The following is a 55,609-nucleotide window of genomic DNA, read 5'->3' as shown; positions in this document are numbered from 1 at the left end:
CTTGAATGGTTTTTTGCAATGCAAGCTCTATGTCTGGTGGTAGATGTAAGGATTTAATATTATCAACTTTTGCTCGGCTTAATTCTTTGCCAGGAAAAACTGTCAATACTTTAATTCCTTTTTTGTCTCGCTTGCCCAGATAAAGGTATATTTTTCCCATTATTTTCTTTCTTATTACTCAAATAGATTAAATTAAACAATACTTCCAATGCCAGCATTGTATGAGTATCTAGTTTGCCAAATTGTGCTGTAAAAGCGTTTATAGTATCTTTAATTTCTAAACAATCATTATTTGTCATGGCACTTGCATTTCCTTCTTATAGCAAAATCAAAAACAGGTATTGTGTAGCATATTATGGACCCTGTAGGGAATATGTTTTGCAACTCTTATATTTACGCTCAGCAATCGAAAAGGAATTGCCCGGCTTAGAACTTTATATTTCTTGCAGTGATGATTGCCGATGTTTTATTCCTGATAATACCAAGATAATTTTTGCATCGGAAATAGGGGACAGAAAAAAAGAAGTGGCTTATTTAAGGGAACTGCGATGTGATTTGGAAACACATCCAGTATGGCAATGGATACAAGAATCAAAACTAACGCTAAAGTTTTTGGAGCCACCACAAACAAAAAACATTACAAAAAAAATATGTGCAATCTGCACTAAAGCCAATTTGCCCACAAAATCCATGCCTGATGTAGACAAATTAATAAAATGGGTAATCAGCAAAGGATTCTCTGTGTCCGAGAATGTATCTGAAGCGGATTGGGTTGTAGGAACGGAAAATGAACAATTGTTTGTGGCAGCTATACAAGGCGTCAAAACCACCCTTGTGCCAACTGGGTTGGGGACGGAACTCTACAAGAGGTTATTTCCAAGTGGTGAAATATTTTAATGATGTCAAGCATATATAACTTTGAAACTGCATTACAATATTTTTTTTAGGAGATAATTCTCATGAGTCTTTTTACAGTAAATTTGAACAATTCAGCACAAGGTCTTTTGGACAAGCAATTTGATGCTACCCATGCTGGAACACAAGTCGCTACCAGCAAGCAGCGTACTGTGTATATTATGGGTCCGGGCAAAATTAATCGCAAATTGAAGGATGGTGACACATTCCAAGATTGCAACTACTACAAGAGATTTTGCTATCCTCAAGTATCCCTTGAAGACGCTATTTTAACATGCACAACTGACGATGGTAGCGTATTTTCTGACGTTGCTGATGAAAACACATTCCCATATGTTGGATCGATTGTATGTGCTGGTGGTTCTACATATGCCGCTAACTCATTAAACCTTCTAACAGCAACCGGGGCTGGTGGATATGCCACCTTTGTGCAAATTAGCAATCCAGGTGCCACCGCTGTTAGTGTGAAGCTCAATGGCGTAGCCACTGCAATCTTCACATTGGAGCCAGCCACAAGCCAAATTTTCAATGCTGGTGATTTGAAAGTTTGGAAAGTTGAGTGTGACAACACTGCATCGGGTGCTGCATCGATTACGGTTGAGGTTTTGTGCTCAATTCAATCGCCTTGCAACAGCTAATTAGTTGTTCTATAAATAAATAAAAAAGGTCGTTTGAGAAATCAAACGACCTTTTTCTATTAAGTTATGGTAAAAAAAGTATTATTTAAAAGCAACAAGAAATTTGTCTCCAATGCCTCCCTTTCTTTGCGGGATTTCTATGACCGCAAAGACAAAATACTAATTTTGCGAGCAGCGGGGGGATTAGGGGACATTCTTATGCATCGGATGATGTTTGAAGACTTCAAAAAAATAGACCCAAACATAAAAATTACACTTGCCGTGCCGCCTCGTTATTTTGATGCATTGAAAGATCATCCATATATTGATGAATTAGTTGATAATAATAAGGTAGATATATCTCAGTTTAATGTTTCATACAATACAACTTCTGCTTGTGTTCGTTATGAAATGAGCATGGCCCCCCTATCGGGGCTGCACAGGAGTGATATTTGGGCTAATCACTGCGGTGTAGAACTCACAGAACATAACATGCATATCAATATTGATCCAGTAGGCTTGAAATATGGACAGGATTTAGTTCGAGATTTTAGAAAAACCGGACCTGTTGTTTTATTGTGTCCTGTTTCTGCCATGCAAATGAAAAATTTAACAGATCAACAAATGGAAGGGGTGGTTACCGCCCTAAGGTCTAGAAATTGTTGTGTTATAGCAAGCCACATAACTACCATTCCTCAGCTTCAAAAAATGGATGTTCCCACCATTACTGAAACCAATGGCAATGTCCATAAATTATTTGGGCTGGTCAATGCTGTGGATTACGTCATTTCGGTAGATACAAGTCACTTTCATTTGTCGGGAGGCTTGCAAAAACCAATGCTTGGAATATTCACCTTTGCTGATGGTAAGGTGTATGGCAAATATTACAAACATGAATTAGTTCAAAAACACAGAGATAACGGCAATTGGGATTGTGGGCCATGTTATAATTATCCTATTTGCCCCAAATCAAACATTATGTTTAAGCCCTGTTTAACGGAAATTACAGTCAATATGATTGTAGATGGTATAGATCGTATGTTTAAAAGATGGCCGCCTAATCATGTCATTTTTTAGCAATAACACACTATATTACAAAGAGGTCCAATGGTACAGAAACTTGTAAAACAAGAGGCTAAAGTCATAACCAAGGATGGAGAATGCAAAATTCAAATTAATATCCAATTGGACATTAATGTGAATGAACATGGTGTTACTGTCAAAGCCTCTGATGACAAGATTGATGAATCTATAGATTGGGCTATTCCTGATTTCACAACAGGGCAAAAACTTAAATTTGGAAAGGAAGAGAAATAAATGGCAATTGGAGCAGATATCGGCACATATAACTTGGTTATTTGCCAAAGAGATAAAGAAGGCAATTTTGTTTACAAGAAAGAAGTCAATGCTTTCTTAGAAATGCCCGTAAATGAAAATCGATTTGTGTTTAATATGATGAAGGATGCGGGCGTGCCTCTTGTCGAAAGAAAAGATGCTGGCATTGCTTATGCTTTAGGTGAATCTGCAATTCAAATGGCTTATACAATGAATCAGATTGAGCTTAAACGACCAATGAAAGATGGTTGTCTAAATCCCAAAGAAAAACATGCTCAACAAATTATGAATATTATGGTGCATAGTTTGCTGGGTAATGTATCTCGACAAAATGAAACTTTATATTATTCTGTTCCGGCAAATGCTTTAAATGAAGACACAGATGCTGATTATCACTCCAAAGTTGTTGAAGCCATTTTTAAAGCGTTCCAAGATGAATCTGGTTACAAAGTGAAATCATTCCCAATAAATGAAGGCTTGGCACTAATTTATGCTGAATTAGCACAAAAGCAGTGGACTGGCATGGGAATTTCATTCGGTGCAGGAATGTGTAATATTTGCTATGCTATGTTTGGGAATCCAATTTTTTCTTTTAGCGTTGTTAATGCCGGTGATTGGATTGATAAACAAGCAGCTAAGGCTACAGGCGAATCTCCTACGTATATTAATAAGGAGAAGTTGAAGTTGGATTTAAGCCAACCTTCGGATTCTCTGGTACAACGGGCTATCAAGTCCCAGTATGAGATTATGGTACAAAAAACAATTAATGGCATCAAAAAAGGTTTAGAAGATGTTGGCAACAAAGCCAGAAGTGATACTCCTATAGACATAGTGATTTCTGGCGGAACTGCAATGCCCACAGGTTTTGAGAATTTGTTTAAAGAAATCTTAGAAAAATCTCATTTACCAATGGATGTTGGAAACGTCATTAAGCCAAAAGACCCGTTGTACAGTGTGGCCAGAGGATGCTTGCTGGCAGCCGAAGCGGCAGATAAATCTTAATGAAAGGTATACAATGGATGATCCGAGACAAGATAAGACAGAATCAGAAAAACCCCTGAAACATGAGGTTTTTGATCCGCCTTTTGCAATCACGGAACAAGAAGCGTTAGAAACAGCAATGTTCACGGTTGGTAAAGAATATCCCATTTATGAAGAAAAACTTATTTCTAGTTTATATTACATGGGCACAACAAAAAATCGTGCTTTTAAAGGTATTCAATACCGCACCATTAATGATGATGGCGAGATGGTTTGCATTGACTCAATATATTTCTATTTAAAAGGAAATATATGGAATCGATACGAACACATGATGGAAAAAGATTTGCCAGTTGCGACATTTAATTTGCGTGAAGAATACAAAAAACTCACAAATCATATGCCATTTGAAGAGTATATGGCAATGTTGCCAGTTTGGAGAGTTTTGTCTGGTTTACCTGAAACGCTAAATTTAACCAAGCAATTAAAGGAACTAGATAAAGAATTAGGTGAGCTAAAAGGACTTTCGTCCATATTGCAACGCCGAGTACGAGAATTACTAAGAAGGGATCACACAAATGGATAATCCAAGACAAGAACAAAATCCCATTTTTGCGTGGGATAAAACCCTAGAACGACGAGAGTGCTTTGATGAATGGCTTAAGCAAACAACACGAGTCTTCGTCCCAGTGCTTATGGCAACAGAACAAAAACCTATTAAATATGAAACTTTTGATCCCCCATTCATGACAACTGATAAACAAACGGAAGGATTTACAGTTGGTAAGGAATATCCAGTTTATAGTGAAGTCATGAGTGAAACCACTGTTACTGAGCCGAAGGTTGAGGTCGAATATGCTACTCTTGCGAGCGGCAGAAGTGTCGCCATAAAAGAAACAGAAGATAATGATCGTATAGTAATGCCAACATTCGTTGCTAATCATACGATACTGTATCTTGTTAAAAACGATCATGATGAAATGGTGTTGAAAAGCTCTGCATATTTCAAACTATATGCACATGCTGATCTTTATGAAAAAGAGAAGCAGGAAGAATCGAAAGCGAAAGAGCCAATAACATATTATTTGGCTCAGCACACAAAACTAATTAATGAGATATTCGGATGGGCAGACAGACACCAAAGCCCAATAAAAGAATATTTGGAACAACATCAAAAATTAGTAGATGAAACACTTAATAAAAAGGAAGAATAATGGAACGAAAAGAAGTATCGATTGAAGAAACTGTACGAAAAGAAATCGAAGACCTGGGAGCAGGGGCCTATCTTTTGATGCTTGGTTACAAAGTAATCGGCAAAAGGGATAAATCTACATTTGTGTTTCAGGTGCCTCTTGAGGATGAGAGAAACTTTGAAGACGATCAAATGGCGTATTTAAACAGTGATTTTCATCGTTTTGATGCCTGTTTGATGTCTTTGAAGAAAATACACAATTTTTTGCCGAGAGAAGAGTAGAATCTCCAACATATATAAAATAAAACGGAGATATTATGCCACAGCCTACAAAAGCCGAGTTGCAGAAGAGTTTTGACACCCTGCAACAAGACTATAAAACAAAATTAGATGATATTTTTGACAGGTTGTATAAACGCTTAGGGGAATTGGAGCCAGAGACACCACCAGTATCTGCTGCTCCAATTCCTGCTGCTTCAACACCTACTGCTGCACCAGTGTCTACAACGCCGCCTGCTGCTTCGGCAACACCAGAGCCTCATACAACAACTCCTTCTACAGAATCTCCCACAGAGTCTCCCACAGCCGCTACAGCCGCTATGGGCAGGAAGGTGCCACGTTGGCGTGATACGTGGACATATCAGGGGTTAAAAGGACTGGCTTCTAGAGTGTGGAGGGGAACCAATCCTGAAGACCCGGCTTGGAAATATGCAAATGAGGGGCCACTACCTCGTTTGACACTAAAAGAATATCTTGATTTGAAAGAATCAGCAAACAATCTTGCTGATTATTATTTTGTAATAGAAGAGGCCACCCAAGAAGTGGTTAGTGCATTTACTAAGGCTAAAGAAGAAGTGGCTAAATTAGTTTTAAGCTTCTTGAAACAAGCCCATGATTTAGGCTTTACAGCAGGTGATTTAGAAGCTTCCACAAAATGGGCAACTCACAAACAAGTGCCTCTGTTCAATCGTTTTGGTAGTGATTTAATGCCAACAGACAAGCATAAAGAAGTCGCACCTACAGATAGGGAAGTCGCACCTACAGATAAAGAAGTCGCACCTACAGATAAAGAAGTCGCACCTACAGATAAAGACGAACCAGTAATTCCGCCTGAGGATTGGCCTTCAGTAAAAAATAAGCCCGAAGTTACAAAAAAGAAAAAAGCAGTATTGCCCATTATTGAAAACCCCACTGAAAAACATAAGGATATTTTAGAAGATATGATGGATCACCTGCGGTGGGAAGACCTGCAACCATTTGATCCTTGGACATGGTTTTCATGGGCTAAAAAGCCATCTGGTATTTATAAGAAGTTTCCAAATGCTCAGGAAGCTTTATTAAAGCAGTGGCAAGACCAAGCTGGAAATAAATTCACAGATGAAGTAGAAGGTCTTACCAATTTGTTTTTAACCTTTAACAAAGGGTGGTTTGGACACACAGATTACACTAACAACAAAGAAGTTGTTACCAAAATTAGCAATTTAATTGGTAAAGAAGTCAAAGGCCGACCCTGGACTGATTTTGTTAGACATTTTGATAATGAAAATGCTGCTGCACTATATCTGAGCGAGCAGGGTAACAACAAACCATCCAGGGGCTTTTCGCCACCAAAGCCAGAGGATGCTGATCTGTGGGAGCCAGAGGCGGCAACTTCCTCTCTTTCATATGAAGACGACGATGGCAGTTATTCCGACTAAGCAACTCGTTGTTTAGCAATACTTACAGCCCTCTGTATGTTTGCTGCGTATTTTGCAAATAAATCAGCAGGAATAGGCTGGTCATAATGATTTTTAGTTTCCAATACCTTTTCGGCAGTGCCTAACCAGCCTTTATCCACAGATAAAACCCTATCATCAGCAAGAGATTTTAAATCTGTTTCTATGGTGTCTTTTCTGGAATCGGCAATAGTCGTGGTATGTTGTCTAAGAACACTATAGAAAAGGGCAGTAAATCTACGCAAGCCCAATCTAAATGGCACTTTTTGATCTTCTGAGACATTCTTTGCCTTTTGAGCTTTTTCAATTTCTTCTGTGATTTCATCGATGGCATCAGTTATTTCGGTATACTTTGGATTATAGGATGGAGTATTACCTGTTAGTGCATAATTTGAAACTTCAGATAAGGTTTTCAAATATGCTTTAAAACCCTTTTCTGCCATTGGTTTGAGATTTCCTTGTCCATCAAAGAAATTTTTCTCAATTGTATATTGCATATTTGCCAAAATTTGTCTTGAGGCTCTGTTTAATACCCTCCATCTATCTCCCATTTTTTGTGCTACTATATCGATAGTTGGGCAAAGAGTATGTATTTGATCTAATTGATCCATAAACATTTTGGCTTTGAGTCGTCCATATGCCTTAACTTCCTCCTCAACCTGATCGGGGGACATACTTTTGAATTTTGGCGAGTTTTGTAACGCATGATATTTTTCACGTTCGGCAACCTCAACAACGTAGCTGAGTGATTTTTGCCTTGAAGTATGCATAGCTTGAACAAGTCTCATAACCTCATCTATAAATCCAGGCGTTTTGCGATCAACTCTCACCCCTGTTGCTTTTTCTATTTGCAACAATCCATTTTGTACTTTTCTAATATGTTCATCAGATTCTGCCTTTTGTCGTCGCAGACTTGTACTAAATATTTGACCTTCGATTTCTTTCCCTCTTTCCGGCAAAGATCGGTCTTTTTTCGGCTCCATTAAAAACGCTACTGCCGCCCCATATCTAGATTCCAATTGTTCTTGCTCACTAGATTTGCCACTTACTTTTTTGCCCCCACCTATATCAAACATTTCGCCACCTTGCTGTGTTTTTGGGCCTCTTCCCACTGTTCTTCTGGAGCCGTATCCTAAATCCAATTGCCACAATCGTTTTACATAATTTTGAACATTATCGTGTAATACTGTTAAAAATTCTGTTTGGGCTTTTTCAAAATGTTGAACAAGCGGATTTTTTCTTCTAACATTCTCTAAATCGCCGGTTGCTTGATCGATTTTTCCTCCCTCTTTTATGAGCTTCCTTCTCAGTCTCAGGTAATTAAACACTGGCTTTATTCCTATTTTTGTATGTTTGAATTCAGACAATGCTTCGCTTGCCACCTCATCATCTAATGCTATAAGAATGTTTCTGTTGTCAGGATGTAGCATAGATGTTAGTTTGCTTTGTGAATTTTGTCCTTCCTCTTGTAGCTTTTGGTCTCGTAAACTTCCTATTAAAAAGCCTTTAACGGCTGCCATAGCTTTGAGAATAACCCAAGTTTCATCGCAAACTTTGAGAAGATCGGCATAGTCCTCATCATCACCATAAATAGTGAGAGGATCGCCACGTTGCGTATCCCATCCAGAGGACACATACTCCTCTCCTTTGTCATGTATAAAGTTTAAAGAATAATCAAATTCATTGGCGGTTTTAGTGTTCTGTATAATATGATTTGATTTTTTGTTGTTAAAATCAATAAACTCTTGTAATAATTCAGTAACTTGACTTAAGCTATTTGGGAGTTCTGCCATTGGGGCAGGTACGGACATGTTAAACTCTCCTTGTTTTCGTCCCCTTAAATACTGCAACCAATACTTAAATGATTTGGCCAACAAAGCTGTTTCCATACCATCAATAAGCGGAGTCCAATCTTTATTTTTTCTCTTTTCTGATGGGTCTTTCTTTAACTTGTTTTGAATTCGTTTAGGTTGTTGTATATCTTGTGGTTCTTGTTCTTGTGGTTCTTCTTGTGCTTCTGTTTTAAGTTCCTTATTTTTAGCTTTATATGCATACAAATTGTAGCCAGCATTTGTAAGCTCTTGTGTGACATATTCTTTTGGCCACATAATTCTAGGCTCAGCATTTCTTAGTTGTTGGGCATAGTTTCTGATGGCTGCTGGAAAATCTTGACTGTACTCTCCGTTTTCTGATGCTTCTGGCTTAATATCTGCGTTTCTGAAAAGCATTAAAAACTTCTGTCGGTTAACTCTTGTTTCCGAAGCTTCATTTTCATTGCCGTCTATAGCTTTTTTATAAGAATCTATCATCTCTTCTGCTACTGTAGCTAACAATTGGTGTGTGTGCTGCTGCATGTAGGATTCTTTTGGAATAAACTTTTCGGGAGCCACCTTAATTTTGGTTTGAACATATGGATGCTGCCCTTCTGTGGAATTGCTGTGTAATTTGCCTGCTGAATCCCAATATGGATATACGCAAGCATCGAACTTTTTGGTATCGGCTGCAATCGCATCAATAATTTGTTTTGGAGTATAGGTGAAATTGCCAACTTTCTTTCCTTCGATTCCAACTTTTTCTGCAATATATTCTGAAGTTGAATAACTACCTGCGTTCGTAGCAAGCGTTGTAAGTTCTGGGTTTTGCAAAAGTTGTTTAATTTGAGCGGCTTTTTGCAACGGAATTTCAAAGGTGTTAAACACATGATTATGGCCCGCAGCTATACCTATTTCTATGTTGGTACGTCCCTCTGGGGAGGTTACTATTTGCCATTTTTCACGCATCTTTTGACTCATCGAATTATTGACAACGGCATTCCTATAAGCATTCAGTTTTCCCACATCTTTTTGCAACATACCTCCAGAAAGAATGGGCAATGCTGATTCTCTTCTGGGCGTGGCCCCCGATTGTTTTATTCTCGGATGAAGTAATAACGGGTCTTTTTTGATGGCTTCGTATTGATCTCTTCTCTTTTGTACTTTGTTTGGATCGTCTATATCTTGATTAGATGCCATATGATACCAATGCAAATTATCATAATATCGAGACAACCACTTGGAAGCCGACCCTTGATTTAAACCTCTATAACCTGTCCATACGTGGTGTATGTATGTGCCATCTTTATTTTCGGGGGGATCGAAGGAATTTAAAAACCCACTATGCAGCCCATGTCCTGCCTTCTCATATTCCATTCTGTCTGTTTTGCTGAGACTTTCTTGGTGTTGTAACACCTCATCGTTGGCACTATTGTCTATTTTCATATACATATAGGCAATAGGATGATAATTATTTGGACTAACAACAAGAAATGTGTGTCCTGATAATGTAATGAAATCATATGGTTTTTTCCTCAGCAAATAAGTGCGTACTTCATCATATTTTGCTTTTTCTTCTGGTGTTCCACCTGTGATACCAAGATAGGACGTTTCTCCACGCATAAGAGGCTGAATACCAGCATTTTTCATTTCTTGCTGAACCTTGTATATTCCCCAATCATGTAAATAAGTCAACGCCTCAGACCATAGCGACTGCGGTAGTTGTGATAAACAGAAAATCACAAATCCATCAAGAAGATATGGAACTTTCCTAAATTCTGGGCGTTCTATCCCCTGGGTAATCCTGAGGCGTGCCATCTCTGTTAAAGTGTCTTCGTCTAATTCCTTAAATTGACAGAATTTGTGGAATTTCAGGTTTTTGTGGGGAGAAAGGTTCGCCCATTGTGAAAATTTCATTTTATTGTCCATATGTCTATTTATGTTAAAATATTCAATTCCTCCCAATTAGGAACAGTAAATTTTTCCATAATCCTATTTCTTATCAAATCTTCGTAATTGGTGTTGATTTCATACCCAACACCATTGCGATTCATTGTCCTACACACCTTTAATACCGTACCTGAGCCCACAAATGGGTCCAAAACCACATCGTTTTCCTTTGTATAAAGCTGTATGTAGAAAGCAGCTAAGTCTTCTGGGAAAGCAGCGACATGATAATTCATTTGCTTGATGGGAGGTGGACGATAAGCAGGTATGCGGATAACATTTCCAACACATCTCCCATTCTTGTTTTTTTTGTTTTCCCTACGATCATATTCTATGTATTCTTTTCCAAATCGTTTGCGAATGCGATATTCCTTTTGTGCAATTCTTGGTTTGGAAAAATGATAATCTTGATTATTATCTTTGGTGAAAACAAGAATGTGTTCAAACTTATTGTCTAGTAGCCTTTCCATATAAGTCTTGCATTGTGTGCGAGCATTTGGAACGAACCATATATTCACATCCCATAATGTCCACCCTTTCATTCTTGCAACTATGTCAAATGGAATAGGATATAATTTACGTTCATGACGACGAATGTTTGCATTGATTACTAATACTGCCGTGGGCTTGGATACACGATAACACTCATTCCACACCACATTCATATCATCAAGATACTGCTCATATTCTGACTCACCAATAGAATTGGGACCACCATACTTTTTTAAATTCCAATAAGGTGGACTTGTAAAGATGAAATCTATTGATTTGGGCACTAGATCGGATAAGTTGCGGCAATCCTGCAAATATATTTTTTGTTTTTCAAGCTCAAACATTTTGACCAAAGTTCTTTTTAAGGTTATCGGCAATAGCAGCCATCGAATCAATATTCAACAAACTGGGCACTTTTATCTCCGTGATTTCTTTTTTGGGCACGGGTATTTCCGTTGGCACCAAAGACTGCGGCAATTTTTTGCCTGACAAGGGCTTCATTTCTCTGATAATTTTTGCGTCTTCTGGATTGTCAGGATCAAGCACCTCTTCTTCAGCAATGGCAACCAAGTGGCTTTTGAACACATATGCTTTGCGTCCATTGCGTTGTGACAATAATATTCCCTGATCGTCTACTGAATCGATTGTTCCTAAAAAATAGTGCAATAATTGCTCAAGGCTGTTTGGTCCTTCTAATTTGAAATCTCTGTTGAGGGGTGTTGTAAAAACAGAACAGATTTTACCCACAAAATACTCTATGTTTTTCATGCAATTATTAGAGTTGTATTCATATATAAAATCATAATGCTTACATTCTTTGAGTTTTTAGAAAAACTAATAAACGAACAGACGGAAACCTCTTTTTTAAGCGGAAAAACATTTTATATAATACGAAGAGATTCAAAAGGAAAATTGGAGTATGCCGTTGCAGCAAATGCAAAAACAGACAGTGCGTGGAAAAGTGTAGACGAAGCACTTGAGCGAGCTACCCCAGAATTTAAAGATGTTCTCTGGGCAGCAATTCACAAACTTGAGCGAGAAGAACGTAGCACCAGAATACCAACGTTCCTTGGTCAAAAAAATGGCCAATCGGCATTTTCTATGTCTTTGCGTTAGGCCAATAATCGCATCAAAGCGGCATCATCTAAAGGCTTTTCTTTTGATCGAATGTAAAACACCAAAGCCTCTGATCCTATTTTTTGCAACATAGCGTTCCAGTCTTTATAGATTGCTGGCGGTCGAACAAATGTGGGTGTCAACCCCTTGGATCGTAAAATCATTGCCATTTTGGTTAAACCACTTTTGCCAGCCTTGTCTGTATCTAGGCATAAAACAGGCAAATAATGACGTATCATTTCTACCTGTTTCTCGGAAAGATTTTTGCCACCAAAAGCCCCAGCATATAATTCTCCCTTGCCACTCTGCCAAATAGAGAGTGCGTCAAACTCCCCTTCGGTTAAATAAACCTTAGAACCAAATGAAGGCCATTTAGGCATGTAAATTACATCTTCTTTTCCGACTCCTGTTTTTTTGTCTGGTCCTAAATATTTGTTGACGTTTGGTAATTTACCAATGTATCGTGCGTTGAAATAAATTAAAATGCCATTGCGGTCATAATAAGGAATTACCACACGTTGCCTGTATTGCCCACCCCCTGTGGTCACATATAATCCTTCTATTGGCAATCTACGATCAAACAAATAAACCTCTGCTTGTACTCGATGGAAGTTGTAAACCGGCAATTCTGTAATTAAACTACTGAAAGGCGGCAGAGCCAGAGTGTTGGAAACTTCTTCCTCTTGTTCTTCCTCCGGTTTTTTGTTTTTATTATCAAAAAATTCTTTTAGTTTTCTCTCAAGGTTGAGAAGAACAATGTTTTCGCCACCCAGAGCTTCAAGAGCAGTTTCATAGTCACAATTGTCCACTAAGCAAACCAGACTTATTAACGACCCTTTGTTGCCGGTTTTCCAGCATTGGAAGCAGGGCGGTTGCCCTTTTTTGCCACCGTTGGTGTTGCACCAAAGCTTGTGGTGGGTGTCATCCGTGAAAATAGAATTTAACTTGACTTCATTTCCATGCACCAGCACAGAATCAAAGCGACTTTCGGCCCAATCAATAAACTTATCGGCAGAGATTTTCATACGCACATTATATCATTCTTCTTCAACTAAATCAACAATAACAGCGTAGGTTGTGAGATATTCCCAGACGGATTCGTTGGGGTGTGGATCACCACGCCAATAATGGGCGGCTGCTCTTTTTAAAGAATCCTTATCAGTTTCTTCTCCATTTGCCAACATATCTGTTAGCATGCTGATTTCGCTCGACCAATTGAGATCATGTTTTTGAACAGGTCCAAGGGGCTGAACAGCATAAATAAAACGTTCTGCACCGCCTGCCAACCCTACATCATCTGAATTGTCGCACATAAACACAGCGTTTTTGTGAGAAATCATATTGGGTGGGCGGTGTTTTTCTAAAATTTGATAAAATGAATTTTTGCCCCAGTGCTGAACGTAATTGGGGTTGGGCCTTAAAATAGTGCCATTTGGCAGTTTGTCAAAACTACCATGATAATAAGTTTTTCGAGCTAGCCATTCCTTAAATTGCATAAATTATATATTGTATTCACAAAAAATTAAATGCCCAAAATATCTGGTTTATTAGCGTGCTTTAACGCTGCGAATACCTCTATTATTTCTCCATCTAATAACTCACCAGTTTGAGCGTCATAACACGGCTTTGCATGAGAAAAGAAATTATTTAAACATCCATAATATCCAATCAAAGGATTAAAATTGGTCTGGTGAGAAGTTTTTTCCAACCAATCCGACTGCAAAGGCGAATAAACAAATTTATAACATCCATCAATTTCCCTTCGGTTAAGGACGCAATTTTCAGAATATCCTGTCTGATGGTGCGTTGGATGTTTGCCCCACCTCCAGAGCAGCCCTTTGTTCCAAGAAATTGGGAACCAAATCTCGGCATCTCTCATTTTTAGTCCCACATTATCAATTCCTTTTTTTGATCGAGAAAACAAAATAACTGGATTGTCGCTTGTAATAAAAAAATGATGGCTGTGCATAATAGTCAAACTCATAGCACACATAAAATCCATCCATAATTCTTGGTATTGGAATGATTCAAAACCAAGTTGTTTGTGATTTTCGTTGCCAACATCAATAACAAGTTCCCCTGCCAACAATTCTTTACGGTCTTTGTCTCTCTGTGCTTCCGCCGCATCTCCAAACCGCTCTTTATAAAATTCCAACGTTTCTGGTGCGTTTATTCTGTTAAATATCTCTACTTGCATCGCCCATAGCCCAGTCATTGCCGAATTATGAACTTGAACTGGTGATCCGCAGTGCAAAAAGGCAGCAGCACCAGCAAAATGCTCTTTCGCTTCATCGTCAGGAACAAAAGATTTCTCAGTATCTTTCACACACTTGGTTAGTGGACTTGGATGACTTTTATCCTTGCAAAACAAAAGACGTTCACTTATCTCTCTCATTTCATCTAACTGATTATTTAACTCACCATTAATCCGTTGGACATAAAAATCAATAGCACTTCCTAGCTGTTTTGTTCCTCTTGGTTTACATGCCCCGCCGTTCTTACGATAAGGATAGAGGGCATGTTGCCCAATTGAAGGATGGCAAAAGTTGTTTAAATATGATTTTGTTATATAGTGTTGATTAGTAGACCGCATTTTCAATTCCCTTTGTGGCTAGCCAAAATCGAAAATCTTCCTTGTTATACTTAGAAGATTTAGATATGTTTTCCTTGCACAACATAGGTCGCAGATTTTCGAGACAATTAATTATTTTTAGATCAGTTATTCCGTGTTCTAAAAATGCCTTGATTGGGAAAATGTGATCTATTGACCACTTATGATGCCTAATATTATCCCAATTAGGGTGTCGCATCAGGTGTTCCTGTAATTCCAGTCTAGTATAACCCAACAATTCCGCACTTTTGCAATTCTTTCTCTTGTCGGTAGCGTCCAATATATTTGCTACCATACTTCTGAATTTTATGTGCATTAATTTATTCAATTGTACATATTCACGGTTTGGATTCCACCTTGGATTTGAAGTACCCTTGCGTTGCTTCATTTTCTCTCTGATTTTTTCATATTTACATGTTCGGCATCTTTGTCCTTGTTTAAATTTAGAAAATCGTATTTTGTCCTTATTCCCACAACTGCAAATATATTGCATTGGTTTGTTTGCGTCAATATATTCTTCTAGTAATACACATCCACGATCTTTAAAATATTGCAAAATATATTCTTGAGAGAGACGATATTTCTCTGCTGATCTTTTATGACCGCATGATTTACATCTGTAGCCGCTGTTGAAGTTTGCCCATGTTATAGATGATTGGCAACCACAACTGCAAATATATTGCATGTGGGCATGGGCTTCGAAATATTCTTGTTCTAATAATACGCATCCTTGTTCTTCAAAATATTTTTTAACATATTCGTAATTTAATTTTCTCATACTATTATATAGTATTGGAAATTTCAATTTTTGAGGAAATTTAAGATATGAGTGAATTTATTTCTCCCAAAGAAGCGGCTGATATGCTTGGAGTATCCACCAATACACTTCGTAATTGGGAGCTTTCTGGCAAACTAATGAGCATGAAAACTATGGGCGGGCACAGAAGATATTATTTAAAAGATATTGAAAATTACTTGAAATCAATAAACAAATTTGTTATAAAGGAAATTAAATGAATATAGAACATATTAGCGTCAGTAGATCGGATTGTTTCCACCAATGTCCTTTTTCTTATAAGTGTCGTTATCACCTAAAACTACCTTCTCCTGTGTCAGAACCTTTTTACTTTGTGTACGGAAAGGTAGTTCACCGTATTGCAGAAATATATGTGCAACGCAAGGGCGAAACACCATTAAATGAAGTAACAAAGGAAATATTATCTGGACAGACTCCTATTGAAGAAAGATTTGGTAAGAAATCTTATTGTCCACCAATTCCACCAGAATATAAGGATCGTATGCCTGGGCATTTGCGGTCTATTGAAAAAATAACTAAAATTCTGGGCACTACAGGGGAAACGGAATTTGCGTTTACTTATGACCTTGATCCTCCCAATAACAAGCTAATCACGGGAGTAATTGACAGATTAATTGAAAAAGACAATAAGTTTTGGATTGTTGACTATAAAACCACCAAAAAAGGCATGTGGAGAAAAACTCCACAGACAATAACAAAAGATATTCAGTTGCGTTGTTATGCAAGAGTTGTACAAAAGAAGTTTAATGTTCCCGCTGAGAATATCCAAGCAGCCCTTTATTATCTTGAGGGAGGTGATCTCATAGGAGCCAGATTTGGCCAACAGTCGCTGCTGGACGTGGAACAGCATTTGTTGAAGACTCATCAACAAATAGAGGCAATGCCCCCCGATGAAGCCCGAGGCAAAGTCGGGGAACATTGCCGACGTTGTGATTGGAAAAATATGTGTCCTTTCTATGCGAATGGAAAACAATGGCGATAATTCTAACCATATCACATAATGTTTTTCTCACCCGAGAGGAACGATATGCACTGTATAATGGCAATTCTATCACCGTTGTTGGTGTGAGTATCCCTGTGTGGGTAAAAAAAGGACGTTTGCCACACGATGCAGAAGAAATCTTTTGTAAATATCTTCTACGCAATAATGGTAAACCAAAAAAAATAGAACCAGCCCCAACTGGTCACGTTATTACTATTCCACCGACAAGTAATCAATATTGGAAAGAATTGATGCCTAATGATGTGTGGCGATCAATGGATGAAGATGCCAAAGCAAAATGGTATGAAAAGAACACTCGACCTAATCCAAATCAATTATTGGATTTAATTGATGGCGGGGCTGATGGTTATCTGTCATTTTCTCATCAAACCGAAGTGAAAAAAATCAGTGTATTACATTTTGTGGAAATAAAACCAATAGAATTGCTGCAAAAGTCTTTAGTTTAGGGACAGTCTTTTAATCCCAATCCAATTCTTGCACTCACTTGTTCCCCAGCATTCAATGTTATGCTGGATAACAAGGGTACGGAAGCAATTAAATATCCGGTGTTATTAGCTGTGGTGGATAAAAACATATTTTTAACCGGACCCCAAGGCCCACCTATAGCAGAAAATGTTACAATGGGGCTGGTTGCTATATTATGTCCAGTCATAGCAACAGATACGATAAACTGACCACTAGAGCCCACTACCGCTCTGTTATAACCATATGTTGCAGGTTCTGTAGCTGCTGCTGTCAATAGAGTATCAGCAGTATCTAAAGATGTTCTATTGTCCAGCCCAAAATAATAAGATGCTGGGATGTAGGTGTTAGTTATGCCTCCTACAAATGTGGCCAACAAAATAAACTGTTCTCCACTAATGTGTAATGTATTTGGCAAATTATATGCTTCCCATAGCACTGTGCCGTTTTTGGACAAATGCTTAATTTCTAATATTTCAATGATGTGTTTCATAATACTATATAGGTTATGCGATTCAAAACGTGGTTAGCGGAAGTAGGGCAAACAGGAGGTGTTGGTGGCGGCTTAACACCCCCTAAAGAAAACCCTATGGTGGCAGGCCCTGGTGCCCTACCTCAATACAATAATGGTGAAGACCCACCCACAGGCTGGTCAAAATTAAAAAGAAGACTAAAAAAGATGAAGAAAAACTAATCTTCAAACCAATTGATGAAATCTTCGTCTAATTCATCCTCTTCTTCATCACATTCTACTTCTTCCCAACGCCAATTAGCCAACTGAGAAGGTTTAATAAAACAATAAGGTTCTTCTCGTTCTTCAAACCAATAATCCATATTGTGCTCCTATTGGTACGGTGCTATATTGTATTCTAATAAATTATTTAATTTATTGCAAGTCTATTCGTAATATGTTCTTACTAAATTTCCGTTTTCTACTTTCCACATTGTGTCTTCATGAGGACCAATACTGGTGATAGATGTTACGGCTTTTTGTGTAATTTGAACTAATTCTTCTTGTTCGGGAGCAAACATGCTAATTAATTTGCCGCCCTCATCGAATTCATAGAATTTATCCGCAGCAAATTCTACTTTTACATTGCCTAAATTATAGCCACCTATTGCTAGTGCAGACAGGCGTTCATTAGAAACGTGATGGGCAAGATGCATGGTTTTTTTCTCGGGGGACACAACTGCAAATTTGGTATTGCCCTCTATGATACGAGCTTTATCTTTGTCCGCAAATTGATCCCATGTAACACCCGACATTGCAAATAAACTATGTTCTCCAAGCAAGCCTCTTTTAGCAAAAGTCTTTCTAACAATTTCTTGGTAATCTTTAGATGCCAAAGAAACCATTATTTTCGCTATGGCTTCGTGTAATCTTGGTGTATTAGGGGTTTGAACAACGGCATTTAAAAGCAATAAATATGCCACATCTCTAGCTTGTGTGAGTGCTGTTTTTGCATCCATGCCTACGGTTTTGTGATAATCATAAATATTGACCATTAATTCATACCATGCTCCTAAAAACACTCTGCCAAAGTTATGACATTCTCCAGATAATTGATTGTCTGGGGCACTCTCTGGCAAGTTTTCTGGTGGAGTGTAGCAAAAAGTATTGAATGCATTTCTTAAGCCCTGTTGCATTCCTAATATAAGTCCCACATCTTCGCCAATCATAGAAACAACATTAGATTGATGCAAATTGCCATTTGTGTCTTTAATTGCCTTGTTCAATACTTGGTCCCACTGCATCGTGGCAACCATTGCTGTGATGTCCGCAAATGCTTCATGAAAAGCAAATGTTTCCAAGGAAGCTGTGCTCCAAAAATCTGGTCGAAGGGCATCTAAAATAGCATGTCCGCATTCGTGGGCAACTACTTCACTAGACTCGCACAAATAGATCATTTTCCCATGACGATCTTGGTCAAAAAAATATCTCAGGGATTGGCGATCATAGTAAGCATTTAATTGTTTGCCCGCTCTTGGCACAACCTGAAGTATAGGAGCGGCTGCCCAGTGTGTTGGTTTACTAAACATCTTTTTTAAGTATTCCAATAATGTTGCGAGCGTAACAAATACTGTGGCGGCGTCTCCTTCTGCCGTCCCCCATTCCGCTGGGGAATTTAAACCAACCACAGTAATCTGCAATGGTAATGGATCGGAAGGACAAGGAACCACAAATCTTAAATCCGGTGTTGTTGGATCATTTGCTTGAAAAGTTATTTGTGTTGGCATAACTTGTTGCTTCGGTACAACCACAAATAAATCTTGTATTTTTTGCCATATTTTTATTAACCATTGCCACATATAGAGGTCTCCTTTTTTATTTATGTATTCATATTAAAATTAAATCTTGGTGCATATATAATATAGAGATATAGAAATATAGAAGGAGTAAGCATGAAACAAGTCAATGTATTGATGGAAGAATCCCTGCTGGAGCATTTAGAAAAATTGTCGCAAATAATTTCAATGCTGTGCGGAAAAAAAATCACCGTATCAGATGTAGTAAGAAAATCGGTTGTAGAATATTCCAAATTCGGAAAAGTTGTAATTAAGAGCAAGGTAACAGAAGGCCAAAAACTAGAAATCAATCTTCTGCCTGCAACCGAAGATGGCTGGAACAGCCTTCCAAATGATGAGCTAATGAGAAAAATATGCATGGAGGAGTGGTAATATGACCGACAAAGAAAAAAGAAAATTATACAATGCTAAATATAGAGCATCGCATAAAGAAGAATCAAAAGCATATGGTGCTAAATATAGATCGTTGCATAAAGAAGAAGTGTATGGCAAACAAAAAGAGTGGAAAGACGCACATAAGAAAGAACTTGCCGAAAAACAACGCAAAAGACGACAATCTAATCCAGATAAATATCAAAAATATAACACCGAGGAGTATAAAAAAATACTAACTGGTCTTCGCTATAAATTAAATGCAGATCAAATTGAATGTGTTTATTCTTTGACTAATTGCCCAATTTGTGAAAGAGAGTTTATACAAGGTGCAACTTCTAAAAAGCGAATAGATGGAAAAAAGTGCAAAAGAGTTATAGACCACGATCACACAACTGGTAATGTAAGAGGAGTGATATGTCATCATTGTAATGTGATGCTCGGCCATGCTCAAGACAATGTTGATACTTTGATTAATGCAATCAAATATCTTAATGGCGAATTGAAAAATATTGAGGTTTAAAATTGAACGAACACGAACAAAAGATTCGGGATTTGCGAATTTTAGAAGCCAAACGCAAAGATTACATGGGCTTAAAAGGCAAGTTTGGCGTTATCCTCAAAACAATGGGCGAACCTCTAGTAAGACATACTACTGGGGGAGGTAAATTCTACACAGAAACACTTTTAGATGATTATATGAATTTAGAAGACGATAATTTGCCAACAGCCGATACAGAAGAACGAGGATTGCCCGATGGGGCGGAATGGAATGTTCCAGAAAACATTTCCATGTTTGGCACAAATAATGAAGGGTGGCATTTCGATGGTTTGAGCAGAGGATTTCCTCTCGAAATTTGGTTTAAAGATGACGAATCCGAAATCAAAGTTTTATACAAAGGAACAATAGTGTATAGAGAATTGGGAGGGGATTTAAAGTCTTATGTTCCCGTTGATGAATGGCAGCAAATGATAGAAAAATTATATTTGCAAGGCCGTAAATTATTCAAAGAACGTCAAAATGAACACAACCGCAAGTTGATTGAAACCAAAAAAAGAAGCAAATTGGCTTGGGTTGAAAAAATGAAACGCTTGTGGGGAGCTTAAAAGAACATAAAATAACTAATTGCAATTACTTGAATTACAATAATTACAATTCCCACAATGTTCCACTTATTTGTTTTTATGCCATAGCTTGTCAACATCGATCTTGAATGAAGTTGCTCAATGGTCTCAGAAACAATTTCTTTGATTTCTTCTTTAGTCATATATCACTATATAGTTGAGGGATAAAAATAATGGCGGGAATAGTATACACACAAACTGGTTATCGTTGGTACTTGGATGACCACGCATTAGGCGTTGGTGAGAATCCACTTGCGGACGAAAACACTCAAGCTGCTGGTGTTACAAATACTAATTACAGAATTAGAATCAAGCTGGCAACTGCAACAGGTGGAGGAAGCTCTCTTCTTACCCCAAGTTTATATTATTCCAAACCCATCGACAGCCCAAATTATTATGCTATTGGAGTAGCAACACCAGTAGTTGTTTCTCCTTCAAGTTATATTACTGATGGTACTGGAGTGGGTGGCTCTTTATTATCATCAGGTGGACTTAGTTATATTCAACAAGGAACACAAAATGATATAGACAATGTTGCTCCTACGGTGACGCTGAGTAATGGTCAATACACGGAGTGGGAATGGTGTTTAAAATTTACAAACATTGGCTTATATGCCTTTAAAATAACAAATGCTGGAAGTGATATAGCAGGAGGCTATCCGCAAATTCCACGCATTATGATTGAGCTTTCCCCTTCAAGTTCAAGTTCAAGTTCAAGTTCAAGTTCAAGTAGTGGCAATGTTCCCGCAGGCTCATCAAGCTCAAGCTCATCCTCATCAAGATCATCAGGCTCATCGGCTACATCACTTATAAAACCATCTTTAATAGAAATGAATATTTCTACTGAGAAGTATTACCGCACAAATGAAGAACCAAATGCATTATACAAAATGCAAGGCATACATCACATATTATTCAGAGACATGGGCTCTTAAAGCAGGAAAACAATGGCAGGATTAAAATATACACAAACTGGTTATCGTTGGTACTTGGATGACCACGCATTAGGCGTTGGTGAGAATCCACTTGCGGACGAAAACACTCAAGCTGCTGGTGTTACAAATACTAATTACAGAATTAGAATCAAGCTGGCAACTGCAACAGGTGGAGGAAGCTCTCTTCTTACCCCAAGTTTATATTATTCCAAACCCATCGACAGCCCAAATTATTATGCTATTGGAGTAGCAACACCAGTAGTTGTTTGGCGTTCAGACTATATCACAGATAGTACAGGAACAGGCAACTCTTTATTGTCACCAGAGGGTACTTATGCTGGATTTGGAACGCAAAATGATATGGACAGTGTTGCTACTCAGGTAAATATGACTTTGAATATGTACGCAGAGTGGGTGTGGTCTTTAAAGTTTACAAGTATTGGTACATACGCCTTTAAAATTACCAATAATAGTTTTGATATACTAGGCGGTTATCCAAGCACACCACTCATTGTGATTGAAGCAGGCTCAAGCTCCAGTTCAAAGAGTTCAAGCAAAAGCTCTAGTTCAAGCTCAAGCAAAAGCTCCAGTTCAAACTCAAGCTCAAGTGGTGGTGCCGCTGGAAGCTCAAGCTCAAGCTCAAGCCCAATTATAATACCTATAAAACCATCTTTAATAGAAATGAATATTTCTACTGATAAACATTATCGCACAAATGAAGAGCCAAATGCACTATACAAAATGCAAGGCATACATCACATATTATTCAGAGACATGGGCTCTTAGACGACTGGTGGTGTTACCAAATCAGCGTTTGTCAAAACATAAGGCTCTTCGGTGATTATATCGGGATTTGTTTTAGCATCCGTATATTTATATTCGATCAGTCTTCCCATGTTGCCAGCTACCGCCCCCGCAGGGTATTCAATAATTTTAGTAATTCTACCAGTTCCAATTGCATCCACTGTAATTTTTTGGAAATTAAATATTCCAGAACGTCCAGCAAGAAGTTGGTAATCTCTCTTGGTTGTAGCTAAACTATATCCTAAGGTATTGCCATTTTTATCGGTTGCGTTAGTAATAACATTAAAATCTACTAATCTTGCCCACACGCCATAATTACCCAATACAGTGACATTAACACCTGTGGTGAAAGTGTCAGCAGTAACATTTGCCACTGCAACACTGGCTGTATCGAGTGATCCAGTTGAATTGGAATTGTCAATGGTAATTAGATCAGTATTTGCCAAGCCATGAGCCAAAGATGTTATTACACCAGGATTGGCCACACTGACATTAGTAATATCGTGAGAAAGATCAATCAAATGATTCATGCCATCAATATAAGCAAATCTTTGTCGAATTGTGTGCCTATCAAAATAGCAGGGAAGTTCTGCTACCCCGGCCCGAGCATTGAACAACAAAATGGTTTCTGCTGCTCTATTGTCAATATAGAACTTCAACTGAGTTATTGGAATGGCTTGTCGAATGACTATACTTTTGCCATTATTTCCAACACTTGCAACAAACATAGTGGCAAAAGTCGTATCAGCATTTAAATTGGCTACTATTTGTGTTGGCGTGGTTGTTGCAGCGGTTGTGGGAACAGTGGCACCAGGGCCAGCGATAACAACTGCTAGTTGTGTCCATCCCTTAAATCCCGTGGCAAAATCTCTGGCGTACCAAATTCTCAGACTGGTGGTGGCATTGCTTTCAGGATCATTGGCTGAAAGATTGAATGTTGGATCACCGGCTGTAAGTGTCGGATTGCCATAACTCTGAACAACTTCATCGCCCCGACCTGTATTGGCTGGGCATCTAAAAGATAAACTGGCTTGCCTATCGCCTAAGACCCAGTTACCTATAAATTCTTGTGGAAAAACGTTTTGATAATATGACATTTTTGCTTCCTGTTTGTTTCAATTATAGGTATTTAGATGTCAGGATCAATATTTTGCATCTATAATTCCCTGCCCATGCAATCTGGAAATTCGAAGGGCTCACAGCAGCAATCACAATCACAGCAGCCACTCAAATTGTAGTAGTGATTCAAAGCCTTGTTTATTTCTTCTTCTGTATAGATTTCTGTTTTAATATTGCATCCCAAAAAAGTTTGCAACTCTTCTTCAATTGACTTGCTGATAATGGCAGCAGCAACAGTCAATGTATTAGTTTCATTCTCATAGTTAATGGGAATAACTCGATATAACTGAGCCATTGGTTCTGTCATGACTTCAACCAATTCCTGGGAAATTTCTATATTCCTACAAACTGGTTTGACTTCAGCTTGATTTAAAAATTCTTTTTTAGCTTCAGCATAGGTCATGTTGAGTTTGTTGAGCAAAAAAGCCATTAAATTTAAATCATTAGCATTCATTGTCTTCTCTTTTAATTCAGTTTCTGACTGACGATGAAGACGGTCATGCCAACCGTCTTCATCGTCCCAATATTTTGGCATACTTACACCCCACGGGTGACCAAATCTATCAATTTGCGTCGTTCATAGGTGCTGTGGGTATGCATATTTTGTGGAATTCTTTTTCGCAAACGAAGACCACATTGACCAATCTTGGCTATTTTACTCTTAGAATAGCTCTTGATGGGGGCCTGAGAAATCTTAGTTCTGACAACAGAACCCTCACGCATTTCATGACCTGTAAAATAGGTTTTGTGGTTCTCAATCACTAATACAGTTCGCCGTACAGGATGAGAATGGCTGCCAGTGTAGTAAAAGCGAGCCACGGGTAACGCTCTAACAATACGATATTCTTTCATTTCTTTCTCCTTTTTTCGTACTTGCCTAACACAATTATAGTTTTTATTTTTTAATTGTCAACGTCATTTTTCTAAATTTATTAACTTTATGCATAGATATTTTGAAAGGTTAGTAAATTATGGATAATGATCCCGCCATTATGGACAACGAACGAAATGATATTTCTGATGAGATCAGATTTATCAGAAGTAAAGTTAAAATTCCCGATTTAAAGTTTATCGGTTCCCCCAGCGATCCTGGTTTTTACAATAAATTCCAAAAAGTATCGGAAATTGTGCAAGCCAAGGAATGGAATGATGTATACTCCCAATTCTATACATTTGACAAATTAGAATTAGACATTGGTATTGATTCTTATGCCGAAGACCCGGAAACCTTCAGTCCAGATCGGCAAATGAAAGAATTTATCAAATGTGTTAATAGTTTTCCATATTTTTGCCACAAATACGTGAAAATATTCCATCCTATTGATGGTTTAATTCCCTGTATTCTTTACAAGTATCAAAGAAAAGTTATTGAGGAATATGAAAATAATCGATTTTGTATTATTAGCAAGTTCCGACAGGGAGGCTTGACAACTATTGCCGTTTTGTGGGCTTTGTGGCGTTGTATGTTTAGAACTGACCAACAAATTATGGTTTTGTCAAAAACTGACCGTGAAGCTATTGCTGCTGGCGAAGTAAGCAAAAGAGCCTTGGAATATCTCCCCTCTTGGCTCAAGCCCAAGATGGATGGCGAAAGTAAGCATGAAAAAATATTTGGAGAAACTGGTAGTGCTATGAGATTTTACACGCCAGACGCTGCTCGTGGTAAATCTATCACAATTCTTATCATTGATGAAGGTGCATTTATTCCTGATATGGAAACTCACTGGAAAGCCATGTATCCCACAATTGCTACGGGTGGTTCTTGCTATGTGATTTCCACCGTCAATGGCTTGGGCAATTGGTACGAAGAAACATATCACTCTGCGGAAGCGGGAAGAAACCACTTCCATGTTATTGATTTAGATTACTGGCAGCATCCTGACTATTGCCGCCCTGATTGGATTGCTGAAACTAAAACCAACTTGGGCGATAAAGCTTGGCAACAAGAAGTGTTGCGTAGCTTTTTGGGATCAGGTGATACATTTATTCCGCCTCACATTATTAGTGACTTGATTGAAGAGACCCGTGAAAGAATTCCTAAAAGAATTTTAATGGAACAGTGGGCTAATCGTGGTGAAAAAAACTATGGATGGGAACGAGGTGCATTATGGGTGTGGGAGGAGCCCCATGAGGCCCATGATTATATTATAGGTGTTGACTGTGCCGAGGGTGTAAAAGAAAATGGCGATAGTAGTTGTTTTCATGTAATTGACATGAAAACATTAGAACAAGTGGCAGAATTTTATAGTAATATTATTACTCCAAATTCTTTTTCAATGGTTCTAGAGAGAATAGGCATTATGTATAACCATGCATTAATTGTTGTTGAATCAAATGGCGTAGGATGTGCTGTTGCTAATGCTTTGCACTTGGGATTGGGATATGACAACTTGTATTTCGATGGCAAAGGGAAAGACCCACGCCCAGGTGTAAAAATGGGACCAAATAATAGAACTGTTTTCTTAGAAGCTGTACAAAACAAATTATTAAATGGAACGTTGGCCATTAATAGTTGTCGTTTGGTAGAAGAATTAAAAACATTTATATTTAACCCTAGAGCCAAACGAGCCGAAGCATTAAAAGGAAAACATGACGATTCCATTATGGCTCTTTCCATTGCTTTGTGTATCAGAGATAAAATGTTACATGATATGCCTGTGGGTGTACAAATTCCAGAAGAAACTACTCAAATATTTAAATCAGATATTTACGAACAAATTAAACAAGAGATGTTGCGTGGCATTGAGAATGAAATGCTATTAGAAGATGAAGAGGAACGGGATTCATTTTTTAATTTCTTCGGCACAGACAAAGAGGATGAAGAAAGCGAAGCAGTTGTCTGGAGGAGGCGTCACGACGACCTCCTGAAGTCTTTCGGGTGGTAGTTTTGTGGAAATTCATAAAAATATTTTAGTAATTTGGTTGGCAGATAAGAGCAAAAAAGGGATGCTATATTTTAAAGAAAAAACATTATGTTAACTTGGCAACAATATTTAGAAAAACACGGAACAAGTTATGATTATTCTTCCGTGCAAGTTGATATTCCCCAACACTTGGCAAAAAAGATAATTGCTTGGGGTAAAAAACATATTCCAGAAAAGGAATTATACAAAGAGGGCAGTCATTTTGGCAGAGAAAATGAGATACATGTGACTATTTTATATGGATTACACACCTCTAAGTCAGAAGAAGTCAAAGAAATAGTAAAAGGAAATGCTATAAAATTTACACTTGGTAAAATATCCATATTTGAACATGATGCAAAATATGATGTGGTAAAAATTGAGGTGCAAGGGCAATCATTGCATCAGTTAAACAAAAAGTTAAAACAATTAAAACACACATCTTCATTTCCAACGTATTGTCCCCATGTCACATTGGCATATGTTAAAAAAGGACAAGGGAAAAAATATATTGGAATTAATGAATTTTCTGGAGAAATAATTGCAGCTAAAGAAATAATATTTAGTTCAAAAGATGACACAAAAGTAAAGATAAAATTATAGGAACAAAAATGGAAACATGGAGTTTTGAAACAGCATTGCAAGAAACGCTAAATGAGAAATATGGAATTGTCAAGATAATTAGTGTAAGAAGCTTGGGAGATATTCCATTATCTGAGAGATACAATCACAACACAATAGTTGATATTGCTCCCGACGATCTGTTTGAGGTAATTCCAGATGAAAAATAATACAGATGAATCAAAGGCTTTGTTGGAAAGGGCACTTAAAGAGTTGCCAAATGATTTTGCATTACAAAATGCTCGATATCATTTAAAACGCACATTAAACGAAATAGAACAAGTCGAAGACAAGAGACACAAAAGAGAAAAATCTAGGATAACAATAGAAGAAGATTATAGGGCAAAAATGAACAGCTTCTTTATCACACCCGATAACGCCAAAGCTGTGCTTGATGGTATAGACAGCATGATTTCTGAAGAACAGAAAAAGATTGACAACATGAAGAAGAAGGCTGAGAAACAAACCCCTACATTAATCACTGACATTGACTAATGTGTTTTAGCTGTCTCATTCGGTAAATTATCCCTTCATAGGCTTCTTCGGCTTCTTGCAAATAGCTTGATAAAACACAATCCTTTGGTTCTGTAAAACCATCGGGATTATATTGTAGTGGGGTTTTTAGATGGAAATGATTTTCTATCAAATTCAATCCTTTTTCCCCTTGGATGTTATCCCATGTTAAAAATACAGCTTCTGGGGATTGTACTGCCATTTCATATAACCTGCGTATTCTTAAAACATATAGATCAACAGCGTTTTTCATGGTTTGAGTTTTTACTAGTTCTGTAATGGCAAATTTTGGACCACAAATAAAATAAACAAAATGACAAAATTTATACAAACTTCTACCTGACAGATTGTTGTTATCCAGTAACAGGGCGGCATATATGGCGGCAGTTGTGGTGTTTTTGTGTGGCGACAACTGGAGAGCAGCTATATCTGAGGGGTGTTTATAGGTGGAGTTAGTATGATAAAATTGTATGCACTGATTATGCTCCAACAATGCGGCTAATTGTTCCGCATTGGCTCCTGGGTGACTTGCTAGAAATAAAACTCTTTTCATTTTCGTAATTTAAACTCTTATATATCATAGTAACAAATTATAGGCTGAAAAAGTAAACTTATGCCAAAATGGTCAGACTTATTTAAGATTTGGAATTATGCATTTCGAGATGATCCTATCGAAACACGAGCCAAGAAGGACATCTCGGGTGCGGGTGTCACGCAACCTGATGCTATCCCCGACATTCGACAAGATGGTAGTTTTTGGGGCGGCGGCAGAGGTTTAATAAAACTCAGAGACACTAACGATTTTGTGGATTTGTCCAGTGTAACAAATCGTATTTCTCGTTACAAGGAATATGAACGACTTCGTTCAGTATCTGAAATAGAAGCAGTCATGGACACCTACGCCGATGAAACTTGTTTGGCGGGCCATATGATTGTGAATACAGTATTTTTTGGACCACAAACCATTAAATGGCTTGCTGAAAATAAGTCAGGTGAAAGATTCCTTGTTTATTGTTGGGATGGAGACAAAAAAGACTATACTATCGGCTGGGCTTATGATGCTAGAAAAGTTAAAACTGCACGTACTATTCGCATCAAATTAGATGATGGCACCAATTTTATTGCCACGCCTGAACATCGAGTTTTATTGCATAACGGAGATTGGACAATGACAGGGCTACTTCAATTCGGAGACGAATTGATGCCCTTTTACAGAGAGCAACCAAATCTTTATTTTAATGACAAATTAAAAACCAATCAACACCCACGCATATTTTCTTTGGTTGATGGCTGGAAAACAGAAAGACAATTCGTTGACGAATGGCGTACTGGCAAATCTCTAAAAACTCCAGCAACAGATATTGTGCGTATGTTGTGTGCGGGAGCCACAATTGAGGAAACGGCTAAAGTTACCCACCATGACCGAGACACCCTTCGCAGCATTTTGAAAAAAGAAGGATTTAGTCTTAAAGAACTTAGACAATTGGGCAAGAAAGAAAATTGCAGAAGAGTCATTGGTGTTGAAGAATGGAAAGAAATAGATGTTTATGATCTATCGGTAGAAAAACACAAGAACTTTTGCGGCGAATCTATTGTTTATCACAATTGCCAACGTGGTGAAAATGGACATATCTTTGAAATCCGTTGTGCTAATGAATTCGCCAAAGAAGAAGCAGAATTTCTGTGTTTTCACCCTGAAATGCTAAATTTCGATGATCCATCAGTTGGTTGGAACTATGTAAAAAATACATGTATTCAAGGCGATCACTTCTTTGAAGTTGTTATCGATGCAGAAAACCCCAAAAAAGGTGTTGTGGCACTTTTGCCATTGCCGCCAGATAGCATGTATCGCATAGAAACTACCAAGGGTAAATTGGTTGAGTTTCAACAATCTAATGAAGGCCCAGATTATCAAAGCCTTACTAGAGTGCCTGTAACGCAAGCAACTGAAGCAGATTTAATGCAAGCAACAGCAGTAAGGTTTACTGCCGATCAAATAGTGCATACAAAAATTGGCGATGATCGTCGTACTTTTTATCCCTATGGTGTTTCATTGATCGAAGCAGCCAGAGGGCCTGCACATCAATTACGACTCATGGAAGACTCTATGGTAGTTTATCGATTATCAAGAGCCCCTGAAAGACGTGTGTTTTATATCGACGTGGGCACTTTGTCACCCGCAAGGGCCGAAGCTTTTATGGAACGCATCAAGGATCAGTTCCGCAAAAAGAAAGTAGCCCCATCCCGAGGTGGCGGTCCTGGTGCTTCTAGTGTTGAAGAACGTTGGCATCCACCAGCCATTGATGAGGATTACTGGTTGCCTATTCGTCCAAATGCTACCAACACTCGTATTGACACTTTACAGGGTGCTCAAAACCTTGGCGAAATTGATGATGCATTATATTTCCGCAACAAATTGTTTACAGCTTTAAAGTTCCCGTTGAATTACTTTTCCACCGAAGATGCTAATGCCACAAAGACTAGCCTTTCTTCCCAAAATGTGCGTTTTGCACGCACTATCGAGAGATTACAGGCTCATTTTTCTAAAGCTGTTGTACAAATTATAACAACACACCTTAAACTGCGTGGAGTTCCCAAAGAAGACTTTGAGGATTTGCAAGTCATTTGGACACCGCCTTCGGAGTATAGAGAACTTAGCAAACAAGAGTTGATGAACAATCGTATTGGTTGGGCTAGTAATCTCAAGGGATCGATGATTATGGCTGACTTCGATATTCTTACAGGAATTCTTAAATATACCGAAGAAGAAGCGGCAGGAATGCAGGCTCGTTTGAAAATTCAGAAATTGGAAGACTTCAAACTCCAGGTTCTTGCACAAAATCCGCAGCTTCTCGGCGTGGGATTGCCAAGTAATGATGAACAACAAATGGGCACAGAAGCAGGTGGCCCAAGTCCCGATCTTACTCAACCCCCTGGTGGAGCACCGCCGCCGCCAGAAGAAGGAGCCGCAGGAGCCCCCGTACAAAATAATCCGAAACCATCTGGCAATGGCGGAATGGCTCTCGCTGAAGTTACGCCTGAGGAAATCAAGAAATATGATCTTGAAATTCAAAATTACGACTTAGAACAAGACACTGAAGAACGTGATTATAGTGAAGAGTAAGTGTATTAAATGTGGTGCAATAATTCCATTAGAAAGAATGGAATTATTGCACACAAAAACATGTGTAAATTGTTCGGAAGAAAAGCCAAAATTAGGCATAACAGTTTGGAGTAAATCAACCCCAGAACTTGTTATTGTTGACGATATTGATAGGTTCAAAGAATTAGAGAACTTTGATGGTTGTATGACTAGGTTATAATTACCACATTTTAAGCACTTGATTCCATTTATCTTCGGAATCAGTATTGTATGCATGCAAAGCTCTTTTGGACAAATGTCTCAACATGTAGCCCGGTTGTGTCCATGCATATTCTAAATGATCGGCAATATCTTTCGTAGATGTGTCATCTGCACAGAACATTGCGGGCAGCCAACTAATTTCTTTAGAGCCTACTAAAGGAATTTTATTAGAAACAAAATCAGCACTTACAATGTTGAATGTCTCGCACAAAGATACTTGCATTCCAATATCCATAGTTTTGACTAATTGAATAAATTCTTCATACTCTAACCACGGATGCTCCACCAAAACATGATGCTGTAAACCGTTAAAAAAGGCTCGTAGATTTTTAAGAACACTTTCTCCATTCTGCTCCACCCTGCCAGCATTGATGTGAAAATGAACTTCTAGATTGGCATTTTTGGCAAATTCTACGGCTGCTATGGCTTGGGTAAGAATGTTTTTCATTGGACGAATTGCACCAAAACAACCTATATTGATTACTTGTTTGTGCAAATGTGGATTGTCATTGTGTTGCTCATGTTCAAGCAAATTCATAGATTCATTGGTGTAAACATTCGGCAAGAAAATTGATCTTAGTTTAAAAATATTTTCCAAGTCTTCAGTTAATTCTGATGTGTTGGGTGCAACATATAGATTTTTGTGTGCTTTCATTAGCTCACGATAACCAGCAAACCATTCAAATGCCATTCCTTCAGAAGCTAGAAATGTCAGCTTGCTGTGTATTCTTATGATCCAGAGACGATTTTTATGTCTTGGAATATCGAGTAATTCCCGCATTTTTTCAGGAGTTATCCACAACGCTTCAATAATCACAAAGTGTGGATTAAATTCAGTCACAATGCGATCAACGTTATTGCCGTCAATAGCATTGATTACTTTTGCATCATGTCCTTGTGATCTTAAATAACTAGCAACAAATGATGCTGAGTTAAATAATCCACTACATTTATTTTCATGATGATGGTGGTGACCATACAAATGATGCTTTTTGCAGACAAACAGAATTCTTTTTTTTAGGCTTTTCTTTTCCATGTAACACCTCTAGGACTATTTATCCTTATGAAGTGTACAAAATAATTTTTGGCTAAAATAATTCGGTTAATTATCGCTTTCGCCAGAACCTCTATCACTAGTGGGTGGCACTACTTCTGGACGCATGTCATCTTCTGCTTTAGAAATGGTTGGCAAATCCTTGCCGCCGCCGCCTAGTCGATTGACTAAAGCCTTTAAGTCATCATCGTCGTTTTCTTCGGCTAAGCCCTTTAAAAAGTCCATTAAAGAATCTCGATAACGGTTCCAAACAGTCTTAAATAACTCTTGTACATTCTGTGCATCGGCTGGGTCTCCTACCTCGTCGGCAAGCCCTTCTCGCAAATTTATGTATTTTTTGAAACTCTTCATGCTTTTTTGCTTGCTCCTGCATAACTATGATAAGGTATATAGACTTAAGAAAAAGTTTTTAACAATCAAGCCATGCCGCATATATACTTGCGTATTATGGCCAAGTTGCCCAAATCAAATAATCACATTAGGAGTTAAAACATTATGAAACGAAAGCTCATTAACTTTGATGTTTTTGAAAGGATTCAAAAAGATTCGTTATCAACGGCAGAAGCCGAGCTTAAGGGAGCACAACCCATTTTGGCCGAAACATTAGGGGTAGGAAATATAGCCCTTCATTGTTACGGACCAGAAAATGTTCTTTATGAAACATCCGATGGCACATTTATTCATGCGAATTACACCATCAAAAATGAAGCCGTTTCATTCGAGAACGTTGAGCAATTGGTAATCGATGAGGAAAGCGAAAAAGTCAAGTCCAAAGAAATTCTAGGAACTGTTTTGGACTCTCTTTTAGATGAAGAGCAAAAAGGAAAAGCCGACAGTCTATTTGCCGACTATCTGAATTTGCCAGCTACAAAGCGTATTTTCCGAGAAGGTTGCTGCAAAAAAGCAAAAAAGAACAAGAAATTCGTAGAAACAAATAGCCGAAATGAAATGCTTGAATTTGCAATTCAGCAAAGCAAGGGTGCGGTCAAGGAATGGTCGGTCCTTTGCAAAAATGCTATTGATTATGTCGAATTCAAGAAAAATGGTCCTGTTCTTGGTGATACCCAAGTCAAGCACGACGAAAATGGCAATGTAGTTGCCCTTCGAGTTCCTACGACTGAATCTGCAAATCAGAAGAAATTGCTGCAACTTCAGTGGGATCATATGTTGGATACTGACTGCCAAACCAAGCGTTGGGCAGCCAAGGGACTTTCCGAAGACGCCCAATTCTGCAAAGCAGTCAATGATCTTCGACGCCAAAATGCTCTTTCTGACGCAACTGCATTAGAAGAAGCTTTGGAAAACGTCGTAAGCAATTGGCCTAATGTGCTTTATCTTACTCAAACCGAGTTGGCTCAGCAGATTAAAGTAGCTTTGGAAACTGTTCACGCTACAAATTATGACGATCAAGTATGTGACTTCATGGCAGAAGGTATTCTTCGTACTGCTCAGGAAGTTTATACCGATAGAGTTGAAAAAATTGTTAAATTGGCTGGAACCAAAATGTGCGAAGAATGCGATCAATACTTGGCTTTCCAAGAGATTGTCAGCAAATTCTTCCCAACAGTAGATGAGAATGTTCAGAGAGAATTGGCTGTTTATGCCGATCTTTATGAAACACTTCGCAAAATCTATGAAGCATCCAATGAGAATTTGGTCAAAGTCACAACTGCTGGACATCTTAATGAATTAGCCTCTGTTCTTCAACGAGAAGTTGAACCTAGTGTTCAAGTTGTCGAAGAAGCCGTTGAGTGGCTAATGCACCTAATTGAAACCAATTTGGCTGGTGGTCCGTGGTCCGTTTCTAACAAACCACATCAAACAGTTGTGGGCGATCATCCTGCAATGGCCCAAAAAGCCAAACAGGGCTACACACCCGCTTCTGACTTCTCCGGTGATTGGGGCGATTCCGCTCCCGTAAGCGATGGCAAGAGCTATCGTGGCGGTTTGGCCGATGAAATGAGAAACCGAAGTTGGTCGAATTGGGGCAATGGGGAAACTTATCCTGAATTGAAAAACCCATATATTCCCAAGCCGTTCGGTGATTATACCGGAACTGAAAAAGGCGTAGATAAAGCCTCTGATGCTACCAGCCAATGGTCCTCGTCGGATACTTGGCCTGCCCTCCAGAATCCATATGTGCCGAAGGCTGAAACGCCCGACTCATATAAGATGAATGGTGGTAAGGAAGAAGATTTAGTTGTAGATAAATAGGAGGCTCAATGAATTTACTATTAGAGCATGGCATTCCTGGGAGTAGCTATAACAACGTCCTAATATGTGACGGTGGTTATGGCATTCTCAACGAAATGGATTTACATGAGTCCACCGAATATGGCGGAATAAAACTCGTGAAATTCAGAGGTAAATTTCAGGAAGCCGAAGCTGTCAATAAAAATAAACGAATGTACCCACGCCAAGTTTTAGAGGCAAATGTGCAACGTTTGAGTGAAGTAATTGATGTGGGTGGACTCATCGGAGAATGTGACCATCCCACTGATTCAATTATTCACTTCTCAAATTGTTCACATATGGTCAAGAAACTTTGGTGGGAAGGAAATACTTTGATGGGTGAGGGAGTTATCCTTGATACCCCAATGGGCAAATTGCTTAAATCACTCATCAATTGCGGTGTACGAATCGGAATTAGCAGTCGTGGCGTAGGAAACGGAAAAGTAAATGAAAACGGAATTCTTGTGATTGGTGAAAGTTATCGTTTAATCACTTTTGATGCAGTAGCTGATCCAAGCACCACAGCGGCATTCCAAGAGAAGGTAGTTGGTAAGGAAGAATCGACTTTGTTCGTGCAAAGTTATGATAATCCACCAAAAAATGAAGCTTGCGGCATACATAGGATAAGTGATGATCTTATTCTTGCTTGCCTAAGCGGAATAATTAAAGAAACAACAGACCAATATAAAGCGAGGTTAAGCTCATGAAAGTCTTAGAAGCACTTACTAAATTATTGCCTGAAGATCAGGCGAGTAAACTTGTACCAGCCGTCGAAGCTATGCTCGAAGAATCCAAAAAGGAATTGGATGCAGAGTATAACAAGAACTTGGAAGAAGCATATGCTGATTTGGCCAATCAACTTAAGGCGGCTGAAACAACTGCCGAGACTGGCTATTCAGAAGCTTATACCATTATCCAAGACCTCCGAGGCAGATTGGAAACACAACAGGCAGAATTTGAACAAGCTATGGATGAAGGTTATGAAGAAGCTTATCAAATGCTCCTGGCAGAACGCTCCAAGAATGAAAAATTGGAAGTCGAAATCTATGAAGAATATGATAAGAAACTCAACGAAATGCGTGAATATATGATTGACAAAATCGATGAGTTCTTGTCCGTCAAGGGTAAGGAAATTTACGAGCAAGCCCGACGTGAAATGCTCAATGACCCGACCGTTGCTGAACATAAAGTTGCAATGGATAAGGTTGTAAGTATCCTTTCTGATTACATCAGCCAAGAAGATTATACACTGGCTACCAGCAGCAAACTTGAGGAAGTTCTCAAGACACTGGAAGATATGCGTAGCAAACAGCGTATTCTTGAGGCTCGTAATATGAGATTGTCCACAGAGAATAAGCACCTCAATGAGAGCGTTCGGTCCCTCAATGAGAGCGTTGCAAAAACTAGTGGTAAATTAGTTACCGAAGAAAGAAATGCAAGAGTGGAAACGGCTAAGAATGTAACGGGGAGAGGCGACAAAGTTACCAAGGAAACAAAAGTTATTGCGGAACATAACGAAGAAGTTCCTCCAGGTGACAAACCGGCTTCAGTATTATCAGAAGCCATTACTGGTGATGATCTCCGTCAAATGAGAGTCCTCGCTGGTTTACAATCAAGCAAAAAATAAAGGTTAAAAAACAATGAACGATAGATTTTTGAACGAAGCTGCTCAGTTAGAAAGCCTTTGGTCCGAGCTTGGAATGATGGAAGGGATTGCCGACCCGTATGTTCGATCCTGCACCGCCGTTCTGCTCGAAAACCAAAGACTCATCAATGAAGTGTCCACCGACACCTCAGACGTTGCACAATTCAAGAGAATTAGTATTCCCTTGGTCCGACGTATTTATCCCCAGTTGATCGCCAATAAGATTGTCTCAGTACAACCCCTCCTTGGCCCAACCGGACTCGTATATTACCTCCGCTTCCGTTATAGCTCCAACAAGGGTGCTGTTCGTGGTGCGGATAATAACGCAGGCTTCCCAGGTGACGACGTAAATTCGTTGCAACAGTTGGCCTCTGGTGATGCTAACCTCTACACCTATTACAGCAGCCAGTTTGTTGAAGGTGAAGTTAGCAGCACTGTTAGCACCGCTGCTGGTGCCGCTGCCTTCACAGCTACTTTCACCCCGTTGGAGCATACACCCGTTTTGGGCGGAACTTTAACAGGCGTTTTGTACGCCGGTGCAGTCGCTGTTTATACATTGACTTCAACCGCTGGTAGCACTGGTCTTACCGCTGTGTTGATCCCCAATGCAACTGGTTACACCGTTAATACAGCCGCTCTCCAAGCTGGTACACTCAATGTGACCACAGGTGAAGTTGTCATTAATTGGACCAACTTTACTGGTGCTTGCCATATGGTGCTCAACTATGAGTACAACATGGAATGCAACCAGGACTTGCCTGAAATCAACTTGGTCATCGAGTCGGAAGAAATTGCCGCTAAGACCCGTAAGTTGAAAGCCGTTTGGAGCTACGAAGCTCAGCAAGACCTCCGCAGCCAGCACAACCTCGACGCCGAGGCTGAGTTGACCGCCGTTCTTGCCCAGGAAATCAACCTGGAAATCGACCGTGAAATCTTGAACGACTTGCGTACCAACGCTGGTACAGTGACAAGCTGGGACTTCGCCACTGCTCTTGGTGATACCATCAAAGAGAAGTATGAAGCCCTCTATGTTAAAGTCGTTGAAGTAAGCAACGTCGTCCACAGGAAGACATTGCGTGGTGGTTGCAACTGGATCGTGACTTCCCCAGAAGTCGCCTCCATCTTCGAAACCGCTACCGCAGGCTTCGCTCCCGCTCCTAGCGAAACATTTACTTCGTCTCTCGGCATTCAATATGTCGGTACAGTAAATGCTCGTTGGAGAATTTACAAAGACCCGTTGTTCCCAACCAACCAAATGTTGATGGGTTACAAGGGTGACTCGTACATGGACAGCGGTTACTTCTACTGCCCATACGTTCCTCTTACTCAGACCCCAGTTGTTCTCGATCCAGAGAGCTTCTGCCCACGTAAGGGAATTTTAACAAGGTACGGAAAAAAATTGCTAAGGGAAGGGGCTAAATTCTATGCCCGCATGAGCATTGCGAATTTCGTGATCTAAAAATTATACGCAAGTATTAGTATAGCAAAGACCCGCAGAAATGCGGGTCTTTCTTTTTGTACATAAACCATTTTTAATGAATTCGCAAAAAAAACATCAAAAAAAGTGCAAAATTTTAGGCTTGACACTATATAAGTAATATGATACAATAAGAATTAAAGGAGCATATTATGAATATAGAACAGTTTAAAGAGTTGTACAAAAACCTAAGAGACGTAGACTCCATCAATGTTGATGATCTTTGTGATTGCCCAAATCATATAAAAGCAGGCAAGCCAATAAGCAAAGGCCCAGCCAGGAAAAATATACTAAAACATGGTGGAAGAGAGTTTGTTTGTAGGGCCTGTGATATGGTCTACAATAACCCAATGAATAGGATTGGAGAAAACCGACAAACCAACGAAGAAATAATGGTGTATTGCCCTTGTGTAGAGCATGTTGGCGATAATGGACGATTGATGAAAAAGAGTTGCTATTATGGCGAAATGATAGAGCCGTATATTCAAATGTGTAAAAGTTGTGCTCAGAGGGGAAAAATAATAACAGAAGAACAAAAAGAAAAAATAAAATTTGCTCTTAAGGGCATAAAAAGAAGTGATGAATTCAAAGAAAAACTAAGTCAATATATGAAAAATAATCCTGAAGGAATTGCACGGGCAACACGCAATTTGTTAGAAAATCAATGTACAACTGGAATGCTTGGGAAACACCACAGCGAAGAAACAAAACAACAGATGTCTCAATCGCATTGTGGCAAAACATTTACAGAAGAGCATTGCCAGAACATATCTGATGGTCGCAAAAAAATGCTTGCTGAAACTGGTGGTTTTTCTCCAGAACATCGACGCAAGCTTTCCGAGGCAACCATTAGACTCTACAAACAGGGATTTAATCCAAAAACACACCATGTTCGTGGGTGGCACGAATCTCCGAAGGCAGGAAAGATATTTTTTAGCTCCTCTTATGAAAAGAAGGCATTTCTTAAATTGGACGAAGATTTAAATGTAAAAACTTATTACAAAGAAAAAATAAAAATATCTTATTATAATCCCGTAAAGAATTTTGAAGCAAATTATTTAGTAGATTTGGAAATCCAATATATAGACGACAGTATTAAGTGGATAGAAGTCAAACCAGCGGCGTGGCTTGATGATGAAGTGATTGTAGCCAAGCACAAAGCCGCACAGATCATTGCTGAAAAATCCGGTGTGTTATTTGATGTTTGGTGCGAAGTTGATCTTTTCGGGGCAGTGTATAATCCAAAACATATTGAATTATTTGTGGAAAAACTCAGACAGTCATTGGGCATTTGTATAAATCACAAAGAGTTAAATAATAAAAAATCAAAAAAACATTATCACAAAAACATAATTGCTGACACCATCGATGTTTTCTGTCCCTATTGCCAGATCACCCACACCGCCCTTCGCCTAACTTATGATAAGAACATAGCTCGCAATGGTCGCTATATCTGTGAAAAGGAAGGTGGCCACATCGCTGGCAGCAAGCCCAAGAAAAAGAAAGTAAATCCATACGCTGTCGAGGGTAAAAAACAATGTAATCAATGCCGAGAAGTAAAGTTATTTGAGGAATTTGGAATTGACAAATTAAAGTCAGATGGGTATGCTACAAGATGCAAGAAATGTCGATGTAAATCGGCAAATGAAAAATACAATCATGGGTAAAATAACAAAACTAAAGCAAATAGAAAAAACAAAGCGTATTTTATTGGCATTGGATATGCTTCCTAAGTTGCAAGTAGAAGCTAAAATACGAATGTATTCTGGTGTGCGTGGGAAAAGGAAAGGCAAAGCAAGCGAAATTGCCGGATTGGCTGTGAAAATAAATGCCGATACGATACAAAACGCTATTAATATGCAAAATAATCAACCACATTTAATCGACATGATGCGGTGTGGAGAAATAATGTATCAAGAGGCATATCAAATTTTTACTGGTACTGTTTCGCCTCCCAAGGGTTATGGCTATTTTTATATTGCATTAACTGTGCCTGATTTAAGCGACCGCAGGGTGAAAATTGGGTGGACAAGTAGAACGCCAGAACTAAGATTAAAAGAACACTGCACGCTGGCTCCAAACATCAAAGTATTAAAAAGCTGGATTTGTAAATATGGTGCAGAACAAAAAATAATTCAGGAAACGATGTGTAAATGTAAACAAATAGGTGGATATAAATCAGAAGTGTATGACACACCCATTCCAGCCATTGATTTTTGCAACGAAATTGAACAAGCTTTAAATAGGCTTCAATTATTATGAATACTCGTTCCCCTGGATTTTACCGCATAAAGATCAATGGCCAATGGCGAGTAGGCGAGTACCGTCCTGATTTGGGTGTAGGCGGTAGCGACTGGCTTGTTGCTGGTTTTGGCTGGATAGGTGAAATGGAGATAGACGAAATAGAAGAGATAGAGAGAGGAGAAATATGATAGAAGTCAGACTAGAAAGCTACGAAGAAGAAATAGGTGTTTTCGTCGGCACAAGCCGATATAATCAAGCCAAGCTACAAGGGAAAAAGAATAGTCATGGGCTTAAATGCGATGAAGCAGAGTCTTTACAACACAATATAGACGGTGCGAAGGGGGAGGTAGCATTTGCCAAAGCTCTAAATTTATATTATTCTGGCAGTGTGAATACATTTAAGAGTGGCGGGGACGTTGGCAAAATTCAGGTTAGAACAAGAGGTAAAGATTATTATGATTTACTTGTCAGGGAAGATGATAGGAACGGGGACACATTCGTATTGGTGCTTGGTTGTCCTCCGTTATACCAAATTATTGGTTACATAGATGGCAAGCATGCAAAAAACAAAAGATATTTGAAAGCATATGGGGATAGGGAGCCAGCATATTTTGTTCCCCAGGGTTGTTTAAAAACTAATTTTCTTGAACTTTATGAACAGATAGTTGCCGAAACTATATTAGAAATTAAAAGAAATTCACATAAAGAAAATGAATATCTGGAGTAAATGTTAGAATATGATCGATTTAGAGCCACAGAAATTTATGCCCGGCGACAGGGTTATGGAGACGGCGTGGGGCGAGCAAGCGACAATCATCAAGGTTTATGCTACGGAGCATGGGTATCACTATTATGCTGAATTAGACTGCGGATTGGCTTGTAGTGGCCCAGAGTCTTATTTCTGCCCGATGGGCTCGGACGCCGACTGGTTTAATGAGGCTTTTTGATGGCTCCAAAATGGACTGATTTTTTTAAGTTACTTTTACTTGACCATCCTCGTCTTTACCGTTTTATATTTCGTAGCGAGCCAGAAGAGGGTTTTATTCAAGGAGGAGAAATACCTTTGTCAAATGATTTGCCAGACTTGAAAAAGAAGTTGGAAGAACGGTGGAAGCCTCTTGGTGTATGTGATTTATGTGGCAAGAAAGGTGAGCCGTTATGGAACATAGACATAAGTTATCCAAATTTTAATTTTGATATTTGTGAGGATTGCGACAAAAATCATCAGAAAGAATTTTGGGAGATGGTGGGACGAGCGGTAGATGCTCATTGGCGACACTATATTGAAATGGGTTATCCCGTACCAGATCGAATAAGAGAGAAATATGGGAAAGTAAATAGAAAATGTTTATAGTACAAGTTTTAAATCACAAGGGAGTTTGGTATTCATTACCGGGCATTCATTCTGTCTATAGGCAAGCGTATAATGCACTGCAATGTCATTTGATAAAGGTATTAGATAGTTATCCTAATGATTTGGGCTTGAGTTTGAGAATTAAAAACGAAACCACGGGGCAATGTATTGATGGAAATGATTTACATCGCACATTGATGGATTGTGGATATGTATATGCTCCATACATACCACTTGAAGAAGCAAAAGATGTAGAAAAAGACGACAAAGAGATAGAGCCAAAAATTGATTGGTTTGAAGAGGCATTTTAATGGATAAAGCTAACCCTGAAAACATTGGAAAATATTATCGTTGGGATAATGGTCTTAGGCTCAAGGTGATAGGCATTAATCAATATGATGGAGAGGATGAATACAAAGTATGTGATCCTCGCAATGAAAGCCATGTTTGGGGATGTGTTGTCCAAAACATTAAGGAATCTGACGAAATCAGTGAAGCTGATGCCAAAGCTGCATTTGCTTTAATTGAACACAATACACCTCAGGTTGCATTTTGTAATTGTTGCACATGGCGACTAGGCAGACCTAATTTATCGATTAAAATGAAATTACCAGAGCGGTTGCCAGCCGACGAAGCCTATCGCATTGAAGATGAATTTAATAAATTTTTTTCAAAGTTGAATATTGTTCCGAAGGTGAATCGGTCTGATGATGGGATTCATATTGAATTTTTTGACATGAATGAGGAACACAAGAATGTATAATTATTATTGTCCTAACGAACAAGAGGTTAAAGAGTGTGTGAATTTTGATCGACGTTGCCGATTACACGATGGCACTTATATTAGTGAATCGGAGGCAAAGCGTCGTAATTTGGGATATTGGGATTATTACAGGGGTGCTAGTTATGGTGGCTATTGTCCTGATTGTGGGGCAGAATGTGGAATGGTGGCATTTTACGAAGATTGTGATTTTGTTATGGATTATGAAAAAGATTGGTTTCAAGAGGCGTTTTAAATGAATAAAAAGACCCTATTTGCAGAAGAGAGCACTCTGCACTATTTGATTGAAGACGATGCATTTCCAGAAGATGTGCAACCATTTATTGATGCCGTGAAAGCACAAGGTTTTCCGCATAAGATCATCAAGCAAATTCCGTGTGAGAAAACGGAGTTTCTTCATTTGTTTCCAGAAAATACTCCTGTGCTTTTCTATGGTTCTTTAGGATTAGGAAAAAGCATTCGCAAGCAGGCGAATTGGGTTCCTGGGGTGTATTACGATGTGCCAAAATATGATTGTACGTCGTACTATGCGGCATTAGGCAAATATTTATTGCAAGAGAATTACATAATGCTGCCTTATGCGGAGCTTTTGCGTCAAAAAGAGTTTTTATATGAACATGTAGGTTGTGATCGAACGATCTTTATGCGACCGAATCGTGGCGATAAAATTTTTACTGGCAAGGCTGTTTACAAAGAAAGCTATGAGAAGGATGTAGAATATTTTGGATTTAATCAGATTGAGCCATTTGAATTAGTGGTGGTTTCAGAGCCTCGCAACATACAATTTGAGTGGAGGTTTGTTGTTGTGGATGGTGTGGTGGTAGCGGGGAGTCAATACCGGGAGAATGAGCGTTTTGATGTAGATGCAACTTATCCTCAAGAGGCGGTTGATTTTGCCAATTTAATAGCATCTAAATACAATCCTGAATCTGTATTTGTAGTGGATGTATGTTTGACAAAATCAGGGCAATATCGTTTAATGGAAGTTGGTTGTTTTTCATGTGCTGGATTATATGCATGTGATCGCAGCAAAATTATAGAATCTGTGTCGGCAGTAGCATTACGTGAGTGGCGGGATTTTTGGGAAGGATGACCCTTCGTTGAGCCTAGAGAACAAAAATTATGATAGGTGCATATAAATTTATAGAAATATGTGATGGTTGCAAGCCAATAGTAGCATGGAGTTGTCTTCATAACAGGCGAGAATGGTTTTATGGTGGTGAATTTTTCAAGGATTTTCCGCTTGGTTCATATTTTGAATTATATTATGAGGATGGCAGCTTTGGTTTTAGAGGCATTTCTGAAGAAGATGTTTTGCTTGTCAAAATAAAAACATTAAAAAGATATATGCAGAGAAAAAATCGACAAGTGAACAACTGAAAATTATATCAAGTCCTATACATCTTGCGAGATGAATAATTATACCTACTAACGCTATATACTTTTAGAATCTATGCTAAAAGGAGATAGGATGGGGGCAAGTAGCGTTACAGGCAAAGGTGATGGTTCTGTTGATAGACATGGTGGTGGCAAAGGTCCGGGCAACTTAAGGAATAACTTTGTTCCATTACAAGGCCCAAATATTGTAGCTTGCGGCGTTGCCTCAATAGTTCCTACTGAGCAAGGCGAATATTTTATCAGAACTCCCTATCAATTAGCCTTGCCTGAAGAGAACTATGCTGCTTTTGCAATGCCTCTTGGGACATCTCAGCCTGAGATGTCCATTGGTGGCTTTTATTCAGATGGCAACAACGGTGGGAGTATAATCCACCTTTCTACCGTGGATGTTGGTGAGGTGTATTGGATGATTGTTAAAAAAGGGTTTGGTATGGAAGCTGAATCTCCTGTGTAATAAATCTTGATTCGATAGTCATTCTATTTCTTCCTAGTTGCATTATTTCAGCATTTCTATTATATTGATGCAATGCAAGTGTTTCTTCCATATCCTGACTTAGAGCAATCGGTATGTTGTCTTGATCCTTCTCGGCTAGGCAATCAGGTTTATCGTGAGGCAAAAACTCTGATAACTGGTGGTTGGCCCAATCATCCTGCAAGCAAGATGTGGAGTGGTTACGAGCCAGCATTAGCTCAATATTGTTTGTATGGATTGGAAGAATTAGCTAGTCGGGGACGTTATTACCCTCATTGGATAGAGTTTTACAAAAAATATTTAAGAAGCAAAATAGAGTTGCCTTTTTGGTTTGGGGATGTTAGATTACATTCGAGTCATAGATCGGCTTTATTGTTTAAAGATTTTGAATGGTATGGGAGATTTGGGTGGAAAGAAAAACCAGCCATTCTTGTTAATGGGAAGCTACCATATTATTGGACACAATTATGATAGAAGTAACGAATAATTTAAAACTGAATCTTCTTATGCAAACATGCAATTTGGCGAGAAAATTGCATATATTTACCAATGAACACCGTCCATCAGAGCATACTAGGATTGAGGATTTGCATGAGCCCAAGGGTAAAGACTATGCTCCGGTTGAATTATGTATTGCAAATTGGACAATAGAAGCCAGTGGTGCGACATATGTGCCAAAGCGACTATACCCAGGCAAACGTAAAGTTTATGGATATTTTGTTACTGATTTTTCTGAGAATGTGTTGTGGGCGGAAGCATTTCCCAATCCGTTTTGTTGTGAGCCAGACAGTAGTATTGAGGTTAAGTTAAAAATTCGTTTTTATTGAATAATCCCCGCTCTGGGAACGGCTTTAGGCCGTATGAGCAGCCAAACCAGTAGTGGCTTTATAACACTGGCCAAACATTTCAATCCTCAACGCAGCAGCACCCAATTTATTTGGGTGCTGTCTTTTTACGGAGATTTAAAATGAAATACACATGTGATTATTGTGGTGGCTCGGGTCAAGTTCCACTTTACGAGAGCAACATAGGTTGGACCAATATATGCCCGAAATGCCAGGGACATTGTGGTTATTGTTATGATGGGGAGCCGCACGAAGTGAATCCTGACGATCCTGATAGTTTTAGTTGTGATGAACCAGTATGGCGATAAAAAATTCGTGTTTACATCAGCCGTTTCTGAAGTATAATGAATGGTGAGCTTAAACACTTTTTTTGGAAAGGGTTGTATATGAGTCAAAGTGAAGAGAAAAGGCTGGCTAATGAAGTGCAGCCGGTAATGGTCATTACTCCTGAGGCTCAAGTGCTTCAGATGACCAACAAGGAACTGATTGCGGCGTTTGACCCAACAGAGGTAGATTCTTTGGTGGCTCAGCGTTTGAAGGTCAAGGCTGGCTGTAATCCGTTCATGGTTTGGAACGAAGAGACAGGCGAGCGTTTTGTGGACGCTAGTGTTACCTGTTTGGAAGAAATCATTGCTGGCTATCAACCGAGAACATCGATGGTAGTTGGTGACAGGGTATGTCCGGTGCTTCCTTTGGGAATGCGTCCCAATGTTTGGGTGCCCGAAAATCCATGCCAGGGTGGAGCCCCTCTGCATCGAGACGGTCGTTCGGATGCAGGCATATTCTGGGGTGGCATTTCAATGCATATCCAGCAGCTTATTCGTGTTGGTTTCACGCAAGTGGACCCCAAAGAGATCACTGGTACGGAGCAATCCATTTATACAATGGTCTACAAGCTGTCTGACAATGAAGCGGATCAATTGTTCCAACGTAGTGCTTTGAAGCTACGAGACATGGTTGCGGCTGGAACTGAGCCCAAATTGCGTGTGCAACTCGGAAAGAAATAAAAAACAGAGAGGCGAAGCCCTGCCGAGAGATCGGTGGGGCTTTTTTTTGTGTATATTTATAAAATAAAATATAGGTTGAAATAATTTTTCAACAAGCTATAATATAGATGGTAAAAAAAGGAGACTTTTTATGAAATTGAGATTCTTAGGAATTGGTTTGTTGTTGGCATCGCTACTCTTGGCGGGTTGCCCTAAGCCGACACCACCAGGACCACCGGAACCAACTGTTAATAAGTTGAATGTTGTAATCACAGGCTCATCGCCAGAAGTGGTTCGTGACCTAACCCCTGACCAAGTGGCAATATTGACAAGCCGCACAGTTAGGGATTGGATGGATGCTTCCTGTGAGAAGGCGGAAGACGGCTTGCCCGCATATCGCCTTATTGCGAAGTCAGTGGGGGCTGAAAGCCTGCCTGACAGATGGAAAACAATGGTAGCTATGGTGCCTGCTGATGCTAAGGGCATCACGGTTGTAGCAACAAATGGCAAGAAGAAATTAGTAGTTCCATTGCCAGCGGATTTCACCGCACTATTAAAAACTGTGTCTGATTTTGCTAAGCTGCCAATGCCAGCGGTATCATCAGCCAAAGAGCCCAATCCACCTGTTTTTACAGATGAGGAATGGGCAAAATTTAATCCTCCTGATAAGGTTGCTGAATTTGGAGGAGAGAAAAGATTTTTGTCATGTATGCCTAGAGACCTAAAGAAATATCCTTTAGGCAAAGCACCTGGAACCACTACATTAGCTGCGGTTGGTGTGAGGGTAATTCCCAGATCGGAATGGCCTGCTCGATTAGAGGCGTTGAAAAAAGCTAACGCAGGAGTTATGCCTTTAATTTATGGAAAGGTAGAAGGTCACGATCAAGACGGAACAAATTACTGTTGGGCCAATTCTGCTGTATGTGCTGGTGGAAATGTAAAATATATACAAGGACAATCGCCATACATTCTTAGTGCAGCAAGTGTGGGTGGCCCTATTACTGGCTATCGTAATCAAGGTGGTTGGCCAGGAGATGCCGTTGCTTTTATGGAAAAAACGGGGGCAGTACGAGCAGATTTATGGCCCAATATTGCTATTAAATCCAGTTATGCTAAGAAGCCAGAGTGTGTTGCTGATTATTCCAAGCATAAGATTTTGGCCAAATCTGTAGACCTGGGTGAGTCTGGTAATATTTTTGATGAAACAGCCACTTGTGTTCTTTTGGGTTCGTCAGTGGCAGTCACGTACAATTGGTGGTCTCATGCCGTTACTGCCGTGGGACTTGAGCAAAAAGATGGAAAATGGTATCTAATCCTTCGCAATTCGTGGGGGGATAGTTATGGTGATAAAGGATTTTTCAAATTGCCCGAGGGAAGAGGTTCAAATAGAGGCACACCAGATGATGCACAAGCGGTTTTTTATATGACCTTTAATTAATCTCCAAAAGTGTCATAGAAAGAAAAGCCCTGTTGAGTAAAATCAGCAGGGCTTTTTTTATTCCTCAATGAGTTTGCCACTACCGCCACAAATGGGACATTGTTCGGTAATAATTTGTGGTGGTTGTTTTTTGGCATCTTCCATAATAGATTCGATCTTCCTTGTTGCTTTTCTGCATATTGGTGATGATTCGTCTTTCAAGTGTTTTTTGCATTTGTCGCATTCACGTTCATGGGCGGCAAAATATAATTGACACTTGGCTATTGCCATTCGTTCTGTGGCGTTATAGGTTACTTCTCCCTTTCCTTTACACTCACTACAGGTAACTTTTTTTTGTATTGGATTGCAAGCAGAAAACATCAAAATAACCATCAGAATTGGTATAAGTTTTTTCATTTTATTTACCCCTGAATATATAGAATATAAGGGTGTAATTATGAAAACTTTCAAAGAGTGGAATGAGCAGGTAACATACCAACAATCAATTGATGGACCCCCGCTTGATCCTCACACAATTTCTGGAGCAGAGGTACAAATTCGTACATTAGCTCGGCACATACGCAGTAATTTTATTCATATTCCCAATAGTAAGTGGAAGGATTATAGAAATCAAATATTGATGGCATCTGAAATGTTAGATAGGGCAGCCAATACTATAGGCGAAAATATGGATGGGGAATTGAGAAACCAACGACCATAAACTCTGATAGTTTATGGAAATCTCTATAGTAATCCCTACTTATAATCACTGTTCTGATCTTCTAAAGCCTTGTTTAGACAGCATTATAAAATACACGGATTTATCTGACAAGGAGGTGATTGTAGTTGCGAATGGTTGCACGGATGACACCAAAGAATATGTGCAGAGTTTGGGAGATCATTTTAATCTTATATGGATTGATGAGCCATTTGGGTATACAAAATCCACCAATGTTGGCATCAAAGCTTCTGTGGGCGAATATGTTATTTTGTTAAATAATGATACCATATTACTAGAAAGCTCTAAAGATGAGTGGATCAGACGTTTAAAAGAACCGTTTTTGACAAACGACAAAATGGGGGCAACCGGACCTTTTTTAAATTATTGTCCTTATGCGGACAGAGATTTCATTATATTCTTTTGTGTAATGATTAAAAAAAATCTATTTACTGAAATTGGGATATTGGACGAGATTTTTAACCCTGGTTTTGGTGAGGATACAGATTTTTGCATCAGGTTACAAGATAGTGGGTATTTACTTAAACAAATTGGTGTAGAAACTGGTCCTGTTGTGGGCAATTGTATGATTGGGGATTTTCCAATTTTTCACAAGGGAGAAGGAACTTATGAGGGGCAAAATTTATCCACCAATCGATTTGTTTTGATGAACAGATATCACAAACACATTAAATTAAATCAAGGCAAACAGAAAATTCCAGGGTTTTTCAACATAGGTGATTCAGATTTAATGTGTGTTGATGATAAAATTCCCATTGATGATAATAAGGTCGAAGAAATCACAACTGAAGTTGTGCTAGAAGATTGCACAAGTATTGTAAAAGAATGGTATCGAGTGCTTGTTCCAGGCGGCAAAATTACAGTTGAGTCGGGCACAGAAACCCTACAAAACACTCTCAACACTATGGGTTTTACAAATATAAAATTTGAAAACTTGAAAATAGAAGCTTATAAAGCAAAAACAGAATTATTAGAAAGTCTTCAACAACAAGATAGTTTTGTTTTTAATGAAATATTCAACTTAAATATTTATGGAGCTTTGCAAGAGGAAATAAGCAATAAAATCGTAATTGACATTGGTGCAAACAAAGGATTGTTTTCTGTTTTTAGTGTGCTCAATGGAGCAAAAAAATGTTATTGTATTGAGCCAAACAAAAAAACTTATCAAACATTGTTAAAAAACATCACAACATTTCCGAATAAAATTATTCCGATCAATTTGGCAGTATCAAGGCCAGGATTAAAACAAGCTCATGCAGTAATGGAAGATGTCCTATGCCAGACGCATGAGGTAGGAGTAGGAGATATAGTTAATTGTATTTCTTTTGATAATTTATTAAATGATTTAAATTTATCTGAGGAAGAAGACTTGGTACTTAAAATGGATTGTGAAGGATCGGAATACGACATAATACTTAATTGCACTGAGAGGAATTTGAGAAAATTTAAATACATTTATTCAGAAATTCATAATGGAATGCATTCGAATAAAGATTTTAATTACGATATGTTTGAAGATTTTGTAAAAAATGCGGGGTTCACATCAGAAGAGAGAGAGAAGGAGCCAATCCCGCCAGGAATAGCCTATGGAGTATGGTATTGTGACCAAAATGGGGGCAGCACTTTTGTTCCAAGTAATCCGGCAGACACTAAGATTATAAAATTTACACGAACAGAAAAACCAAGAATGAATCAAGAACCACGACAAGCATCAGTAACCGCTCATGTTAGCAGCAGAGATCGTTATTTCACTACTTTGCCAAGCACTATTTTCTCAGTTATTCAACAAACTGTTAAACCTGAGAAATTTATTTTGTTTATGGATGGCGAGCACATCGATCTAAGGCCAAATGATTTGTATAATGGCTTATTTAGGATGCTGGATTTTTATAACATTAAATGGGAGGTTGTTTTTGGGCAAAGAAAAGGACAAGTGGCCAATCACCAAAAAGCGATAGAAATAGCAAAAACTAAATGGATTTGGCGACTGGATGATGATACATTTGCTACGCCAACTGTTTTAGAAAATTTGTTAGCATGTGATGGTCCAAAAGTAGGTGCTGTTGGTGGTTTGGTAATCGACCCAAACAGAATACAAAAATTACCACCTGGATTAAAGCCCACGATAGAAAATCTAGAAGTGAACACACAATGGTTCCTTCACGAATCCGTCAATCCTACAGAAGCCCAGCATCTTTATAGCACATTCCTGTTTAAAAAAGAAGCAGCCACACATGGTTATTGTATGGATTTATCACCTGCTGGGCATCGTGAAGAAACAATGTTTACATATCAAATGTATCGCAATGGTTGGAAAATCATCATTAATCCCAAGGCACTAACATGGCACGTTAGACAATCAGATGGCGGCATAAGAACTCATCAGCCCCATCCAGAATATTGGGATCATGACGAACAAGTATTTCAAAAGAAACTTAAAGAATGGGATTTAAAACCCAAAGAAACAAAACTGATTATATTGGACAATGGCATGGGAGACCATGTGATGTTTAAGTCTGTTTTGCCACAAATAAAAAAGAGATTTGCAGATAAGGAATTAGTTTTGTCAGTAGTTTTCCCCGAGCTTTTTGCTGATGAGGGTCTGCAACTTATAAGTATTGCCGATGGAAAAGAAATGTGTAAAAGAAAAGGATTGAATTATGATGATTTTAATATATACAAATTCTGCATAGATGTGGGGTGGAAAAGTCATTTATCTGGGGCTTTTTTGGAGTTATATCGATGAAAATTTTATTATCGCTCGCCAGTCGGAAACTAAGAGATAAGGAAGGAATAAATCCCAAAAACTATCCTTATTCCAAAAAATTAATAGAATTGTTGCATCTTAAAAACATAGAAACCGTCCAGGTCAGAACTGATGAAAACGAAATTTTGCCAACCAAAGAAGTAAAAACTAATCTGTCATTTAAGGAATTGGCTAAAGTTATTCTGGAGTGTGACGGTTTTATATCTATAGACAATTTTATTCAACACTATGCCACATATCTTGGCAAAAGAGGGGTTGTTGTTTTTGGGCAATCTGATCCTCTCATTTATGGATATCCTCAAAACATTAATTTGCTAAAAGATCGAAAATACCTCAGGACAGATCAGTTTGGTATTTGGGAATCAGTTGAATTCACAGAAGAATCCTTTGTATCACCAGAGAATATAGCATTAGCATTAGCTGCCATATGTTGTGAGTAGGCTGACTATATAAAGTATGGCAAATGTATTTCTTAGCTCATCTTCGTCTTCAAGCTCTTCGTCTTTAAGCTATTTGTCTTTAAGCTATTTGTCTTCAAGCTCTTCGTCTTCAGGCTCTTCAAGCTCTTCGTCTTTAAGTTCTTCAAGCTCGTCTTCAAGCTCTTCAAACTTACTTAGCCTTTGGCTGCAAAACGCACCAACAACTAACTCTGGCAGCGTTTTGGATGAATATCGGTATCGTCTCTGGCTTAAATCGATGCCTCTTATCTACACTGCTGGCTTCTTTAAGCCCTCTTCGGGCAGTAGCGGCCTTCCATCATCGTCGTCATCAAAATCATCATCATCGTCGTCATCAAAAACATCGTCAACGTCATCATCGTCATCGTTATCATCGTTACCATCAAAGGTATCGTATTCTTCGTCGTCATCAAAATCATCGTCATCGTTATCATCGTTATCATCGTTATCAAAAGCATCCAGTTCCAGTTCCAGTTCCAGTTCCAGTTCCAGTTCCAGTTCCAGTTCCAGTTGGTACGATTCCACTACTGCTCATATTAAAGTCAATAGACAAACTACGCCAATTATATTGAGGGTGAACAGAGTAGATGGTGATTTAACGGGAATTCAACACATATCAAAAGTGCAACGTGTCCCATACGTGTAACTTTAATTGTGTTCTACTGTTGTCAATTCTTTGAACAACATAATGTGAGATGTTAAAGCAACTCCCAAAACCTGTATTACTTCATTGGTTCCAGATGGGGCTGTTTGAGTCAAAGTATTGGTAGGCGTGCCAGTAGTGCCTGTTAGTGATAGATAGATTAAACCAGTCGGGGCACCAACGGTCCAATTCCAAGAATCATCACGAAGAATTCCCCACAATAAATAATTACCTGTGTCGCCTTCATAAACGTCCGTATCTGCCAACATAACAAAAACATTTGCGGTAGCTATTAAACTTGCATCTGCTATTTGAGCTTCACCTGAAAGATTGATATAACAAGCATCCCCGAAGTTTTGATCTTCATTGGCCACTAATCGAATGAGAACACCACTTACTGTACGGTCGGCAAGCGACATATTAACAGTAAGGTTCAATCCTCCTGAATATCCGCTTATTCCCGAATACCCGCTTTTCCCCGAGTAACCACTGTACCCACTGACACCTGAGCCTGAGTATCCGCTTTTCCCCGAGTACCCACTAATTCCCGAGTATCCACTAATTCCCGAGTATCCACTAATTCCACTATAACCACTAATGCCTGAGTATCCGCTTTTCCCCGAGTATCCAGAATATCCACTAATTCCAGAGCCACTATAACCACTGACACCAGAACCAGAATATCCACTATAACCACTGACACCAGAACCAGAATATCCACTATAACCACTGACACCAGAACCAGAATATCCACTAATTCCACTATAACCACTGATACCTGAGTATCCGCTTTTCCCCGAGTATCCAGAATATCCACTAATTCCAGAGCCACTGTAACCACTGATGCCTGAGTATCCGCTATAACCACTGACGCTAGAGCCTGATGCTTCTTGAACGGCTGTAACAATTCCACCTGAGGTGGTAATTGTTCCATCTTGTGTGCTTCCTTTGCCCACTGTATAAGTAGCATCTCCAACAGGCGTAACAGATGTTGCTGCGGTTATAATACCTTTTGAGACTGTAACTGCTTTTGGAGTTCCAGACACCATATCAACGCCAGCGGTTGTGCCAGCATAATAGTTGTTAATATAGGCATTTTTATAAACATGTGTTGTATCACCAAGATCAAGGTCATTGTTTGCTGCTGGTTGTAGCACTCCATTTGTTAATACAAGTTGGCTTTCCCACGATCCAGAGGCACTAACTTTCCAAGTGATTGTTGATCCACTTTGTATCATTGGATGAACAGCACCAGCACCTGTATAACACTCTAAATAACCATTGGTGCCATCGTCGCATAATCGGATATAATTGTTTGTTCCAGAATCATATACTTTTAGAATTTTACAAAACTCTGCTACTTCAGCCGCTATGTAAGATAATTTTTCAACGCCTGCTGCCGTTTTAGAATAAAACCTATGGGTAGAGCTATTAGTCAATACTCTATAAACTAATGAATTTAGATTTGCCGCTGTCTCTGTTGAAATATTGCCGACTATGTTTCCAGTTGTATCAAAAGAAGCAAACAAATATGTTAAAAGAGCGTCATTGTTTCTTGTGATACAAATTCCGCCTTGAAGGTCGAGTGCATTAACATAGCCTCCATGATCTGAGAATGTTTTACCTATTCCTGCCCCCATCGTCAATCCGCCAGTGACCGATGTAACATAATTTAATGAGGCACTATCGGTTAGTAACCCACTTGTTGTGATAAGCGGAATACGACCAGATGTTAAACTTGGCAGCAATAATCCACTTAGACTAAATGTTGCAACCGTGCCAGCATAATTATCCACAGAACCAGAACTACCTGCGGTCGTTGCTTGAATATACACATTTGCAGAACCAGTGCCAGTAGATGTTCCAGAGCAAATATAGAGATTGCCACCATTTCTGTTTGTGCCTAAAAGCGAAGCTCCACCTGCTTTGATATAAAAGTCATTTCCAGCAGATTCTACAACACTTATTCTTCCTGCTTCGATTTGATGTATAGAATTTCCATCTATTCTAATATCTCCTCCGCAATCTAAAGAGCCAGAAACAACACTTCCAAAAGCTCTTACTCCTTGCAATGCATCCATGACAGCTTCGGCAATTCTTCGTTTGCCAGCAGCAGTAAAATGCACGCCGTCAGAATCGTATTCGTCTCTTATGTCCCATAAATTGTCAGCATCACCACCAACCCTAAATACACCGACATAAGGGCCAGTATCTACTATTGTTGCATTGTATCCTTCTGCAAGTGTCCTGAGACTACTGTTTATAGAATCCCTGGTCTGCATTTGTGTGTTTGTGCCATTCGACCAAGGCATAATCAATATTACAACAGGATGAATATTGTTGGCTGAACATAAGTCTAAAATATCTTCCCAATTAGCCAATGTTGTAGCAGGAAGAACACCTGTAGCTATGTCATTTACACCACCTTCAATGACGGCAATTCGTGGGTGCAAATTCACAACATAGGGCGTGAAATTACTAAGAATGCCTGATGTGTATGCCGAGCCGACACCGGCATTTTGGTAGTTCCATCCCAGCCTTCGTCCTATTTGCCATTGAATAGAAGCGGGCGGATTGTTTGTAGTAGAACTGGTTTGAACATAAGAACCATGATCTGGGGCTCCCGACATTATGGAATCGCCTATTCCAACAAAATACGGTGCAGACATATAATATTCTATAGGAACAGCATAGCCACCACTTAATTGTGACCAAGTTCCTTCTATGTCAACATTTGCAAAAGATGCAACTCCATTGATATAATAACTTATCACATTGGAATAGCCGGATTTGGCATAAAACATAGAGCACGACGTGCCTCCTGCATTTGTGACTCTCCATCCTACATAATCTCCTTCTTCTACGTTTGGTATTGGTGTGACAAATGTTATATCATTAATTGAATTAGCTACTATACTTCCAATAAAGTTGTCACTTACTCCTATTTGGTCATAAGTTGTTCCATCTTTTCTCCATACTGTTGCTTGGAAGCTTGTAATGTCTGTAATGCTGTCTACATATAATTTTATGCCTAGTAAAGTTCCAGCTTGTCTAACCCTCCATGTATGCCCCACATTTAAACCATCTCTAGTTACGCTGGTAGGAAGACTCCAATTACTCGTTCCCGCCTCAGCATTGTATAATGATCCTGCTCTGACAACATCTGTGTTTTTTACACCTATGTTCCCCTCGCCAGTATAAATGGTATATCCTGACCAATGTAATGAATCTACAGAATATCCTGAGTAACCACTGTACCCACTGACACCTGATCCTGAATATCCGCTGATGCCAGAGTAGCCACTGTAACCACTGACACCAGAGCCAGAGTAGCCACTGTAACCACTGACGCCTGAGCCAGAGTAACCTGAATATCCACTCTTGCCTGAGTAACCACTGTAACCACTGATGCCTGAGCCTGAGTAACCACTAATGCCTGAGTATCCGCTTTTCCCTGAGTATCCAGAATATCCAGAATATCCGCTTCTGCCTGAGTATCCGCTAACGCCTGAGTATCCGCTAACGCCTCTCTTTTGAAACACAATTTGCAAATAATCACTACTGGTAAATGTGCCAAAATATAAAGTTGGAGTTACATAAAATGCAGTTATGCCTGCTGAGTATTCTTCAAATGAATTTATTGTTGCTATAAAATATGAATATTTGGTTTGCAAATCTCTGATACATATTAAATCTCCTGGTGAACTTGCTAAGGTTAGGTCAAAAACCCCTCCATATTCATCCGTATTACACATGTAAAGTGTGTCAGTGGAACCGTCTAAATTACTGCTATTTGCAGAAATTTCACCTTGGGCAGGGTCATCAATTATAGTGCCATTCCAACGATAATAAAAACCATCAGGAGTTCCACTAGTTCCAGAGTATCCACTAATTCCAGAGTATCCACTAATTCCAGAGTATCCACTTTTCCCTGAATAACCACTGTAGCCACTGATGCCCGATCCAGAGTATCCACTAATGCCTGAGCCTGAGTAACCCGAGTACCCACTAATGCCAGAA

70 protein-coding genes (1 of these 70 cut by a window edge) are annotated in these 55,609 nt (G+C 39.0%); 48 read left to right on the top strand and 22 right to left on the bottom strand.

What is annotated here, in order from left to right; all coding sequences use genetic code 11:
• Both M0R80_08675 and M0R80_08670 read right to left on the bottom strand, forming a co-directional pair.
• Positions 1–160, bottom strand: the 5' end (the start) of a protein-coding gene (locus tag M0R80_08675; protein MCK9459699.1) for a hypothetical protein. 284 nt of this gene lie to the left of the window's left edge; only the first 160 of its 444 coding nucleotides appear in the window; it begins with the start codon at positions 158–160; its stop codon lies beyond the left edge, outside the window.
• Positions 111–299, bottom strand: coding sequence for a hypothetical protein (locus tag M0R80_08670; GenBank protein MCK9459698.1), 189 nt, complete (start codon positions 297–299; stop codon positions 111–113). The genes M0R80_08675 and M0R80_08670 overlap by 50 nt, the downstream gene beginning before the upstream one ends.
• On the opposite strand from M0R80_08670, the gene M0R80_08665 reads away from it, so the two are divergent.
• From M0R80_08665 to M0R80_08625, 9 genes are all read left to right on the top strand, one after another.
• The gene (locus M0R80_08665; protein ID MCK9459697.1) at positions 298–897 is read left to right on the top strand and encodes a hypothetical protein; all 600 of its coding nucleotides are present in this window, start codon (positions 298–300) and stop codon (positions 895–897) included. The genes M0R80_08670 and M0R80_08665 overlap by 2 nt on opposite strands.
• Positions 898–959: 62 nt before the next feature.
• Positions 960–1,553: a hypothetical protein gene (locus M0R80_08660; GenBank protein MCK9459696.1), complete on the top strand. Its 594-nt coding sequence runs from the start codon at positions 960–962 to the stop codon at positions 1,551–1,553.
• A 66-nt stretch (positions 1,554–1,619) separates the two neighbouring features.
• Positions 1,620–2,609, top strand: coding sequence for a hypothetical protein (locus tag M0R80_08655; protein MCK9459695.1), 990 nt, complete (start codon positions 1,620–1,622; stop codon positions 2,607–2,609).
• Between the two features lie 30 nt (positions 2,610–2,639).
• The gene (locus M0R80_08650; protein ID MCK9459694.1) at positions 2,640–2,849 is read left to right on the top strand and encodes a hypothetical protein; all 210 of its coding nucleotides are present in this window, start codon (positions 2,640–2,642) and stop codon (positions 2,847–2,849) included.
• Positions 2,850–3,869, top strand: coding sequence for a hypothetical protein (locus tag M0R80_08645; protein ID MCK9459693.1), 1,020 nt, complete (start codon positions 2,850–2,852; stop codon positions 3,867–3,869).
• Between the two features lie 13 nt (positions 3,870–3,882).
• On the top strand, positions 3,883–4,434 hold the full coding sequence (locus M0R80_08640) for a hypothetical protein (protein ID MCK9459692.1): 552 nt from the start codon (positions 3,883–3,885) through the stop codon (positions 4,432–4,434).
• Complete coding sequence (locus tag M0R80_08635; protein MCK9459691.1) at positions 4,427–5,062, top strand: hypothetical protein; 636 nt, start codon at positions 4,427–4,429, stop codon at positions 5,060–5,062. Before M0R80_08640 ends, M0R80_08635 begins: the two co-directional genes overlap by 8 nt.
• Entirely contained in the window at positions 5,062–5,322 is a 261-nt protein-coding gene (locus tag M0R80_08630) for a hypothetical protein (GenBank protein ID MCK9459690.1), read from the top strand. Before M0R80_08635 ends, M0R80_08630 begins: the two co-directional genes overlap by 1 nt.
• Positions 5,323–5,357: 35 nt before the next feature.
• Positions 5,358–6,737, top strand: coding sequence for a hypothetical protein (locus M0R80_08625; GenBank protein MCK9459689.1), 1,380 nt, complete (start codon positions 5,358–5,360; stop codon positions 6,735–6,737).
• Here M0R80_08625 and M0R80_08620 read toward each other — a convergent pair.
• From M0R80_08620 to M0R80_08610, 3 genes are read right to left on the bottom strand one after another with little or no spacing between them, the layout of a single operon-like run.
• A complete protein-coding gene (locus tag M0R80_08620; protein MCK9459688.1) occupies positions 6,734–10,495 on the bottom strand; it encodes a hypothetical protein in 3,762 nt (1,253 codons plus the stop codon). The genes M0R80_08625 and M0R80_08620 overlap by 4 nt on opposite strands.
• An 8-nt stretch (positions 10,496–10,503) precedes the next feature.
• Entirely contained in the window at positions 10,504–11,349 is an 846-nt protein-coding gene (locus tag M0R80_08615) for a site-specific DNA-methyltransferase (protein MCK9459687.1), read from the bottom strand.
• The gene (locus M0R80_08610; protein ID MCK9459686.1) at positions 11,342–11,773 is read right to left on the bottom strand and encodes a hypothetical protein; all 432 of its coding nucleotides are present in this window, start codon (positions 11,771–11,773) and stop codon (positions 11,342–11,344) included. The genes M0R80_08615 and M0R80_08610 overlap by 8 nt, the downstream gene beginning before the upstream one ends.
• A 36-nt stretch (positions 11,774–11,809) precedes the next feature.
• Between M0R80_08610 and M0R80_08605 the strand changes: the two genes are divergently transcribed.
• Positions 11,810–12,121 carry a hypothetical protein gene (locus M0R80_08605; protein ID MCK9459685.1) on the top strand — a complete coding sequence of 104 codons (312 nt, stop codon included), beginning with the start codon at positions 11,810–11,812 and terminating at the stop codon, positions 12,119–12,121.
• Here M0R80_08605 and M0R80_08600 read toward each other — a convergent pair.
• From M0R80_08600 to M0R80_08585, 4 genes are read right to left on the bottom strand one after another with little or no spacing between them, the layout of a single operon-like run.
• Positions 12,118–13,146, bottom strand: coding sequence for a toprim domain-containing protein (locus M0R80_08600; protein ID MCK9459684.1), 1,029 nt, complete (start codon positions 13,144–13,146; stop codon positions 12,118–12,120). The two genes, M0R80_08605 and M0R80_08600, sit on opposite strands and share 4 nt — an antisense overlap.
• Positions 13,147–13,158: 12 nt before the next feature.
• On the bottom strand, positions 13,159–13,617 hold the full coding sequence (locus M0R80_08595) for a hypothetical protein (GenBank protein MCK9459683.1): 459 nt from the start codon (positions 13,615–13,617) through the stop codon (positions 13,159–13,161).
• Between the two features lie 26 nt (positions 13,618–13,643).
• Positions 13,644–14,714, bottom strand: a complete 1,071-nt coding sequence (locus M0R80_08590) for a DUF4238 domain-containing protein (protein ID MCK9459682.1) — start codon at positions 14,712–14,714, stop codon at positions 13,644–13,646.
• Positions 14,701–15,510: a hypothetical protein gene (locus M0R80_08585; GenBank protein ID MCK9459681.1), complete on the bottom strand. Its 810-nt coding sequence runs from the start codon at positions 15,508–15,510 to the stop codon at positions 14,701–14,703. Before M0R80_08585 ends, M0R80_08590 begins: the two co-directional genes overlap by 14 nt.
• Before the next feature lie 47 nt (positions 15,511–15,557).
• On the opposite strand from M0R80_08585, the gene M0R80_08580 reads away from it, so the two are divergent.
• The 3 genes from M0R80_08580 to M0R80_08570 are packed head-to-tail and all read left to right on the top strand — an operon-like array spanning position 15,558 to position 16,998.
• Complete coding sequence (locus M0R80_08580; protein ID MCK9459680.1) at positions 15,558–15,749, top strand: helix-turn-helix domain-containing protein; 192 nt, start codon at positions 15,558–15,560, stop codon at positions 15,747–15,749.
• Positions 15,746–16,531, top strand: a complete 786-nt coding sequence (locus M0R80_08575) for a PD-(D/E)XK nuclease family protein (protein ID MCK9459679.1) — start codon at positions 15,746–15,748, stop codon at positions 16,529–16,531. The genes M0R80_08580 and M0R80_08575 overlap by 4 nt, the downstream gene beginning before the upstream one ends.
• The gene (locus M0R80_08570) at positions 16,522–16,998 is read left to right on the top strand and encodes a hypothetical protein (protein MCK9459678.1); all 477 of its coding nucleotides are present in this window, start codon (positions 16,522–16,524) and stop codon (positions 16,996–16,998) included. The genes M0R80_08575 and M0R80_08570 overlap by 10 nt, the downstream gene beginning before the upstream one ends.
• Here M0R80_08570 and M0R80_08565 read toward each other — a convergent pair.
• A complete protein-coding gene (locus M0R80_08565) occupies positions 16,995–17,507 on the bottom strand; it encodes a hypothetical protein (GenBank protein ID MCK9459677.1) in 513 nt (170 codons plus the stop codon). The genes M0R80_08570 and M0R80_08565 overlap by 4 nt on opposite strands.
• Positions 17,508–17,522: 15 nt before the next feature.
• Between M0R80_08565 and M0R80_08560 the strand changes: the two genes are divergently transcribed.
• On the top strand, positions 17,523–17,708 hold the full coding sequence (locus M0R80_08560; protein ID MCK9459676.1) for a hypothetical protein: 186 nt from the start codon (positions 17,523–17,525) through the stop codon (positions 17,706–17,708).
• Here the strand turns inward: M0R80_08560 and M0R80_08555 are convergent.
• Complete coding sequence (locus tag M0R80_08555; protein MCK9459675.1) at positions 17,705–17,848, bottom strand: hypothetical protein; 144 nt, start codon at positions 17,846–17,848, stop codon at positions 17,705–17,707. The genes M0R80_08560 and M0R80_08555 overlap by 4 nt on opposite strands.
• Positions 17,849–17,911: 63 nt before the next feature.
• The gene (locus M0R80_08550; protein ID MCK9459674.1) at positions 17,912–19,324 is read right to left on the bottom strand and encodes a hypothetical protein; all 1,413 of its coding nucleotides are present in this window, start codon (positions 19,322–19,324) and stop codon (positions 17,912–17,914) included.
• 93 nt (positions 19,325–19,417) lie between these two features.
• Here M0R80_08550 and M0R80_08545 point away from each other — a divergent pair, with 93 nt between their 5' ends.
• The 5 genes from M0R80_08545 to M0R80_08525 all read left to right on the top strand — a co-directional run bounded on the left by M0R80_08545 (position 19,418) and on the right by M0R80_08525 (position 22,539).
• Positions 19,418–19,693, top strand: a complete 276-nt coding sequence (locus tag M0R80_08545) for a hypothetical protein (GenBank protein ID MCK9459673.1) — start codon at positions 19,418–19,420, stop codon at positions 19,691–19,693.
• A 1-nt stretch (position 19,694) separates the two neighbouring features.
• Entirely contained in the window at positions 19,695–20,216 is a 522-nt protein-coding gene (locus M0R80_08540) for an endonuclease VII domain-containing protein (protein MCK9459672.1), read from the top strand.
• Positions 20,217–20,218: 2 nt separating this feature from the next.
• Positions 20,219–20,800 (top strand): hypothetical protein, encoded by a 582-nt coding sequence (locus tag M0R80_08535; protein ID MCK9459671.1) that lies wholly within the window; start codon positions 20,219–20,221, stop codon positions 20,798–20,800.
• A 233-nt stretch (positions 20,801–21,033) separates the two neighbouring features.
• Complete coding sequence (locus M0R80_08530; GenBank protein MCK9459670.1) at positions 21,034–21,753, top strand: hypothetical protein; 720 nt, start codon at positions 21,034–21,036, stop codon at positions 21,751–21,753.
• A 12-nt stretch (positions 21,754–21,765) separates the two neighbouring features.
• Positions 21,766–22,539, top strand: a complete 774-nt coding sequence (locus M0R80_08525) for a hypothetical protein (GenBank protein MCK9459669.1) — start codon at positions 21,766–21,768, stop codon at positions 22,537–22,539.
• Here M0R80_08525 and M0R80_08520 read toward each other — a convergent pair.
• From M0R80_08520 to M0R80_08510, 3 genes are read right to left on the bottom strand one after another with little or no spacing between them, the layout of a single operon-like run.
• Positions 22,536–23,654: a hypothetical protein gene (locus M0R80_08520; GenBank protein ID MCK9459668.1), complete on the bottom strand. Its 1,119-nt coding sequence runs from the start codon at positions 23,652–23,654 to the stop codon at positions 22,536–22,538. The two genes, M0R80_08525 and M0R80_08520, sit on opposite strands and share 4 nt — an antisense overlap.
• 59 nt (positions 23,655–23,713) lie before the next feature.
• The gene (locus M0R80_08515; protein ID MCK9459667.1) at positions 23,714–24,211 is read right to left on the bottom strand and encodes a hypothetical protein; all 498 of its coding nucleotides are present in this window, start codon (positions 24,209–24,211) and stop codon (positions 23,714–23,716) included.
• Between the two features lie 2 nt (positions 24,212–24,213).
• Positions 24,214–24,528, bottom strand: a complete 315-nt coding sequence (locus M0R80_08510) for a hypothetical protein (GenBank protein ID MCK9459666.1) — start codon at positions 24,526–24,528, stop codon at positions 24,214–24,216.
• A gap of 140 nt (positions 24,529–24,668) precedes the next feature.
• Here M0R80_08510 and M0R80_08505 point away from each other — a divergent pair, with 140 nt between their 5' ends.
• The 4 genes from M0R80_08505 (at position 24,669) to M0R80_08490 (ending at position 27,695) form a co-directional block, all read left to right on the top strand.
• A complete protein-coding gene (locus M0R80_08505) occupies positions 24,669–26,561 on the top strand; it encodes a hypothetical protein (GenBank protein MCK9459665.1) in 1,893 nt (630 codons plus the stop codon).
• Between the two features lie 87 nt (positions 26,562–26,648).
• Positions 26,649–27,182: a 2'-5' RNA ligase family protein gene (locus M0R80_08500; GenBank protein ID MCK9459664.1), complete on the top strand. Its 534-nt coding sequence runs from the start codon at positions 26,649–26,651 to the stop codon at positions 27,180–27,182.
• Positions 27,183–27,190: 8 nt separating this feature from the next.
• Entirely contained in the window at positions 27,191–27,370 is a 180-nt protein-coding gene (locus M0R80_08495; GenBank protein ID MCK9459663.1) for a hypothetical protein, read from the top strand.
• Entirely contained in the window at positions 27,360–27,695 is a 336-nt protein-coding gene (locus tag M0R80_08490; GenBank protein ID MCK9459662.1) for a hypothetical protein, read from the top strand. The genes M0R80_08495 and M0R80_08490 overlap by 11 nt, the downstream gene beginning before the upstream one ends.
• Here M0R80_08490 and M0R80_08485 read toward each other — a convergent pair.
• The gene (locus tag M0R80_08485; GenBank protein MCK9459661.1) at positions 27,679–28,266 is read right to left on the bottom strand and encodes a hypothetical protein; all 588 of its coding nucleotides are present in this window, start codon (positions 28,264–28,266) and stop codon (positions 27,679–27,681) included. The genes M0R80_08490 and M0R80_08485 overlap by 17 nt on opposite strands.
• Positions 28,267–28,326: 60 nt before the next feature.
• Here M0R80_08485 and M0R80_08480 point away from each other — a divergent pair, with 60 nt between their 5' ends.
• Together M0R80_08480 and M0R80_08475 are read left to right on the top strand one after the other, a co-directional pair.
• Positions 28,327–30,837, top strand: coding sequence for a portal protein (locus M0R80_08480; protein ID MCK9459660.1), 2,511 nt, complete (start codon positions 28,327–28,329; stop codon positions 30,835–30,837).
• Positions 30,818–31,036, top strand: coding sequence for a hypothetical protein (locus M0R80_08475; protein ID MCK9459659.1), 219 nt, complete (start codon positions 30,818–30,820; stop codon positions 31,034–31,036). The genes M0R80_08480 and M0R80_08475 overlap by 20 nt, the downstream gene beginning before the upstream one ends.
• Here M0R80_08475 and M0R80_08470 read toward each other — a convergent pair whose 3' ends face one another.
• On the bottom strand, positions 31,037–32,113 hold the full coding sequence (locus M0R80_08470; protein MCK9459658.1) for a hypothetical protein: 1,077 nt from the start codon (positions 32,111–32,113) through the stop codon (positions 31,037–31,039).
• Positions 32,114–32,179: 66 nt separating this feature from the next.
• A complete protein-coding gene (locus M0R80_08465; protein MCK9459657.1) occupies positions 32,180–32,482 on the bottom strand; it encodes a hypothetical protein in 303 nt (100 codons plus the stop codon).
• A 144-nt stretch (positions 32,483–32,626) separates the two neighbouring features.
• Here M0R80_08465 and M0R80_08460 point away from each other — a divergent pair, with 144 nt between their 5' ends.
• The 20 genes from M0R80_08460 to M0R80_08365 all read left to right on the top strand — a co-directional run bounded on the left by M0R80_08460 (position 32,627) and on the right by M0R80_08365 (position 47,003).
• Positions 32,627–34,345, top strand: coding sequence for a hypothetical protein (locus M0R80_08460; GenBank protein MCK9459656.1), 1,719 nt, complete (start codon positions 32,627–32,629; stop codon positions 34,343–34,345).
• Between the two features lie 8 nt (positions 34,346–34,353).
• Positions 34,354–35,070: a hypothetical protein gene (locus tag M0R80_08455; protein MCK9459655.1), complete on the top strand. Its 717-nt coding sequence runs from the start codon at positions 34,354–34,356 to the stop codon at positions 35,068–35,070.
• Positions 35,067–35,990, top strand: a complete 924-nt coding sequence (locus tag M0R80_08450) for a hypothetical protein (protein MCK9459654.1) — start codon at positions 35,067–35,069, stop codon at positions 35,988–35,990. The genes M0R80_08455 and M0R80_08450 overlap by 4 nt, the downstream gene beginning before the upstream one ends.
• Positions 35,991–36,003: 13 nt before the next feature.
• Positions 36,004–37,467, top strand: a complete 1,464-nt coding sequence (locus M0R80_08445) for a hypothetical protein (protein MCK9459653.1) — start codon at positions 36,004–36,006, stop codon at positions 37,465–37,467.
• 170 nt (positions 37,468–37,637) lie between these two features.
• A complete protein-coding gene (locus tag M0R80_08440; protein MCK9459652.1) occupies positions 37,638–39,152 on the top strand; it encodes an NUMOD3 domain-containing DNA-binding protein in 1,515 nt (504 codons plus the stop codon).
• Positions 39,145–39,747 carry a GIY-YIG nuclease family protein gene (locus tag M0R80_08435; protein ID MCK9459651.1) on the top strand — a complete coding sequence of 201 codons (603 nt, stop codon included), beginning with the start codon at positions 39,145–39,147 and terminating at the stop codon, positions 39,745–39,747. Before M0R80_08440 ends, M0R80_08435 begins: the two co-directional genes overlap by 8 nt.
• Positions 39,744–39,917 carry a hypothetical protein gene (locus M0R80_08430; protein MCK9459650.1) on the top strand — a complete coding sequence of 58 codons (174 nt, stop codon included), beginning with the start codon at positions 39,744–39,746 and terminating at the stop codon, positions 39,915–39,917. The genes M0R80_08435 and M0R80_08430 overlap by 4 nt, the downstream gene beginning before the upstream one ends.
• Positions 39,914–40,456, top strand: a complete 543-nt coding sequence (locus M0R80_08425; protein MCK9459649.1) for a hypothetical protein — start codon at positions 39,914–39,916, stop codon at positions 40,454–40,456. The genes M0R80_08430 and M0R80_08425 overlap by 4 nt, the downstream gene beginning before the upstream one ends.
• Positions 40,457–40,466: 10 nt before the next feature.
• The gene (locus M0R80_08420) at positions 40,467–40,676 is read left to right on the top strand and encodes a hypothetical protein (protein MCK9459648.1); all 210 of its coding nucleotides are present in this window, start codon (positions 40,467–40,469) and stop codon (positions 40,674–40,676) included.
• Positions 40,676–41,083: a hypothetical protein gene (locus M0R80_08415; GenBank protein MCK9459647.1), complete on the top strand. Its 408-nt coding sequence runs from the start codon at positions 40,676–40,678 to the stop codon at positions 41,081–41,083. The genes M0R80_08420 and M0R80_08415 overlap by 1 nt, the downstream gene beginning before the upstream one ends.
• A complete protein-coding gene (locus M0R80_08410; protein MCK9459646.1) occupies positions 41,074–41,394 on the top strand; it encodes a hypothetical protein in 321 nt (106 codons plus the stop codon). Before M0R80_08415 ends, M0R80_08410 begins: the two co-directional genes overlap by 10 nt.
• The gene (locus M0R80_08405) at positions 41,394–41,846 is read left to right on the top strand and encodes a hypothetical protein (GenBank protein MCK9459645.1); all 453 of its coding nucleotides are present in this window, start codon (positions 41,394–41,396) and stop codon (positions 41,844–41,846) included. Before M0R80_08410 ends, M0R80_08405 begins: the two co-directional genes overlap by 1 nt.
• A complete protein-coding gene (locus M0R80_08400; protein MCK9459644.1) occupies positions 41,839–42,099 on the top strand; it encodes a hypothetical protein in 261 nt (86 codons plus the stop codon). Before M0R80_08405 ends, M0R80_08400 begins: the two co-directional genes overlap by 8 nt.
• On the top strand, positions 42,100–42,957 hold the full coding sequence (locus M0R80_08395) for an ATP-grasp domain-containing protein (protein ID MCK9459643.1): 858 nt from the start codon (positions 42,100–42,102) through the stop codon (positions 42,955–42,957).
• Positions 42,958–42,986: 29 nt separating this feature from the next.
• Positions 42,987–43,244, top strand: a complete 258-nt coding sequence (locus tag M0R80_08390) for a hypothetical protein (GenBank protein MCK9459642.1) — start codon at positions 42,987–42,989, stop codon at positions 43,242–43,244.
• A 91-nt stretch (positions 43,245–43,335) separates the two neighbouring features.
• Positions 43,336–43,716 (top strand): hypothetical protein, encoded by a 381-nt coding sequence (locus M0R80_08385; GenBank protein MCK9459641.1) that lies wholly within the window; start codon positions 43,336–43,338, stop codon positions 43,714–43,716.
• A gap of 72 nt (positions 43,717–43,788) precedes the next feature.
• Positions 43,789–44,205, top strand: coding sequence for a hypothetical protein (locus M0R80_08380; protein MCK9459640.1), 417 nt, complete (start codon positions 43,789–43,791; stop codon positions 44,203–44,205).
• Positions 44,202–44,561, top strand: a complete 360-nt coding sequence (locus M0R80_08375) for a hypothetical protein (GenBank protein MCK9459639.1) — start codon at positions 44,202–44,204, stop codon at positions 44,559–44,561. The genes M0R80_08380 and M0R80_08375 overlap by 4 nt, the downstream gene beginning before the upstream one ends.
• Before the next feature lie 362 nt (positions 44,562–44,923).
• Positions 44,924–45,586 (top strand): hypothetical protein, encoded by a 663-nt coding sequence (locus tag M0R80_08370; GenBank protein MCK9459638.1) that lies wholly within the window; start codon positions 44,924–44,926, stop codon positions 45,584–45,586.
• A gap of 130 nt (positions 45,587–45,716) precedes the next feature.
• Entirely contained in the window at positions 45,717–47,003 is a 1,287-nt protein-coding gene (locus M0R80_08365; GenBank protein MCK9459637.1) for a hypothetical protein, read from the top strand.
• Between the two features lie 57 nt (positions 47,004–47,060).
• Here M0R80_08365 and M0R80_08360 read toward each other — a convergent pair whose 3' ends face one another.
• Positions 47,061–47,399: a hypothetical protein gene (locus M0R80_08360; GenBank protein MCK9459636.1), complete on the bottom strand. Its 339-nt coding sequence runs from the start codon at positions 47,397–47,399 to the stop codon at positions 47,061–47,063.
• A 40-nt stretch (positions 47,400–47,439) separates the two neighbouring features.
• On the opposite strand from M0R80_08360, the gene M0R80_08355 reads away from it, so the two are divergent.
• From M0R80_08355 to M0R80_08345, 3 genes are read left to right on the top strand one after another with little or no spacing between them, the layout of a single operon-like run.
• Entirely contained in the window at positions 47,440–47,703 is a 264-nt protein-coding gene (locus tag M0R80_08355) for a hypothetical protein (GenBank protein MCK9459635.1), read from the top strand.
• A 13-nt stretch (positions 47,704–47,716) separates the two neighbouring features.
• Entirely contained in the window at positions 47,717–50,467 is a 2,751-nt protein-coding gene (locus M0R80_08350) for an FkbM family methyltransferase (GenBank protein MCK9459634.1), read from the top strand.
• Positions 50,464–50,928, top strand: a complete 465-nt coding sequence (locus M0R80_08345) for a hypothetical protein (GenBank protein MCK9459633.1) — start codon at positions 50,464–50,466, stop codon at positions 50,926–50,928. Before M0R80_08350 ends, M0R80_08345 begins: the two co-directional genes overlap by 4 nt.
• A 267-nt stretch (positions 50,929–51,195) precedes the next feature.
• On the opposite strand, the gene M0R80_08340 is transcribed toward M0R80_08345, so the two are convergent.
• The 3 genes from M0R80_08340 to M0R80_08330 form a co-directional block, all read right to left on the bottom strand.
• On the bottom strand, positions 51,196–51,471 hold the full coding sequence (locus tag M0R80_08340) for a hypothetical protein (protein MCK9459632.1): 276 nt from the start codon (positions 51,469–51,471) through the stop codon (positions 51,196–51,198).
• Positions 51,472–51,594: 123 nt separating this feature from the next.
• Positions 51,595–55,344, bottom strand: coding sequence for a GDSL-type esterase/lipase family protein (locus tag M0R80_08335; GenBank protein MCK9459631.1), 3,750 nt, complete (start codon positions 55,342–55,344; stop codon positions 51,595–51,597).
• 71 nt (positions 55,345–55,415) lie between these two features.
• Positions 55,416–55,609 (bottom strand): hypothetical protein (locus M0R80_08330; GenBank protein MCK9459630.1); only part of this gene is annotated, 194 nt, incomplete at its 5' end.

Source organism: Pseudomonadota bacterium, assembly GCA_023229365.1.
GTDB lineage: Bacteria > Myxococcota_A > Polyangia > JAAYKL01 > JAAYKL01 > JALNZK01.
Note: the sequence above shows the minus strand (reverse complement) of the source record. Positions and strands in the feature narration are given on the sequence as shown.

Excerpts from the sequence above, each read along its gene's own strand:
- M0R80_08665 (MCK9459697.1), top strand. The coding sequence starts at position 298 with ATGGCACTTGCATTTCCTTCTTATAGCAAAATCAAAAACAGGTATTGT.
- M0R80_08670 (MCK9459698.1), bottom strand. The coding sequence starts at position 299 with ATGACAAATAATGATTGTTTAGAAATTAAAGATACTATAAACGCTTTT.
- M0R80_08660 (MCK9459696.1), top strand. The coding sequence starts at position 960 with ATGAGTCTTTTTACAGTAAATTTGAACAATTCAGCACAAGGTCTTTTG.
- M0R80_08655 (MCK9459695.1), top strand. The coding sequence starts at position 1,620 with ATGGTAAAAAAAGTATTATTTAAAAGCAACAAGAAATTTGTCTCCAAT.
- M0R80_08650 (MCK9459694.1), top strand. The coding sequence starts at position 2,640 with ATGGTACAGAAACTTGTAAAACAAGAGGCTAAAGTCATAACCAAGGAT.
- M0R80_08645 (MCK9459693.1), top strand. The coding sequence starts at position 2,850 with ATGGCAATTGGAGCAGATATCGGCACATATAACTTGGTTATTTGCCAA.
- M0R80_08640 (MCK9459692.1), top strand. The coding sequence starts at position 3,883 with ATGGATGATCCGAGACAAGATAAGACAGAATCAGAAAAACCCCTGAAA.
- M0R80_08635 (MCK9459691.1), top strand. The coding sequence starts at position 4,427 with ATGGATAATCCAAGACAAGAACAAAATCCCATTTTTGCGTGGGATAAA.
- M0R80_08630 (MCK9459690.1), top strand. The coding sequence starts at position 5,062 with ATGGAACGAAAAGAAGTATCGATTGAAGAAACTGTACGAAAAGAAATC.
- M0R80_08625 (MCK9459689.1), top strand. The coding sequence starts at position 5,358 with ATGCCACAGCCTACAAAAGCCGAGTTGCAGAAGAGTTTTGACACCCTG.
- M0R80_08620 (MCK9459688.1), bottom strand. The coding sequence starts at position 10,495 with ATGGACAATAAAATGAAATTTTCACAATGGGCGAACCTTTCTCCCCAC.
- M0R80_08615 (MCK9459687.1), bottom strand. The coding sequence starts at position 11,349 with ATGTTTGAGCTTGAAAAACAAAAAATATATTTGCAGGATTGCCGCAAC.
- M0R80_08610 (MCK9459686.1), bottom strand. The coding sequence starts at position 11,773 with ATGAAAAACATAGAGTATTTTGTGGGTAAAATCTGTTCTGTTTTTACA.
- M0R80_08605 (MCK9459685.1), top strand. The coding sequence starts at position 11,810 with ATGCTTACATTCTTTGAGTTTTTAGAAAAACTAATAAACGAACAGACG.
- M0R80_08600 (MCK9459684.1), bottom strand. The coding sequence starts at position 13,146 with ATGAAAATCTCTGCCGATAAGTTTATTGATTGGGCCGAAAGTCGCTTT.
- M0R80_08595 (MCK9459683.1), bottom strand. The coding sequence starts at position 13,617 with ATGCAATTTAAGGAATGGCTAGCTCGAAAAACTTATTATCATGGTAGT.
- M0R80_08590 (MCK9459682.1), bottom strand. The coding sequence starts at position 14,714 with ATGCGGTCTACTAATCAACACTATATAACAAAATCATATTTAAACAAC.
- M0R80_08585 (MCK9459681.1), bottom strand. The coding sequence starts at position 15,510 with ATGAGAAAATTAAATTACGAATATGTTAAAAAATATTTTGAAGAACAA.
- M0R80_08580 (MCK9459680.1), top strand. The coding sequence starts at position 15,558 with ATGAGTGAATTTATTTCTCCCAAAGAAGCGGCTGATATGCTTGGAGTA.
- M0R80_08575 (MCK9459679.1), top strand. The coding sequence starts at position 15,746 with ATGAATATAGAACATATTAGCGTCAGTAGATCGGATTGTTTCCACCAA.
- M0R80_08570 (MCK9459678.1), top strand. The coding sequence starts at position 16,522 with ATGGCGATAATTCTAACCATATCACATAATGTTTTTCTCACCCGAGAG.
- M0R80_08565 (MCK9459677.1), bottom strand. The coding sequence starts at position 17,507 with ATGAAACACATCATTGAAATATTAGAAATTAAGCATTTGTCCAAAAAC.
- M0R80_08560 (MCK9459676.1), top strand. The coding sequence starts at position 17,523 with ATGCGATTCAAAACGTGGTTAGCGGAAGTAGGGCAAACAGGAGGTGTT.
- M0R80_08555 (MCK9459675.1), bottom strand. The coding sequence starts at position 17,848 with ATGGATTATTGGTTTGAAGAACGAGAAGAACCTTATTGTTTTATTAAA.
- M0R80_08550 (MCK9459674.1), bottom strand. The coding sequence starts at position 19,324 with ATGTGGCAATGGTTAATAAAAATATGGCAAAAAATACAAGATTTATTT.
- M0R80_08545 (MCK9459673.1), top strand. The coding sequence starts at position 19,418 with ATGAAACAAGTCAATGTATTGATGGAAGAATCCCTGCTGGAGCATTTA.
- M0R80_08540 (MCK9459672.1), top strand. The coding sequence starts at position 19,695 with ATGACCGACAAAGAAAAAAGAAAATTATACAATGCTAAATATAGAGCA.
- M0R80_08525 (MCK9459669.1), top strand. The coding sequence starts at position 21,766 with ATGGCAGGATTAAAATATACACAAACTGGTTATCGTTGGTACTTGGAT.
- M0R80_08520 (MCK9459668.1), bottom strand. The coding sequence starts at position 23,654 with ATGTCATATTATCAAAACGTTTTTCCACAAGAATTTATAGGTAACTGG.
- M0R80_08515 (MCK9459667.1), bottom strand. The coding sequence starts at position 24,211 with ATGCCAAAATATTGGGACGATGAAGACGGTTGGCATGACCGTCTTCAT.
- M0R80_08510 (MCK9459666.1), bottom strand. The coding sequence starts at position 24,528 with ATGAAAGAATATCGTATTGTTAGAGCGTTACCCGTGGCTCGCTTTTAC.
- M0R80_08505 (MCK9459665.1), top strand. The coding sequence starts at position 24,669 with ATGGACAACGAACGAAATGATATTTCTGATGAGATCAGATTTATCAGA.
- M0R80_08500 (MCK9459664.1), top strand. The coding sequence starts at position 26,649 with ATGTTAACTTGGCAACAATATTTAGAAAAACACGGAACAAGTTATGAT.
- M0R80_08495 (MCK9459663.1), top strand. The coding sequence starts at position 27,191 with ATGGAAACATGGAGTTTTGAAACAGCATTGCAAGAAACGCTAAATGAG.
- M0R80_08490 (MCK9459662.1), top strand. The coding sequence starts at position 27,360 with ATGAAAAATAATACAGATGAATCAAAGGCTTTGTTGGAAAGGGCACTT.
- M0R80_08485 (MCK9459661.1), bottom strand. The coding sequence starts at position 28,266 with ATGAAAAGAGTTTTATTTCTAGCAAGTCACCCAGGAGCCAATGCGGAA.
- M0R80_08480 (MCK9459660.1), top strand. The coding sequence starts at position 28,327 with ATGCCAAAATGGTCAGACTTATTTAAGATTTGGAATTATGCATTTCGA.
- M0R80_08470 (MCK9459658.1), bottom strand. The coding sequence starts at position 32,113 with ATGGAAAAGAAAAGCCTAAAAAAAAGAATTCTGTTTGTCTGCAAAAAG.
- M0R80_08465 (MCK9459657.1), bottom strand. The coding sequence starts at position 32,482 with ATGAAGAGTTTCAAAAAATACATAAATTTGCGAGAAGGGCTTGCCGAC.
- M0R80_08460 (MCK9459656.1), top strand. The coding sequence starts at position 32,627 with ATGAAACGAAAGCTCATTAACTTTGATGTTTTTGAAAGGATTCAAAAA.
- M0R80_08455 (MCK9459655.1), top strand. The coding sequence starts at position 34,354 with ATGAATTTACTATTAGAGCATGGCATTCCTGGGAGTAGCTATAACAAC.
- M0R80_08450 (MCK9459654.1), top strand. The coding sequence starts at position 35,067 with ATGAAAGTCTTAGAAGCACTTACTAAATTATTGCCTGAAGATCAGGCG.
- M0R80_08445 (MCK9459653.1), top strand. The coding sequence starts at position 36,004 with ATGAACGATAGATTTTTGAACGAAGCTGCTCAGTTAGAAAGCCTTTGG.
- M0R80_08440 (MCK9459652.1), top strand. The coding sequence starts at position 37,638 with ATGAATATAGAACAGTTTAAAGAGTTGTACAAAAACCTAAGAGACGTA.
- M0R80_08435 (MCK9459651.1), top strand. The coding sequence starts at position 39,145 with ATGGGTAAAATAACAAAACTAAAGCAAATAGAAAAAACAAAGCGTATT.
- M0R80_08430 (MCK9459650.1), top strand. The coding sequence starts at position 39,744 with ATGAATACTCGTTCCCCTGGATTTTACCGCATAAAGATCAATGGCCAA.
- M0R80_08425 (MCK9459649.1), top strand. The coding sequence starts at position 39,914 with ATGATAGAAGTCAGACTAGAAAGCTACGAAGAAGAAATAGGTGTTTTC.
- M0R80_08420 (MCK9459648.1), top strand. The coding sequence starts at position 40,467 with ATGATCGATTTAGAGCCACAGAAATTTATGCCCGGCGACAGGGTTATG.
- M0R80_08415 (MCK9459647.1), top strand. The coding sequence starts at position 40,676 with ATGGCTCCAAAATGGACTGATTTTTTTAAGTTACTTTTACTTGACCAT.
- M0R80_08410 (MCK9459646.1), top strand. The coding sequence starts at position 41,074 with ATGTTTATAGTACAAGTTTTAAATCACAAGGGAGTTTGGTATTCATTA.
- M0R80_08405 (MCK9459645.1), top strand. The coding sequence starts at position 41,394 with ATGGATAAAGCTAACCCTGAAAACATTGGAAAATATTATCGTTGGGAT.
- M0R80_08400 (MCK9459644.1), top strand. The coding sequence starts at position 41,839 with ATGTATAATTATTATTGTCCTAACGAACAAGAGGTTAAAGAGTGTGTG.
- M0R80_08395 (MCK9459643.1), top strand. The coding sequence starts at position 42,100 with ATGAATAAAAAGACCCTATTTGCAGAAGAGAGCACTCTGCACTATTTG.
- M0R80_08390 (MCK9459642.1), top strand. The coding sequence starts at position 42,987 with ATGATAGGTGCATATAAATTTATAGAAATATGTGATGGTTGCAAGCCA.
- M0R80_08385 (MCK9459641.1), top strand. The coding sequence starts at position 43,336 with ATGGGGGCAAGTAGCGTTACAGGCAAAGGTGATGGTTCTGTTGATAGA.
- M0R80_08380 (MCK9459640.1), top strand. The coding sequence starts at position 43,789 with ATGCAAGTGTTTCTTCCATATCCTGACTTAGAGCAATCGGTATGTTGT.
- M0R80_08375 (MCK9459639.1), top strand. The coding sequence starts at position 44,202 with ATGATAGAAGTAACGAATAATTTAAAACTGAATCTTCTTATGCAAACA.
- M0R80_08370 (MCK9459638.1), top strand. The coding sequence starts at position 44,924 with ATGAATGGTGAGCTTAAACACTTTTTTTGGAAAGGGTTGTATATGAGT.
- M0R80_08365 (MCK9459637.1), top strand. The coding sequence starts at position 45,717 with ATGAAATTGAGATTCTTAGGAATTGGTTTGTTGTTGGCATCGCTACTC.
- M0R80_08360 (MCK9459636.1), bottom strand. The coding sequence starts at position 47,399 with ATGAAAAAACTTATACCAATTCTGATGGTTATTTTGATGTTTTCTGCT.
- M0R80_08355 (MCK9459635.1), top strand. The coding sequence starts at position 47,440 with ATGAAAACTTTCAAAGAGTGGAATGAGCAGGTAACATACCAACAATCA.
- M0R80_08350 (MCK9459634.1), top strand. The coding sequence starts at position 47,717 with ATGGAAATCTCTATAGTAATCCCTACTTATAATCACTGTTCTGATCTT.
- M0R80_08345 (MCK9459633.1), top strand. The coding sequence starts at position 50,464 with ATGAAAATTTTATTATCGCTCGCCAGTCGGAAACTAAGAGATAAGGAA.
- M0R80_08335 (MCK9459631.1), bottom strand. The coding sequence starts at position 55,344 with ATGTGTAATACGGATGAATATGGAGGGGTTTTTGACCTAACCTTAGCA.